Annotated in this window: 64 protein-coding genes (2 of these 64 cut by a window edge); 31 read left to right on the top strand and 33 right to left on the bottom strand. The window is 62.8% G+C overall.

Annotation, left to right across the window (positions count from 1 at the left end):
• The 3 genes from ccoO to LCM4576_RS03515 all read right to left on the bottom strand — a co-directional run.
• Window positions 1-336, bottom strand: partial view of a cytochrome-c oxidase, cbb3-type subunit II gene (gene ccoO, locus LCM4576_RS03525; protein WP_071030539.1) — the start only. The gene continues 396 nt to the left of window position 1, outside the view; 336 of the gene's 732 nt are visible here — the first part of the coding sequence; the start codon lies at window positions 334-336; its stop codon lies beyond the left edge, outside the window.
• 10 nt (window positions 337-346) lie between these two features.
• A complete protein-coding gene (gene ccoN, locus LCM4576_RS03520) occupies window positions 347-1957 on the bottom strand; it encodes a cytochrome-c oxidase, cbb3-type subunit I (RefSeq protein ID WP_071030538.1) in 1611 nt (536 codons plus the stop codon).
• A 250-nt stretch (window positions 1958-2207) separates the two neighbouring features.
• A complete protein-coding gene (locus LCM4576_RS03515) occupies window positions 2208-2921 on the bottom strand; it encodes a Crp/Fnr family transcriptional regulator (RefSeq protein WP_071030537.1) in 714 nt (237 codons plus the stop codon).
• Window positions 2922-3027: 106 nt separating this feature from the next.
• Here LCM4576_RS03515 and hemN point away from each other — a divergent pair, with 106 nt between their 5' ends.
• Window positions 3028-4401, top strand: coding sequence for an oxygen-independent coproporphyrinogen III oxidase (gene hemN / locus LCM4576_RS03510; RefSeq protein ID WP_071030586.1), 1374 nt, complete (start codon window positions 3028-3030; stop codon window positions 4399-4401).
• 20 nt (window positions 4402-4421) lie between these two features.
• On the opposite strand, the gene LCM4576_RS03505 is transcribed toward hemN, so the two are convergent.
• From LCM4576_RS03505 to LCM4576_RS03480, 6 genes are all read right to left on the bottom strand, one after another.
• Window positions 4422-4853 (bottom strand): potassium channel family protein, encoded by a 432-nt coding sequence (locus LCM4576_RS03505; protein WP_071030536.1) that lies wholly within the window; start codon window positions 4851-4853, stop codon window positions 4422-4424.
• A 93-nt stretch (window positions 4854-4946) separates the two neighbouring features.
• Window positions 4947-5387, bottom strand: coding sequence for a group III truncated hemoglobin (locus LCM4576_RS03500; protein ID WP_071030585.1), 441 nt, complete (start codon window positions 5385-5387; stop codon window positions 4947-4949).
• Window positions 5388-5409: 22 nt separating this feature from the next.
• Entirely contained in the window at window positions 5410-6276 is an 867-nt protein-coding gene (locus tag LCM4576_RS03495; protein ID WP_071030535.1) for an SUMF1/EgtB/PvdO family nonheme iron enzyme, read from the bottom strand.
• Window positions 6277-6345: 69 nt separating this feature from the next.
• A complete protein-coding gene (gene nirK, locus LCM4576_RS03490) occupies window positions 6346-7449 on the bottom strand; it encodes a copper-containing nitrite reductase (protein ID WP_071030534.1) in 1104 nt (367 codons plus the stop codon).
• A 247-nt stretch (window positions 7450-7696) separates the two neighbouring features.
• Window positions 7697-8143 carry a pseudoazurin gene (locus LCM4576_RS03485; RefSeq protein ID WP_071030533.1) on the bottom strand — a complete coding sequence of 149 codons (447 nt, stop codon included), beginning with the start codon at window positions 8141-8143 and terminating at the stop codon, window positions 7697-7699.
• 157 nt (window positions 8144-8300) lie between these two features.
• The gene (locus LCM4576_RS03480) at window positions 8301-9500 is read right to left on the bottom strand and encodes an NnrS family protein (RefSeq protein ID WP_071030532.1); all 1200 of its coding nucleotides are present in this window, start codon (window positions 9498-9500) and stop codon (window positions 8301-8303) included.
• A gap of 204 nt (window positions 9501-9704) precedes the next feature.
• Here LCM4576_RS03480 and LCM4576_RS03475 point away from each other — a divergent pair, with 204 nt between their 5' ends.
• Window positions 9705-10409, top strand: coding sequence for a Crp/Fnr family transcriptional regulator (locus LCM4576_RS03475; protein ID WP_071030531.1), 705 nt, complete (start codon window positions 9705-9707; stop codon window positions 10407-10409).
• Between the two features lie 5 nt (window positions 10410-10414).
• Here LCM4576_RS03475 and LCM4576_RS03470 read toward each other — a convergent pair whose 3' ends face one another.
• The 3 genes from LCM4576_RS03470 to LCM4576_RS03460 all read right to left on the bottom strand — a co-directional run bounded on the left by LCM4576_RS03470 (window position 10415) and on the right by LCM4576_RS03460 (window position 12246).
• The gene (locus tag LCM4576_RS03470) at window positions 10415-10621 is read right to left on the bottom strand and encodes a DUF1858 domain-containing protein (RefSeq protein ID WP_071030530.1); all 207 of its coding nucleotides are present in this window, start codon (window positions 10619-10621) and stop codon (window positions 10415-10417) included.
• 417 nt (window positions 10622-11038) lie between these two features.
• Complete coding sequence (locus LCM4576_RS03465) at window positions 11039-11554, bottom strand: GNAT family N-acetyltransferase (protein WP_071030584.1); 516 nt, start codon at window positions 11552-11554, stop codon at window positions 11039-11041.
• A 44-nt stretch (window positions 11555-11598) separates the two neighbouring features.
• Entirely contained in the window at window positions 11599-12246 is a 648-nt protein-coding gene (locus LCM4576_RS03460) for a helix-turn-helix domain-containing protein (RefSeq protein WP_041006344.1), read from the bottom strand.
• A gap of 227 nt (window positions 12247-12473) precedes the next feature.
• Here LCM4576_RS03460 and LCM4576_RS36455 point away from each other — a divergent pair, with 227 nt between their 5' ends.
• Window positions 12474-12647: a hypothetical protein gene (locus tag LCM4576_RS36455; protein WP_157900468.1), complete on the top strand. Its 174-nt coding sequence runs from the start codon at window positions 12474-12476 to the stop codon at window positions 12645-12647.
• Window positions 12648-12731: 84 nt separating this feature from the next.
• On the top strand, window positions 12732-13715 hold the full coding sequence (locus tag LCM4576_RS03455) for a zinc-dependent alcohol dehydrogenase family protein (protein WP_071030529.1): 984 nt from the start codon (window positions 12732-12734) through the stop codon (window positions 13713-13715).
• A 113-nt stretch (window positions 13716-13828) separates the two neighbouring features.
• Here LCM4576_RS03455 and LCM4576_RS03450 read toward each other — a convergent pair whose 3' ends face one another.
• The 5 genes from LCM4576_RS03450 to LCM4576_RS03430 form a co-directional block, all read right to left on the bottom strand.
• On the bottom strand, window positions 13829-14422 hold the full coding sequence (locus tag LCM4576_RS03450) for an NAD(P)H-dependent oxidoreductase (RefSeq protein ID WP_071030528.1): 594 nt from the start codon (window positions 14420-14422) through the stop codon (window positions 13829-13831).
• A 24-nt stretch (window positions 14423-14446) separates the two neighbouring features.
• Complete coding sequence (locus tag LCM4576_RS03445) at window positions 14447-14833, bottom strand: hypothetical protein (RefSeq protein WP_071030527.1); 387 nt, start codon at window positions 14831-14833, stop codon at window positions 14447-14449.
• A gap of 88 nt (window positions 14834-14921) precedes the next feature.
• Window positions 14922-15371, bottom strand: a complete 450-nt coding sequence (gene trxC, locus LCM4576_RS03440) for a thioredoxin TrxC (protein WP_071030526.1) — start codon at window positions 15369-15371, stop codon at window positions 14922-14924.
• Window positions 15368-17236 (bottom strand): heavy metal translocating P-type ATPase, encoded by a 1869-nt coding sequence (locus LCM4576_RS03435; RefSeq protein ID WP_071030525.1) that lies wholly within the window; start codon window positions 17234-17236, stop codon window positions 15368-15370. Before LCM4576_RS03435 ends, trxC begins: the two co-directional genes overlap by 4 nt.
• A gap of 11 nt (window positions 17237-17247) precedes the next feature.
• Window positions 17248-17634, bottom strand: coding sequence for a DUF302 domain-containing protein (locus LCM4576_RS03430; protein WP_071030524.1), 387 nt, complete (start codon window positions 17632-17634; stop codon window positions 17248-17250).
• Window positions 17635-17784: 150 nt separating this feature from the next.
• Here LCM4576_RS03430 and LCM4576_RS03425 point away from each other — a divergent pair, with 150 nt between their 5' ends.
• Window positions 17785-20466 carry a bifunctional acetate--CoA ligase family protein/GNAT family N-acetyltransferase gene (locus LCM4576_RS03425; RefSeq protein ID WP_071030583.1) on the top strand — a complete coding sequence of 894 codons (2682 nt, stop codon included), beginning with the start codon at window positions 17785-17787 and terminating at the stop codon, window positions 20464-20466.
• 16 nt (window positions 20467-20482) lie between these two features.
• Here LCM4576_RS03425 and LCM4576_RS03420 read toward each other — a convergent pair whose 3' ends face one another.
• Together LCM4576_RS03420 and LCM4576_RS03415 are read right to left on the bottom strand one after the other, a co-directional pair.
• A complete protein-coding gene (locus LCM4576_RS03420; RefSeq protein WP_041005826.1) occupies window positions 20483-22039 on the bottom strand; it encodes a bifunctional aminoglycoside phosphotransferase/ATP-binding protein in 1557 nt (518 codons plus the stop codon).
• Window positions 22040-22105: 66 nt separating this feature from the next.
• The gene (locus tag LCM4576_RS03415) at window positions 22106-22504 is read right to left on the bottom strand and encodes a cytochrome c (protein WP_041006156.1); all 399 of its coding nucleotides are present in this window, start codon (window positions 22502-22504) and stop codon (window positions 22106-22108) included.
• 165 nt (window positions 22505-22669) lie between these two features.
• On the opposite strand from LCM4576_RS03415, the gene LCM4576_RS03410 reads away from it, so the two are divergent.
• The 6 genes from LCM4576_RS03410 (at window position 22670) to LCM4576_RS03390 (ending at window position 26792) form a co-directional block, all read left to right on the top strand.
• Window positions 22670-23506: a universal stress protein gene (locus LCM4576_RS03410; protein ID WP_041006329.1), complete on the top strand. Its 837-nt coding sequence runs from the start codon at window positions 22670-22672 to the stop codon at window positions 23504-23506.
• A gap of 150 nt (window positions 23507-23656) precedes the next feature.
• A complete protein-coding gene (locus tag LCM4576_RS03405) occupies window positions 23657-24193 on the top strand; it encodes a cytochrome b (protein WP_071030523.1) in 537 nt (178 codons plus the stop codon).
• Window positions 24194-24388: 195 nt separating this feature from the next.
• A complete protein-coding gene (locus LCM4576_RS03400; protein ID WP_320411838.1) occupies window positions 24389-24838 on the top strand; it encodes a sigma-70 family RNA polymerase sigma factor in 450 nt (149 codons plus the stop codon).
• A gap of 128 nt (window positions 24839-24966) precedes the next feature.
• Complete coding sequence (locus LCM4576_RS36735; protein ID WP_181170376.1) at window positions 24967-25128, top strand: hypothetical protein; 162 nt, start codon at window positions 24967-24969, stop codon at window positions 25126-25128.
• A 115-nt stretch (window positions 25129-25243) separates the two neighbouring features.
• A complete protein-coding gene (locus LCM4576_RS03395) occupies window positions 25244-26050 on the top strand; it encodes a nucleotidyltransferase (RefSeq protein WP_071030522.1) in 807 nt (268 codons plus the stop codon).
• Window positions 26043-26792, top strand: coding sequence for a metallophosphoesterase (locus LCM4576_RS03390; protein ID WP_071030521.1), 750 nt, complete (start codon window positions 26043-26045; stop codon window positions 26790-26792). Before LCM4576_RS03395 ends, LCM4576_RS03390 begins: the two co-directional genes overlap by 8 nt.
• Window positions 26793-26795: 3 nt before the next feature.
• Here LCM4576_RS03390 and LCM4576_RS03385 read toward each other — a convergent pair whose 3' ends face one another.
• The 3 genes from LCM4576_RS03385 to LCM4576_RS03375 form a co-directional block, all read right to left on the bottom strand.
• Window positions 26796-27074, bottom strand: a complete 279-nt coding sequence (locus tag LCM4576_RS03385; protein ID WP_071030520.1) for a hypothetical protein — start codon at window positions 27072-27074, stop codon at window positions 26796-26798.
• A 73-nt stretch (window positions 27075-27147) separates the two neighbouring features.
• On the bottom strand, window positions 27148-28161 hold the full coding sequence (locus tag LCM4576_RS03380; RefSeq protein ID WP_071030519.1) for an ATP-dependent DNA ligase: 1014 nt from the start codon (window positions 28159-28161) through the stop codon (window positions 27148-27150).
• Entirely contained in the window at window positions 28155-28586 is a 432-nt protein-coding gene (locus LCM4576_RS03375) for a GFA family protein (RefSeq protein WP_040983628.1), read from the bottom strand. The genes LCM4576_RS03380 and LCM4576_RS03375 overlap by 7 nt, the downstream gene beginning before the upstream one ends.
• A 175-nt stretch (window positions 28587-28761) precedes the next feature.
• Here LCM4576_RS03375 and LCM4576_RS03370 point away from each other — a divergent pair, with 175 nt between their 5' ends.
• Entirely contained in the window at window positions 28762-29370 is a 609-nt protein-coding gene (locus LCM4576_RS03370; RefSeq protein WP_071030518.1) for a cysteine hydrolase family protein, read from the top strand.
• Window positions 29371-29378: 8 nt separating this feature from the next.
• Here the strand turns inward: LCM4576_RS03370 and LCM4576_RS03365 are convergent, their stop codons facing one another.
• Entirely contained in the window at window positions 29379-29822 is a 444-nt protein-coding gene (locus LCM4576_RS03365) for a PPC domain-containing DNA-binding protein (protein ID WP_071030517.1), read from the bottom strand.
• Between the two features lie 202 nt (window positions 29823-30024).
• On the opposite strand from LCM4576_RS03365, the gene LCM4576_RS03360 reads away from it, so the two are divergent.
• From LCM4576_RS03360 to LCM4576_RS03350, 3 genes are read left to right on the top strand one after another with little or no spacing between them, the layout of a single operon-like run.
• The gene (locus LCM4576_RS03360; RefSeq protein ID WP_071030516.1) at window positions 30025-30645 is read left to right on the top strand and encodes a (2Fe-2S)-binding protein; all 621 of its coding nucleotides are present in this window, start codon (window positions 30025-30027) and stop codon (window positions 30643-30645) included.
• Between the two features lies 1 nt (window position 30646).
• The gene (locus LCM4576_RS03355) at window positions 30647-31669 is read left to right on the top strand and encodes a xanthine dehydrogenase family protein subunit M (protein WP_071030515.1); all 1023 of its coding nucleotides are present in this window, start codon (window positions 30647-30649) and stop codon (window positions 31667-31669) included.
• Between the two features lie 2 nt (window positions 31670-31671).
• A complete protein-coding gene (locus LCM4576_RS03350; RefSeq protein WP_071030514.1) occupies window positions 31672-33951 on the top strand; it encodes a xanthine dehydrogenase family protein molybdopterin-binding subunit in 2280 nt (759 codons plus the stop codon).
• Window positions 33952-33959: 8 nt separating this feature from the next.
• On the opposite strand, the gene LCM4576_RS03345 is transcribed toward LCM4576_RS03350, so the two are convergent.
• Both LCM4576_RS03345 and LCM4576_RS03340 read right to left on the bottom strand, forming a co-directional pair.
• Window positions 33960-35054 (bottom strand): NAD(P)/FAD-dependent oxidoreductase, encoded by a 1095-nt coding sequence (locus LCM4576_RS03345; RefSeq protein ID WP_071030582.1) that lies wholly within the window; start codon window positions 35052-35054, stop codon window positions 33960-33962.
• A gap of 421 nt (window positions 35055-35475) precedes the next feature.
• Window positions 35476-37932 (bottom strand): membrane-bound PQQ-dependent dehydrogenase, glucose/quinate/shikimate family, encoded by a 2457-nt coding sequence (locus LCM4576_RS03340; protein ID WP_071030581.1) that lies wholly within the window; start codon window positions 37930-37932, stop codon window positions 35476-35478.
• Window positions 37933-38128: 196 nt separating this feature from the next.
• Here LCM4576_RS03340 and LCM4576_RS03335 point away from each other — a divergent pair, with 196 nt between their 5' ends.
• The 13 genes from LCM4576_RS03335 to LCM4576_RS03275 all read left to right on the top strand — a co-directional run bounded on the left by LCM4576_RS03335 (window position 38129) and on the right by LCM4576_RS03275 (window position 50620).
• On the top strand, window positions 38129-38785 hold the full coding sequence (locus LCM4576_RS03335; protein ID WP_071030513.1) for a cytochrome c3 family protein: 657 nt from the start codon (window positions 38129-38131) through the stop codon (window positions 38783-38785).
• Window positions 38769-41744: a TAT-variant-translocated molybdopterin oxidoreductase gene (locus tag LCM4576_RS03330; protein WP_071030512.1), complete on the top strand. Its 2976-nt coding sequence runs from the start codon at window positions 38769-38771 to the stop codon at window positions 41742-41744. The genes LCM4576_RS03335 and LCM4576_RS03330 overlap by 17 nt, the downstream gene beginning before the upstream one ends.
• Complete coding sequence (nrfD, locus tag LCM4576_RS03325; protein WP_071030580.1) at window positions 41737-43095, top strand: NrfD/PsrC family molybdoenzyme membrane anchor subunit; 1359 nt, start codon at window positions 41737-41739, stop codon at window positions 43093-43095. The genes LCM4576_RS03330 and nrfD overlap by 8 nt, the downstream gene beginning before the upstream one ends.
• Window positions 43092-43619, top strand: coding sequence for a DUF3341 domain-containing protein (locus tag LCM4576_RS03320; RefSeq protein ID WP_083361287.1), 528 nt, complete (start codon window positions 43092-43094; stop codon window positions 43617-43619). Before nrfD ends, LCM4576_RS03320 begins: the two co-directional genes overlap by 4 nt.
• Before the next feature lie 20 nt (window positions 43620-43639).
• A complete protein-coding gene (locus tag LCM4576_RS03315) occupies window positions 43640-44158 on the top strand; it encodes a cytochrome c (RefSeq protein WP_071030511.1) in 519 nt (172 codons plus the stop codon).
• Complete coding sequence (locus LCM4576_RS03310) at window positions 44155-45270, top strand: hypothetical protein (RefSeq protein ID WP_071030510.1); 1116 nt, start codon at window positions 44155-44157, stop codon at window positions 45268-45270. The genes LCM4576_RS03315 and LCM4576_RS03310 overlap by 4 nt, the downstream gene beginning before the upstream one ends.
• Window positions 45263-45709 carry a hypothetical protein gene (locus LCM4576_RS03305; RefSeq protein ID WP_071030509.1) on the top strand — a complete coding sequence of 149 codons (447 nt, stop codon included), beginning with the start codon at window positions 45263-45265 and terminating at the stop codon, window positions 45707-45709. The genes LCM4576_RS03310 and LCM4576_RS03305 overlap by 8 nt, the downstream gene beginning before the upstream one ends.
• 8 nt (window positions 45710-45717) lie before the next feature.
• A complete protein-coding gene (locus tag LCM4576_RS03300) occupies window positions 45718-46458 on the top strand; it encodes an SCO family protein (protein ID WP_157901192.1) in 741 nt (246 codons plus the stop codon).
• A complete protein-coding gene (gene coxB, locus LCM4576_RS03295) occupies window positions 46455-47408 on the top strand; it encodes a cytochrome c oxidase subunit II (RefSeq protein WP_071030507.1) in 954 nt (317 codons plus the stop codon). The genes LCM4576_RS03300 and coxB overlap by 4 nt, the downstream gene beginning before the upstream one ends.
• A complete protein-coding gene (ctaD, locus tag LCM4576_RS03290; protein WP_071030506.1) occupies window positions 47405-49048 on the top strand; it encodes a cytochrome c oxidase subunit I in 1644 nt (547 codons plus the stop codon). The genes coxB and ctaD overlap by 4 nt, the downstream gene beginning before the upstream one ends.
• Window positions 49045-49680, top strand: a complete 636-nt coding sequence (locus LCM4576_RS03285; protein WP_071030505.1) for a cytochrome c oxidase subunit 3 — start codon at window positions 49045-49047, stop codon at window positions 49678-49680. The genes ctaD and LCM4576_RS03285 overlap by 4 nt, the downstream gene beginning before the upstream one ends.
• The gene (locus tag LCM4576_RS03280; protein WP_071030504.1) at window positions 49677-49925 is read left to right on the top strand and encodes a cytochrome C oxidase subunit IV family protein; all 249 of its coding nucleotides are present in this window, start codon (window positions 49677-49679) and stop codon (window positions 49923-49925) included. Before LCM4576_RS03285 ends, LCM4576_RS03280 begins: the two co-directional genes overlap by 4 nt.
• 263 nt (window positions 49926-50188) lie before the next feature.
• Window positions 50189-50620 (top strand): hypothetical protein, encoded by a 432-nt coding sequence (locus LCM4576_RS03275; protein WP_040984377.1) that lies wholly within the window; start codon window positions 50189-50191, stop codon window positions 50618-50620.
• A 437-nt stretch (window positions 50621-51057) separates the two neighbouring features.
• On the opposite strand, the gene LCM4576_RS37475 is transcribed toward LCM4576_RS03275, so the two are convergent.
• Complete coding sequence (locus tag LCM4576_RS37475) at window positions 51058-51192, bottom strand: hypothetical protein (RefSeq protein WP_274534954.1); 135 nt, start codon at window positions 51190-51192, stop codon at window positions 51058-51060.
• Window positions 51192-51413 carry a DUF2934 domain-containing protein gene (locus LCM4576_RS34415; protein WP_071072083.1) on the bottom strand — a complete coding sequence of 74 codons (222 nt, stop codon included), beginning with the start codon at window positions 51411-51413 and terminating at the stop codon, window positions 51192-51194. Before LCM4576_RS34415 ends, LCM4576_RS37475 begins: the two co-directional genes overlap by 1 nt.
• A 163-nt stretch (window positions 51414-51576) precedes the next feature.
• Between LCM4576_RS34415 and LCM4576_RS03270 the strand changes: the two genes are divergently transcribed.
• Both LCM4576_RS03270 and LCM4576_RS36730 read left to right on the top strand, forming a co-directional pair.
• Entirely contained in the window at window positions 51577-51885 is a 309-nt protein-coding gene (locus tag LCM4576_RS03270; RefSeq protein ID WP_041005856.1) for a hypothetical protein, read from the top strand.
• 134 nt (window positions 51886-52019) lie between these two features.
• Window positions 52020-52409: a hypothetical protein gene (locus LCM4576_RS36730; RefSeq protein WP_131803207.1), complete on the top strand. Its 390-nt coding sequence runs from the start codon at window positions 52020-52022 to the stop codon at window positions 52407-52409.
• A gap of 83 nt (window positions 52410-52492) precedes the next feature.
• On the opposite strand, the gene LCM4576_RS03260 is transcribed toward LCM4576_RS36730, so the two are convergent.
• The 4 genes from LCM4576_RS03260 to LCM4576_RS03245 form a co-directional block, all read right to left on the bottom strand.
• Window positions 52493-52807: a hypothetical protein gene (locus LCM4576_RS03260; RefSeq protein ID WP_071030503.1), complete on the bottom strand. Its 315-nt coding sequence runs from the start codon at window positions 52805-52807 to the stop codon at window positions 52493-52495.
• A gap of 102 nt (window positions 52808-52909) precedes the next feature.
• Window positions 52910-53113: a hypothetical protein gene (locus LCM4576_RS03255; RefSeq protein WP_071030502.1), complete on the bottom strand. Its 204-nt coding sequence runs from the start codon at window positions 53111-53113 to the stop codon at window positions 52910-52912.
• Window positions 53114-53167: 54 nt separating this feature from the next.
• Window positions 53168-55159 (bottom strand): protein-L-isoaspartate(D-aspartate) O-methyltransferase, encoded by a 1992-nt coding sequence (locus LCM4576_RS03250; RefSeq protein ID WP_071030501.1) that lies wholly within the window; start codon window positions 55157-55159, stop codon window positions 53168-53170.
• Between the two features lie 20 nt (window positions 55160-55179).
• Entirely contained in the window at window positions 55180-55617 is a 438-nt protein-coding gene (locus LCM4576_RS03245) for a DUF2267 domain-containing protein (protein ID WP_040984381.1), read from the bottom strand.
• 378 nt (window positions 55618-55995) lie between these two features.
• On the opposite strand from LCM4576_RS03245, the gene LCM4576_RS34410 reads away from it, so the two are divergent.
• Window positions 55996-56346, top strand: a complete 351-nt coding sequence (locus tag LCM4576_RS34410; RefSeq protein WP_244508335.1) for a cytosine permease — start codon at window positions 55996-55998, stop codon at window positions 56344-56346.
• Window positions 56347-56809: 463 nt separating this feature from the next.
• Here LCM4576_RS34410 and LCM4576_RS37470 read toward each other — a convergent pair whose 3' ends face one another.
• Window positions 56810-56941, bottom strand: a complete 132-nt coding sequence (locus LCM4576_RS37470) for a hypothetical protein (protein WP_274534953.1) — start codon at window positions 56939-56941, stop codon at window positions 56810-56812.
• 238 nt (window positions 56942-57179) lie between these two features.
• Window positions 57180-57313, bottom strand: the final stretch of a protein-coding gene (locus tag LCM4576_RS03235) for an HlyD family type I secretion periplasmic adaptor subunit (RefSeq protein WP_116397866.1). Its footprint extends 1273 nt past the window's final position; the window shows 134 of its 1407 coding nt (coding positions 1274-1407); its start codon lies beyond the right edge, outside the window — the gene reads right to left on this strand; the stop codon is at window positions 57180-57182.

The following is a 57313-nucleotide window of genomic DNA, read 5'->3' as shown; positions in this document are numbered from 1 at the left end:
GAGATCCGGCCCCGTTCGTTTGGATCCCCACTGGAACGGGTGATCGTACATCGACTCGGCCGCCAGGCTGTAGTGGCCGTAGCGTTCCACCTCGTCCCGGAACGGCCTGATCATCTGGCTGTGGCAGAGATAGCATCCCTCTCGCACATAGATATTTCGGCCGGCGAGCTCGAGCGGCGAGTAGGGCCGTATGCCCTCGACCTTCTCGATCGTATTGTCGAGATAGAAGAGCGGCGCGATCTCGACGATACCGCCGACGGTCACCACCAGCAGGGATCCGACAAGAAGCAACGTGGCGTTCTTCTCGATCAGCGCGTGTCTATCCATCAGGCCCATGTCTGGCTCCTTATTCGGCAGGCTGGAGGGCGGGGGCGATACCTGGCAAAGGCTGCTCTTTGCGCTGGTAGCCACGAATGGTCATGGTGACATTCCAGGCCATGATCARCATGCCGGTGAGGTACATGGCGYCGCCCGCCGCACGCATGAGATAGTAGGGATGCATGGYGGCGACGGTCTCGGCGAAGGAGTAGACGAGGAACCCCTGCTCATCGTACTCGCGCCACATGAGCCCTTGCATGATGCCCGAGACCCACATCACCGCGGCGTAGACGACGATGCCGAGCGTGGCCAGCCAGAAGTGCCAGGTGACAAGCCGCAGCGAATAGAGCCGCTCGCGATTCCAGAGCTTCGGCACCATGTAGTAGATCGCGCCGAACGTGATCATGCCGACCCAGCCGAGCGCGCCTGAATGGACATGGCCGATGGTCCAGTCGGTGTAGTGCGAGAGCGAGTTGACGGTCTTGATCGACATCATCGGACCTTCGAAGGTCGACATGCCATAGAAGGCGATGGCCGTAACCATCATGCGGATGATCGGATCGGTGCGGATCTTGTCCCAGGCGCCCGACAGYGTCATCAGGCCGTTGATCATGBCGCCCCATGACGGCATCCACAGCATGATCGAGAACACCATGCCGAGTGTCTGCGCCCAGTCGGGCAGGGCGGTGTAATGGAGGTGATGGGGCCCAGCCCAGATGTAGAGGAAGATCAGCGCCCAGAAGTGGATGATCGACAGGCGGTATGAGTAGACGGGCCGGTTCGCCTGCTTCGGGACGAAATAATACATCATGCCGAGGAAGCCGGCCGTCAGGRAGAAGCCGACCGCGTTGTGGCCGTACCACCACTGCGTAAGTGCGTCCTGGACGCCGGAAAAGGCCGAATAGCTTTTCGAYCCCAGGAATGATGCCGGCATCGACAGATTGTTGACGACGTGGAGCATCGCAATGGTGACGATGAAGGAGAGGTAGAACCAGTTGGCGACGTAGATATGCGGTTCCTTGCGCTTCAGGATCGTGCCGAGGAAGAGCAGGAGATAGGCGACCCAGACGATGGTCAGCCAGATGTCGACATACCATTCCGGCTCGGCATATTCGCGGCTTTCGGTGATGCCCAGCAGATAGCCGGTCGCGGCCATGACGATGAAGAGCTGATACCCCCAGAAGACGAACCAGGCGAGGTTGCCGCCGAACAACCGCGCCCGGCAGGTGCGCTGGACGACGTAAAGCGAGGTGCAAATCAGCGCGTTGCCGCCGAAGGCAAAGACGACGCCGGAGGTGTGGAGCGGCCGCAGCCGGCCGAAATTGAACCAAGGCTGGATGTTGAGGTCAGGGTAGGCGAGTTGCAGCGCGATGATCACGCCGACCAACATGCCAACGACGCCCCAGAAGACCGTTGCGATGGCMCCGTAGCGGATCGGACCATCCATGTAGGCGGAGGGGTCGATCGGCGCCGCGGGCTTGAAATCCGAATTGCGCAGCAAGATCGCGGTAAAGCCAGCCACCGCGAAGAACAAAACCCACATGTGCTGGCGAAAAGGCTCATCCGCGCCGAAGCCGGCGGCCACAAGGGCAGCAAAAGCAAACAGGCCTAAAAGGACGATCTCCGTGCCAAATTTCATCGCAAGTCCCCGATCTCGTCTCGAAAGTTCCGGCGGAAATGCCCGCTCGCGGCACCATTTTGGGATTTTCCGTTCCCGGGCCTTGATTCAAGTCAAACGCGACGCGCTTTTGTTTTGGGGAAGGTTGCCGCGACCGTTGGAGCACAGCTTTGGCAGTGATGTGAACAGGCAGCAGCGCCGATGAAACGACCCGCAGGGCCGAAGTCGGCGACTCTGGAGGGTCAAAGCCAGACGACGGTTCGATAGCCGATCAGTCGCCGCAGCGTTCCTCGAGCTGAGCGATGCTTGCGAGGCTGATGTGCCGCTTGTTTACGATCCGGATCGCCCCGTCCACTCGCAGCCTGGAGAATTCCCGACTTACCGTCTCGATCGTCAGCCCAAGGAAATCGGCGATTTCCCCGCGTGTCAGCGGCAGATCGAAGCTGATAGAGTCTGCTGGATGTCTGGAGGGGCCGATGTGTCCGGCGAACATAAGAAGGAAGCTTGCGACTTTCTCGGAGGCGGTCTTGCGCCCCAGCGCCGCCATCCAGTCGCGCGCGTCGTCGAGTTCGTTCAGCGCGCGCCTCAGCAGCAGGCGTCCAAGTTCCGGCACCTCGTTGGTCATTTGATCGACGATCGCTCTTGGAAACGAGCATAGCGCCATATTCGTCAAGGCTTCGGCCTTGATCGGCCTTTTCGCCTCGAACGGCCTGCCCAGAAAATCGGGCGCGAAATGGAAACCGACGATCTGCTGACGACCATCCGAAAGACTTATCGTGAGCTTGACCACCCCGGACAATAGGTTCGAGTAGGTTCCGTCGTCGGGCAGGTCCGTCCCGGCCAAGATCTCGTGCCTGGAGGAGGCTTTGGYCAAATCGGCAAGTTGGCGGTTGTTGAACGCACCGCATAATCCGGCCCGCCGCGCTTCGCAGGAGTTGCAAATTGCGGGAACCTCAGCCTGTTGAGCATCTTGTATRCCGGCCATTGTGACGCCCGTGGTCAAATAGAGCGGCAATTTGCGCCGGTTTTGGCTTGAGCTGCCTTGATCTAAATCAAGGTTTTGGCGGTGCCGTTCAGGTAGCTTGACCGTCATGACCGCTCCTGTCGCTATCATCCAGCCCCCGCACTCAATTCCGGCCAAGGGCCTGGGCGACAACGTACCGCGATACACGAGCTATCCGACGGCGCCRCACTTTCATCCGGGCGTTGACGCGGTAACGGTTCGCGGGTGGATGGATGCGCTTGAAGGCGATGACGAGATATCGCTCTATCTGCATATCCCCTATTGCGACCGGCTGTGCTGGTTCTGCGCCTGCCATACCAAGCAGACGCGTCACTATGCGCCGGTGGCGACCTTCCTGCGCTCGCTCCACAAAGAGATCGAAACGGTCGGTGGCCTTGTGAACGGCAGGGTCCGTGCCGTTCATTTCGGCGGCGGCTCCCCGACGATGCTGAAGCCCGACGACATCCTCATGCTTGGAAAGGCGTTGCGGGAACGGTTCGACTTCCTTGCCGATGCCAGCATCAGCGTAGAGATCGATCCGAACGACATGAACGAGGGCCGGCTCGACGCCTTCGCGGCCATCGGCATGACGCGAGCGAGTCTTGGTGTCCAGGACTTCGATCCCAAGGTGYAGAAGGCGATCAATCGCGAGCAGAGCTTCGCGCTGACCAAGAGCATCGTCGATGCGGTGCGGGCCCGAGGCGTTCTATCCGTCAACCTGGACCTCTTGTACGGGCTGCCATACCAGACCAGCGAGAGTGTTGCGGCGACCGTCTCCCAGGCGCTGACACTGGCGCCCGACAGGCTGGCCCTGTTCGGCTATGCGCATGTCCCCTGGTTCAAGAAGCATCAGACGATGATCGATGAGGCATGGCTGCCCGATTCCGCCGCTCGCCTGGCGCAGTCGCGGCTTGCCGCCCAGATAATTGTCGATGCCGGCTATGAAGCCCTGGGGCTGGACCACTTCGCCAAACCGCAGGATGCGTTGGCGGTCGYGGCTCGCGCCGGCAAGATCCGGCGCAATTTCCAGGGCTATACCGAAGATCAATGCGAGACCCTTATCGGCCTCGGCCCGTCCTCGATCAGCAGGTTTCGCCAAGGCTATGCCCAGAATATCGTTGCCACCGGTGAGTATCAAAAGGCCGTGGATCGCGGACAACTGGCAATAGCGCGGGRCATCGAGTTCAGCCTGGATGACCTGGCGCGGGGCTGGATCATCGAGCGGCTGATGTGCAACTTCGCTTTCTCGGCCATAGACCTTGTCGAACGCTTTGGAGCGGTCGGCCAAACGCTGCTCTGCGAAGCAAGCCGCCTGGCCATCAGCGGCGCCGGCCGATTTCTTCGACTCGATGGTGAGAGCTTCGTGGTGCCCGAGGAAAGCCGTCCTCTCGTCAGGACCGTGGCRGCGAAATTCGACAGATATCTTGGCAATGGGATCGGCCGGCACTCGCTGGCTGTCTGAGCGATGGCTCGGGCCGCGGATCAAAAATGCTCGCCTACCCTGAAAGGGCCCACACGGGTGCCGGCGGCGATCAGATAGGCGGTCGACCAGCCGATCAGCAGAAAGCCGTTGATGCCCTCCAGGGYCGCCAGCACGCGCCAGCCGTGAGCGGGCACCACGTCTCCATARCCGACCGTTGAAAAGGTGATGGTCGAGAAATAAAGCGCCGTCTCGAAATCGCTCAGGATTCCGAGCAGCCGGTAGACTCCAGCCCACAGCCAGACTTCCACCGTCATCACGGCGAAAAGTCCCATGACCACGGTGATCATGGCCAGCACCCGGCTGCGCCGCCCATGCATGCGGAAGAACGCCACAAGGCGTGCCATCACGTGAGTGATCGCGATAAGGCCGAAGGTGTGAATCCCGACCGTCAGGCTTATGACGATCGTACCGAAGCAAAGATCGAGGATCATCGGCGGAAACTACGAACCCCGACCGCGGCGGTCCTTGCGCAAAATCAAGCCTGCCATCAGTCCGGTGAATTCTCCGCGCCGGCGGGATCGCAGCTACTCACTGACGGCGGAGCCGAGACGGAAGAACATCGCGAGCTTCAGACTTGTTGCTATCCGTTCGGCCCGCTCGACGAACACCGCCGCGATCTCGGGGATGAAGAGCTCGGACGCCGTCTTGCCGAAGAGAGCCAACCAGATACTGAAATCGGCTTCGGTGACGTCCGTAAGCCTCAGGTRAACTGGCACCGGCCGTCCATGATAGTCGCCGCTCTTCAGAATGACGGAGCACCAGAAATCCGTCATCTTCTCCAGATGAGGCTCCCAATCGCCAGCGATTTCCCGGGCGAAGATGGGTCCGAGCCGCTCGTCCTTTCTCACCCTGGAATAGAATTCGCGGACCAGCGCTCCAATCGAGGCTCGGTCGACGCCGGGGCTTGCCAGGGATTGTTCGGCGGCAGGGCGAATCCTGTCGAGGAAGACCGGCTTTGAAGTCATTCGCATTCCTTTTTTGGAGCGATCAGGCGAGGCCAAGGCGGCGAAGCGCCGCCTGCAGGAAGCCTGCACGATCATGCACGAGACGGAAGCCCAGATTGTCCGGCGGGGTGCCGACCGCGCAGCCGCCGCTTTTGCCGTCGCGGATGAAGTTCGACATGTAGGTGCGGTGGAATCCCTCCACAACGTGAACGCCGCAATTGCTCAGCGAACTGGCGGCGCCGTCGCCGGACATCGTCACATGGGCATAGCAGGTCGATGTCCATTCCCAGACATTCCCGGCAATATCCGCAACGTCCTTCGAGTTGGTTCCAAATGCCCCGGCAGGTCGCGGTTCAGGATCGGCCTTGCGGCCGAGCGCCGACTCGTTGCGATATTGGGTGAGCCACCGCCTCGCCGGATCCGCCGGGTCGCCTTCACCAGCTTCTATGTCAGCCCGAAACCGCTCGGCCGCGGCATAGGCCCACTCGACGTCGGTCGGCAGCCGCCACGTCTCGCCTGTCTTTGCCGATAGCCAATTCGCGTAAGCCTGCGCATCGAGGAAGCTGACGCCCGTCGCCGGAACGTTGCCGACGATGCTTGAGTCGGCAGGCTTGCAGGCGCCGTCCGAAACGCAGCGGTCATAGTCGGATGCGGTCACCTGGAACTTCATGATTTCCAGAGGCGCGTCGATGGTTTCCCTCGCTACGGGTGCGGGCGCGGGATGGCTGTCTCTGAGGAACTCGCCAGGCTGTGGGTGTTCGAATGACCCGCGCTTCAGGGCTACCAGCTCCGCCGCCGCGGCTGGAACCCGGGACCGAGGGGACGTCCCGTCGATCGCATTGCTGAGGCCCAATCCGATRAGGGCGGCGGCAGCCATGGTTCCAAATGTGAAGACAGGATCGAAGGACATGTTCAAAATCCGCCTGCGACCGCGACCCGCCGGCGATGCCGGCGGGTCGTGGAAGATCGCCTTTCCGGTTTACGAGGCAATCGCCTTGGGAGCTTCGATCTGCATCATCAGGTCGTCGTCCCAGGTTCCATCGACGGTGAAGTGCGCGGTGGCGCCGAGCTCGACAGCCTCGATCAGGTTGTGATTGACGTAGGCATAGACGCCGGGCTGCCGGAAGGTGTAGAGCGCCGCGCCCGCCGAACCGCCGCGGATGAACCAGGTCTCCATGTCCTTGGCAGGGGGGTTCGCGAACTTGCCAGCTYCCCAGACGAAGTCGCCGTGGCCGCCGATCAGGTGCGGACGGGTGTCGCGATTGGCCTGAGAATGGACGATCAGAACCGTTYCGCCGACTTTGGCCTTCATGGCGGTTTCGCCAGTCAGCGATCCCGCCTTGCCGTTGAATACGACATGGGTCGGGATCAGGCCGCGCATCACCTTAACGGTGTCGTCGTAGTTGTCGCCGGCCGAGTCGTACTTCTTGAATTTTCCCTGCTCGTCGCGCGGGATATAGAAGTCATTCTCGCCGATATAGTAGATGCGATCGTAGCGGACGGGCTTGCCCTTCTCGTCCTTCAGGCCGTCGCGCGGCAGGACCATCACCGCGCCGCTCATCCCCGACACGACATGCCACGGGATCATCGCGCCGCCAGGGGCGCAATGGTAGACGAACGTCCCCGACCTGGTCGCCTTGAAGCGGAGCGTCACCTGCTCGCCCGGGTTGATCAGCGTCAGCGCGCCGCCACCGAGTCCGCCGGTCGCCGCATGGAAGTCGATATTGTGGGCGAGCGTGTTGGTATCGGGATTGATCAGCGTGAGCTCGAGATAGTCGCCTTCATGCACGACCATCAGAGGGCCCGGGATGGAGCCATTGTAAGTCATGGCATTGAGTTGCGTGCCGTCGGCGTCGATGACCACCGGCTTCTCCTCGATCTTCATGGTGAACTCGACGACCTTGGGGCCGCCCTTGGCCACCTGATCGTGAGCGTGCACGAAAGGCGGCGCCACCAGGGTCACCTTTTCGCGGGRCAGCCCGGACACATCCTTCGTGGCTGCCATTACCGGCGTCGAGCCGATGGTGGCGACGGCGGCGGCGGTCAGAACAGAACCCAGCAAAGCTTCGCGTCTCGTAAGCATTCTTCATCTCCTCGACTTCAACGTTTCGATAAAGCCAAGATAGTGTCTTCGCGCGGTGCGTCTTTGCGTTTGCGCAAATCTGAATGAAATGAATTTTCAACTTTGGAGGCGATTGCTGGGCCATGTCGGTGCGGGGTTGCCGTACAGCGACGTACCATCTCAATATGAAAATGGCCGGGTCAGACCTCTCACCAGGTCCGCCCGGCCAATGCTTCCGGCTCGCCATCGCCGGAGRCAGTCTCTCGGATCAGTTCGAAGCAGCTTTGGTCGCCTCGGCGAACAACTCGGCGAAGACCRGCTTTGCCTTGCCGATCTGCTTGACGGCCTCTGCTGCGTCCAGGTTGACCGRCTTGCCGACGACGATCAGCGCCACCATGCCCATGCCATAGTGGGGCGCGCATTTCACGCCATAGACACCTTCCTTGGTGAGGGTGACCGTTATCTCCTCGCTCGGCTTGCCCTTGAAGGCTTCGGCGCCGTCCGGGATCATGCCCTTGATGATCTCGGCGTTGTGGGTCTTGTCGGTCGGCACGAACTTGATGGTGTCGCCGGGGGCGGCCCGGACGAAGTCGGGCTGGAAGACCATCGAGCCCTTGTCACCCTTGTTCAGCATCTGGACGACATGTTCTTCGGCATTTGCGGCGCCGGCAATTGAGAGCAACGCGATCGCCGCGGCAATGAGGGGCAGTTTCATTGGAATAGTCCTTTCTTTTGGTTCACCACGGCATCAACCGTTGCCTTCTTGTAGATCGCCGGACGGCTTGGCGATTTGCGCTGGCGCAAATTGCTCGACGAAAATGAGCGGCGCGGAAGCAAGAAACCGGGTCATGGCGGAACGTCTCCGCCAACCGTCAGGCGGCGCTCTTGCGGCGCGTTAGCAGGCGTGGCCGCATCAGCATTCCGCCGAAGCGCACAGCGTAGCCGACGAAGGCGGCAACCCAGAGCCCCGCCGACATATGAAGGAGAAGGGCCATGTCGGGAGCCATGGCGGCCGCCACGCGCAAAATGGCGGCGATGACGATTGCAGCAAAGATCGCCCGTGTTCCGGCGTCCGCCRCCAATTCGCGGCCCGTGTGGCCGAGGGAGGCGCGGGTCATGACGGCCAGGGTCATGCAGGCCACCGCTCCCACGGCCAACGCATGAATGCCGGCCACCACAGGAACAGTTCCCGGCGCGAGCGCGGCCAGTCCGGCAAGCAGCAGGCCTAATGGCACAAAGGCGAATGCAACGTGCAGGATCAGGACCAACGGGTCGGCCAGTGTCCGGTCGCCCGCCCAACGAGCGAGCCGGACGGCGTTGAACATTGCTCCGGCAATCAGCAACGCGCCCGTGCCTGTGTTTTCGGGAAAGAAGGTCCATGCGGCAAGGCCGGAGGCCGACAGCGCGATCGTCCCGACATCAAACCTGCTGAATGGTGCGGGAAGCCGGCCGGGCTTCTCGCGGACCAGCCAATTGYGGGTGAAACTGGGGACTATCCGCCCGCCGATGATCATGATGAGGACGACGACGGCCCCAAGACCCAAGCGGCGGCTGATGTCGGAGATGCCCTGGTAGTGCGCCTCGGCATGAAACATGACGTTCGCCACAAAAAGGACTGTGACGGGCAGTAGGACCTTGAGGTTTCGCCAGTTTCGGCCGGCGACGATTTCGGTTGCCGCGGCAGCGACCACCGCTAGAAGAAACGAGCAGTCTATGATCGCGCTCAAGAGCCAGCCCATTTGCGCAGAAAAGAACACTGCCAAGCGCCCCGCGATCCAGAGCAGCACCAGTATCAGCAAGCGACCGTCCTGCACGGGAAGGCGTCCGGTCCAGTTTGGGATCGCAGTGAGCAGGAAGCCTGTCACGACCGCCGTCAGGTAGCCAAAGAGCAGTTCGTGGATGTGCCAGTCCACAGGCTGGAACAGACTAAGGGTTTCAAGCCTGCCGTAATAGAGCGGCAGCCACATAAGCATGGCAGTGGCGGCTTGCAGCGACGCCAGCAGGAAGAATGGTCGGAAGCCGTAGGAGAGTATCGCCGGATAGGCGCTTGGCCGCGTCCGCGGAATTGCCATGACATGCCTCGTTGAATCCGGGCAAAAGTGCCCATGCGCCTCTTCTACCCCGGCCTCAGGAAGAGACATTGGCCTTAGCGCAAACAACAGAGCGGTTGGTTGGCGCTACCGGCACAAGGCTTCGCTTGCCGACGGCCTGTCCCTCGTGACACAGTCTGGTCCGCAAGTCGGGGGCAGCGCGGTTGAGTTGGGGAGGGAAGGCAGTTGGCAAGCCTTGATCGGTCATTGATTGCCGGGCTGCCCGTCTTCGACGGGATCGCCGCGGCGGACCTCGATCGCATAATCGGACAGGCAAGGTCCATTCGTATCGCCAAGGATCAACCGGTGTTCGAGCAGGAGCAGGAGGCCCATTCGTTCTTCCTGCTGCTCGACGGCCATGTGCGCGTGGTGAAATCGACTCCGGATGGGCATGAGGTGACCGTGCGCTACATCAGCCCGGGCGAATTGATGGGGATCGCCAGCGCTCTGGGCCGGACGACCTATCCGGCGAATGCCCTCGCGGCGGTCGATTGCGTGGCGCTTGCCTGGCCGARCCAGCTCTGGGCCACATTCGCGGCGDGCTACCCAAGCTTCGGCGCCAATGCCTACAAGGCGGTGGGAACAAGGCTGCAGGATGCTCATGCTCGCGTCATCGAGATGTCCACCGAGCAGGTGGAGCAGCGCGTTGCGCATGYCTTGCTGAAGCTGATCAAGCAGTCGGGGAAAAAGACCGAGGAAGRCATCATGATCGACTTCCCCATTTCACGCCAGGACGTTGCCGAGATGACGGGCACCACGCTTCATACGGWCAGCCGGCTGCTTTCCGCCTGGGAAGACCAGGGGCTGGTCAAGAGCGGGCGACAAAGGGTGGTCGTGGTCGAACCCCATCGCCTCCTGGTCATAGCCGAAGGCCGCTCGGCAAAGGGCTAGCCTGCTCAGCCGGCGTCGATGGCCGCCTCCAGGTCGCAGCGAAGCTGGTCCTCGTCCAGGYCATGCTCGCGTGCCGCGTCCGAAACGGTGTGGAAGGAAGCGATCGGACAGCCGACGCACAGCATTCCGTGCTGGAGAACGACACGAATTGCYGCCGGCGTCTCGCGCATGATCCCGTCCATCGTCGCGTCATCCTTCAGTTTGCGTTTCATGCCGACTGTCCGCGTTAAGGATCGGCATCTTGCATCCGGTTGCCTGGATGCTCGTTGCGCTGGGACAAAGAAGGAGCAACTGGCTACGGGTGTATCGGTGGCTTTATTCGAAAAGCGGCTCTTCGGATTGGCCGTGYTCACGCACCCTCGTGGCAGCTCTGGTTGAAGAGTCAGTGAGACCTGTGGACACCTAGGGGGTGGAGCTTTCGTGGRGCATTGCGCGGCTGATGCCTTGAGTCTGGCCCGCAGCCGTGACAGGATTTGAACCGCTCGCCTATTGGCGGAACGTCGATCAAATGCCAGAGCTGWCAGTTGAGGTGGATGGTCGATCCCTCAGCGGTGCAGCCATTTGCCGGCTCGCCACCGGTCTCGACGACCCTGGTAGCGGGCTCCCATGCGGTCGAAAACGGCAAGGTCTTAACTCGCCAATTTGGCGCCGAGCTTCCGCTGGACCCTGACAAGGGTCGGATCGTCAGAATCCGTCGTCACAGTGAAGCCCATCTCGCGCTCGAGCTCGATCGCCGCGCGGTTTTCGCGGCTCTCGATCGACTCGACTGTCTCGATGCCGTGATCGTCTGCGTAATGCCCGATGTAGCCGAGAAATTCCCAGCCGACGCCGAGATGCTTGCGATCCTCCCGGATGCAGAGGGCGACCTCGCCGCGCCGGTCGGCCGGATCGGCGGCGAGGGTCGCCACCGCGATCAGCATTCCATCGGTCGAAAAGGCGAGAAAGTTATGGATGTGGGGATCGTCGGAACGGGTCATCGCCACCAGGCGCTCATGCGACACTTCCCGCACGGCGCCGAGGAAACGGAAGCGCAAATCCTCCGGCGTTACATGTTTGAAGAACTCGGCGACGAGTGGCTCGTCATCAGGGCGGGCACGGCGCACTTCGAACCGAAATCCGGTGTGCGTGATGAGCGTGCTTGTCATTGTCGTCCCTTTCAGGATTGGTGCGTGGAACTGGCTCGAATGCTTCATTCCCCCATTGCCAGCAGCGTGTCCCGCTTGAGGATCTCGATGCTGCGAAGGCTGAGCAGACGGATCACGCCTTTCTCCTTCAGGCGGGTGAAGACCCGCGAGACAGTTTCGATCGTGAGGCCGAGATAATCGCCGATGTCGTTGCGCGACATCGGCAACTCCACCTGCCTCAACCCGCCCTGGCGCTCCGACATTTCGACGAGGAATGCCGCGACGCGCTCGATGGCGTTCTGGCGGCCAAGCACCAGGAGATGTTCCTGTGCCCGGGTAAGGCCTTTGAGGGCGAGGGGCAGGAGCTGGCGGGACATGTCCATGCCCGAGGGAGTGCGATAGACGCGGACCCCGGTTGCATTGATCGCTTCGGCGAAGAAGTGATGGGTAGCGTCGGCCTCGAAGCCGAATGTCTCGCCCGCCAGATGGAACGCGCTGATCTGTCTGCGGCCGTCGGTGAGCAGGCGATAGATGCGCACGGCGCCGAATTCGACCTGGTAGAGGGCGCCTGCCTTTTCGCCCTGGGCGTAAATCTCGGCGCCTGCCGGGAAGAAGCTGACCGGCTGTACCATCGCTCCTTCGAAGACGGGCGAGGAATCCTGCTTTGGCAGATAAGACGGCAGTTCGATCTTGGCGGAAGCTTGAGCGTACATGGCTGTGGTCCCGGTGAATTCGTGACAACAGCAATCGCGCAAATCCCGCCACGCCGAAATTCGGTTATGTCCCTACGGGAAACTACCTAGAGCCGAGCTCGAAATCACCCGATCGATCCATGCATCGCCGAGCGTGTGGCGCATTATGCAATTGACCACGATCAAGGTCGGCAGGAATTGGCTGGGCGATTATTCGGTCAGAACCAGCCAACCAAGGGAATGTGGCCATGACCTCCGACACCGTCGAAATCTGGGCTGGGATACTCGGCCTGGCCTATCTCGGCGCCCTAGGCCTTTATTTCGAAATGCTGTCCGCTCGGAAGCGCCTGCACGTTGCGGCGAGCTACGGCTTCGGCCGCCACGAGCGGTCRCACACGGTGAAGGGCAAGCATACGCGATAGGACCGTTCGACATCAGGCCGTGCATTCCCGATTTTTGCGAACGCGGAACGATCCGTCCCAACCATTTCCGGACCGAGGTGCGTCATGAAGGCAATGGTGCTGGAGAGGCCCGGCACTCCTCTGAAGTTCGTCGATCGCTCCGACCCTACGCCGCGACCGGGCGAGATAAGGCTGAGGGTCGAAGCCTGCGCCGTCTGCCGGACCGACCTGCATATCGTCGATGGYGATCTGCCGCGGCCAAAGTTGCCGCTTGTTCCCGGCCACGAGATCGTCGGTATCGTGGACCTGGTTGGCGAGGGCGTGTCACAGTCGCGGCTCGGCCAGAGAGTGGGCGTCCCTTGGCTGGGACATACTTGCGGCCATTGCCCCTATTGTGTCGCCGGCGCGGAGAATCTTTGCGATCTGCCCTTTTTCACCGGCTACACACGTGACRGCGGCTTCGCCAGTCATGTCGTTGCCGACGAGCGTTTCGCCTTCGATCTCGATGCCACGGCGGACCCTATGTCGCTGGCGCCGCTCCTGTGCGCTGGACTGATCGGCTGGCGCTGCCTCAAGAAGGCGGGCGGTGGCAAGCGGCTGGGGATCTACGGCTTCGGCGCCGCGGCGCATATCGTCACGCAGGTCGCGGTCTGGCAAGGGCGTGAGATTTTTGCGTTCACCCGGCCTGGCGATGCTCAGGCACAGGAATTCGCACGCTCGTTGGGCGTTGTCTGGGCAGGATCGTCCGAGGAACCGCCCACCGCCGAGCTCGACGCGGCGATCATTTTCGCCCCGGTCGGCGACCTGGTGCCGGCAGCGTTGCGGGCTGTACTCAAAGGTGGTCGCGTGGTTTGCGGCGGTATCCACATGAGCGACATCCCGTCGATGCCATACCGACTTCTCTGGGAAGAAAGAGAGTTGTTGTCAGTCGCCAATCTTACCCGGCGAGACGCGGAGGAATTCTTTCCGATAGCGAAGCGCGCTCAGGTGCGCACGCACACAAAAGTCTATCCGCTTGCGCAGGCCAACCAGGCGCTGGACGATTTGCGGATGGGCAGGGTGAGCGGCGCCGCTGTTCTGGTGCCGTGACATTCGGCAGACTAAACGCGTCGCGATCTTTCAGATTCGTTCCATGCGCTTTGGGTTTTTGATTTTCCGCATGTCTTTATCCCGAAACCGGTTCCCACTTCGGGAGACATGCTTTAGACCGCGCGTTCGCCCAACCGTTGCATCTGTTTGAGCCAACTCGCCCGTTTTGCCTCACTGGCGCTTGCGACCATGCCAAACAAAGTTTCTCTCACCGGCCTGATGCCGACAAAGTTGAGAATGCCGCGGCGCATGCCGGCTATCCCGTGGCTGAGGAACCAGATTCGGTAGAGGGTTGCGGGCATGCCCATCGTCACCACCAGCCGGGCTGAGCGGCCGCACAGCAGGGCTTTGGCGAAACCTTCGCCCTTGGCGGGATAGGCGAACGCCGTTCCCGGTCGCATCACCTGCTCGATGAATGCTTTGAGCAGAGCCGGCACAGTGCCCAGCCAAAGCGGAAAGACAAAGATGAAATGCTCCGCCCAAACGACCGCCTCGGCGRCTTCCTTGAGACTGTCGGGGATCGCTCCGTGCTCGAACTCCTGCATCGTCCGAAGGAACGGAATGTCCAACGAGGCCAGATCGATCTTGCGCACGATATGGCCAGCGCGTTCAGCGCCGTCGGCGTATGCGGAGGCCAAGGCGCGGCAGAGCCRCTCCGGGGACGGATCGGGGTGGCCGATGACAATGAGGATACGGCGAGGCACCATTTGGCTCCCACCACGGAGGGACTGCTAGGGCCGTTCCACGCGGGCGACCTGGTAAGTGTGCATGGCTCCGTTGCGGGTGATCGAGACGTATTCTCCGGTCACAAAGCGTTCGTCGCCGAGATGGAAGCCAACCTCGTCGTCACGATCACCCTCTGCATAGTCAAAATACCATTGCCCRCCGGGTTTGCGGCGCAAACGGCCGATGAGATCGTCTTCGCCGGTGCGGAAGYGACGGACACGACAGAAACCCTTGTGCGATTTCCATTCATCGGCATTCAACCGTCCCTCATCGGTAAGCGGCGCCAGCACGTCGTAACCTTCCTCGCGGTCGCCCTCCGGATGGCTCTTTTCGCGGGCCAGAAGCAGGCGGATGGTCCTGAAGTTCGGGGTGAGATCCTGCAAAGTGGTCATAGCATTCTCCTTTTCAGGCAATTCCTAGCGCAGCGCCTGGGCGCCACCTTGACCAGGATCAAACGGCTGCTTGGTTGCTGGGTGGAGCTCAGTTGCCGCCGGTCGGAATGTGGCTGCGAACCCAATTCACGATTTGGCTTGTGCCCATCGCGCCCGAGATACGGGCAATCTCATGCTGGCGGTGAAAAAGGATCATGGTGGGGATGCCGCGAACAGCCAGYCTCGCCGCGACGGCCTGCTCCTTGTCGGAGTTCAGCTTGACCAGCCGAATGTGAGGCTCGAGGGTCTTGGCGGCCGCCTCATAGGCTGGCGCCATCATCTTGCAGGGACCGCACCAGGGGGCCCAGACGTCAACCAGGACGGGGAGGCTGCCGCGCCCGACCTGGCGATCGAAGTTTGCCGCGTCGATGTCCTGTGGAAGCCCCGAGAACAGCAAGGCGCCACACTTTCCGCATTTGGCATCGGCGCTGTTGCGGCTGAGCGGCAGGCGATTGACCACACCACATTTGGTGCAAACCACCAGATTGTCCTGCGTCATGACCTTTCAGGTCTCCTACGTTCCAAACGCCCCTCGCCAAGCGCACGCAGCGCATTGAGGATGACGGCGACGTCTATCCCCTCCTGAAGCAATGCGCCTGCCACGGGCGTCAGGTGCCCCATGGCGGCCGCAATCATCGCGGCGCCAGAAAGCGCCAGTCCGGCGATGATGCTCTGAAGAGCGATGCCGCGCGTGCGCCTGGCGACCCACAGTGCTTCCGCGACTGGCTGCAGGCTATCGGTCAGCACAACAACATCGGCGGCCTCCGAGGAGGCCGTGCCGCCGCGAGCTCCCAGCGCGATGCCAACGGTCGCCGCGGCCAGCGCGGGAGCATCGTTGATGCCGTCGCCGACCATCATCGTCGGCGCCGTCGCCTTCTCGGTCTCGACCGTTCCGACCTTGTCGGCCGGCGTGGCATCGGCAAACATGGCGTCGAGTTTGAGCGATGCGGATATCTTTTCGGCGGCCGCGCCATCGTCGCCGGTCAGCATCACGATCCGCGTGACGCCTGCCGAACGCAAGGCGCCAATCGTTTCGACAGCATCCTCGCGGATGGCGTCTCCGAATGTGAAGATACCGGCAAGTCGACCGTCCAAGGCGATGAACACCCTCAGCACTTGCGCGCTCCGGTGCCGTTTGTCTCCACTTTCAGCCCATCCTGGCAGCGGCTCGCCCCCAAGAACGAGTGACCGCGACCCCGCAGCGACCGACATCCCGTCCACCAGACCCTTGAGGCCTTCTCCACGATGCTCGCGGACATCACAGGGTTGGGAAAGCGTCAGCTTTCCATGGCGGGCGGTGCGGACGATCGAATCCGCGAGGACATGGTGGGAGGCCTGTTCCAGCGAGGCCAGCAGCCGCAGCAGTTCATCGGCTTGCTGGTCCGGAGCGACGTCGATCTCGATCAGTTCGGCGCCGCCGAGCGTCAAAGTTCCGGTCTTGTCGAAGATTGCGGTGCGTATCTGGGCGAGCGCCTCGAGCGCTGCGCTGCCTTTCATAAGAATGCCGGCGTGGGCAGCGCGCGACACGCCCCCGATGAATGCAACCGGCGCTGCGAGGATCAGCGGACAGGGCGTGGCGACCACCAGCACCGCAAGGCCGCGGATCGGGTCACCCGAAAGCTGCCAGGCGATGCCGGCGAGCAGCAGCGTGACCGGAAGCAAGAGCAGCGCGAAGCGATCAGCCATGCGTATGAACGGCGCCTTGGCCGTTTGCGCGGCCGCGACCATGCGCACGATCGCGGCGTAAGTGCTATTATCGGCGATGGCCGAGGCCCGCATGACAAAGGCTTCGCCGGCATTGACTGTGCCGCTGCGCAATGTGTCGCCGGCGCCGCGACGCTCCGGCAGGGGCTCGCCGGTGACGGCCGATTCATCCAATAAGGCCGAAGCGTCGAGCAGGATTCCGTCGACCGGCAGCAACTCGCCGGCGCGCACCAGAAGCTCGTCGCCGACCGCGACGCGATCAATCGGAACGGTTTCCGTGCCGAGTGCCGATTYCAAATGCGCCACTCGCGGCGCCCTGTCGGTCAGCGCTCTGAGATTGCGTTCCGCCCTGCCGCGCGCAAAGTCTTCCAGCACCGTGCCGCCGGCATACATGATGGCGACAACCACCGCCGCCAGTGCTTGCCCCAGCAACAGGGCCGCCGACATCGAAACCAGCGCGATCGCGTCGACACCGATCCGGCCGATCCAGAAATCGCGAAAGATGGAGATGGCGAGGGTGATAACGACCGGCAGGGTTGCCGCTGCCCAGATTGTGTCGGGCGAGAGCGGGCCAGCACCGCTCCGCCACACGCCCAACCCAAGTGCCAGACCCGTTGTGGCTATGAGCAGCAGCGCGCGCCGTAATGCGGACTCGTCCATGGCGTCGGCCGTCAAAGTTCGTTGATCAGTTCCTGCAGCAACAACCGGACATCCTTTGCTGTTGCGGCAAGCGCTGGATTTTCGATGGCCCCCATCGCCGCTGCCGGATCGACCGCGGCAATCTCGACTTTGCCTGGCGAGATCTCGGTTACAATCACGTTGCAGGGCAGCATCGCGCCGATCTTGTCCTCGGCCTGCAGCGCGCGCCATGCGAAATGCGGATTGCAGGCGCCGAGGATCATGTAAGGCTTGAAGTCGACGCCCAGCCTGACCTTCATCGTGTGCTGGACATCGATCCGCGTCAGGATGYCGAAGCCCTTGCCGGCAAGCTTTTTGGTGACATGTTCGATCGCCGCGTCAAATGGCATGTCGAGGTTTTTGCTGAAATAGTAACTCATCGGGATTCTCCTTCGACGGACGGTCTTCGCCCGCAGAGCAGCCTGGCCGCAGCGTCGCTTTAGCTAGCCTTGGGGTGCCGGTGACGCTTTGATCCAGCGCAATGAATGTTCATCGCCTTCAGTGAATGTGGCGGCGAGGAGTTTTCCGGAATGACGATCCGAAATCTTGAGTACGCAGTCTCACCGAAATCCGTCGCCGTCGTCGGCGCGACTGAACGCGCTGGTTCGGTCGGTCGTGTCGTCTTCGACAACATCGTCGTCGGCGGTTTCGAGGGAGAGATTTGGCCGGTTAATCCCAAACACTCGCAGGTGGCCGGCCACCGCTGCTACGGCAGGGTTGCCGACCTGCCGGGCATTCCCGATCTGGCCGTGATCGTTACCCCTCCCAACGCCGTCCCCGGTATCGTGCGCGAGCTGGGTGAGAAAGGAACGCGAGTAGCCGTCGTCATCACCGCGGGGCTCAATCACGGAAACGGTCTGCGCCAGGCAATGCTCGATGCCGCTGAGCCGTCGCTCATGCGCATCATCGGGCCGAACACGGTCGGGTTGATGGTTCCTCCCGCGAAGCTCAACGCAAGTTTTGCCCACATGGCGGCCCGACCGGGGAACATCGCGTTGATCTCGCAGTCAGGCGCAATCGCTACATCGCTGATTGATTGGGCAGCCGAGAACAATGTCGGCTTTTCCCGGATCATCTCGCTTGGCGACATGGCGGACGTCGACGTCGGTGACTGCCTCGACATGCTGGCGGGTGATTTCCACACGCGAGCCATCGTGATGTATCTCGAAACGATACCCAATCCGCGCAAGTTCATGTCGGCCGCGCGGGCGGCGGCGCGGCTCAAGCCGGTCATCGCAATCAAGCCTGGCCGGCACGAACAGGCGGCCAGGGCGGCGGCGACACACACAGGCGCGCTTTCGGGCGCGGACAGGGTGGTGGACGCCGCCTTGCGGAGGGCAGGGGTGCTGCGTGTGGATGATCTGGCCGAGTTGCTCGATGCGGCGGAGACGGTCGCGCGCCACGCTCCGCTCGAGCGGGCGCGCGTCGGCATCGTCACCAATGGCGGCGGCGCCGGCGTTCTTGCCGTCGACAAGCTCGTCGATCGTGGTGGCGAGTTGGCTGAACTTGCGCCGTCGACGATCACGCGACTCGACCATGTGCTCCCGCCGACCTGGTCGCATGCGAACCCGATCGACATCGTCGGAGACGCGGCCCCGGAGCGCTACGGGGCGGCGCTCGAAGCCTTGGCGGCGGATCCGGGGACGGACGTCATCCTGGTGATGAACTGCCCCACCGGGCTTGGTTCTTCGGCAAACGCGGCCAGGAAGGTGGCCGAGCTTGGCGACGAAGGCGAGATCGGTGGAAAGCCGCTTCTCGCGTGCTGGCTCGGCGAGCATACCGCGCGAGAGGGCCGGCGCGTCCTGACGGAGGCCGGCATCGCCAGCTTCGAAACGCCCGAGGACGCGGCGATCGCAGCGTCCTATCTCAGCGAATGGTCGCAGGCCCAGCGGGCGCTCCTGCGCACGCCCTCAAGCCAAGGTGATGACCAGGTCCACGGCAAGGCCGCGGCGCATGCGATTTTCCGGCAGGTGGCCAGCGAAGGGCGGCGCATGCTGACGGAGCCGGAAGCAAAGGCGGCGATCTCCGCCTACGGCATCGCCGTGCCGAGAACCATTGTCGCCGGCTCGGTCGCGGAAGTGGCGCGGGCGGCCGGCGAGCTTCTCGAAAGCTCGGAAAGAGTGGTCGTCAAATTGCTGTCGAAGGTGGTCTCACACAAGTCGGACGTCGGCGGCGTGGTTCTTGACATTGCGACCGCCGAGAAGGCCGCGGAGGCCGCGCGGTCGATCGAGACACGCTTGCGCGCGCAGGCGGCGGGATCGAAGCCGGACGGCTATACCGTGCAAACAATGGTCGCGCGCGAGGATGCGCAGGAACTCATTTTGGGCATGAGCGTGGACCCTATGTTCGGGCCCGTCATTCTGTTCGGCGCCGGCGGCACAGCGGTCGAGGTCGTGAACGACACCGCGATCGCCCTGCCGCCGCTTGACGACGTGCTGGCCGCGGATGCGATCGACGCGACCAGGATAGGTCGCCTGCTTGCCGGCTATCGCGATCACAAGCCCGCCGATCGAGCCGCGATCATCGCCGCGCTCAACGGCCTGTCGCAAATGATCGTCGACTTTCCCTGCCTGGTGTCCCTCGACATCAACCCGCTGCTGGCGGACGCCGAGGGTGTGATTGCGCTCGACGCCCGCATCGAAATCGACCCGCGACGGGTGGACGATCCGGCGCCAAACCCGGCTCTTGCGATAAGACCCTATCCGTCGGGATGGGACCGGGATTTTGTCTCGGATAGTCTCTCCTTCCACATCCGGCCGATCATGCCGGCGGACGTAGCGCTCTATCCTGCGTTCCTGGCCAAGATTTCACCCGATGATCTGCGGCTGCGATTCCTGTCACTGCGGAAGAACTTTCCGGATCAAATGCTGAAGCGRCTCACCCAGCTGGATTACGATCGCGACATCGCCTTCGTCGCGCTGGAAAAGGACACCGGAGYGCTGGCCGGAATCGGTCGGCTTTCCTGCGACCCCGATCACCGGACAGGCGAATATGCCTTGCTCGTCCGGTCGGACCTGCAGGGCCATGGTCTCGGATGGGACCTGCTGAACCAGCTCATCGACTATGCGAAGGCTGACGGCATCGGTCGTATCGAAGGCATGATCCTCAATGAAAATAGCAAGATGCTCACAATGTGCCGGGAGTTCGGCTTTTCGGTTGCGCACCATGCCAGCGAGCCGGGCTTGTCTGTAGCGAGGCTGGAGGTCAGCTAAGCGGCGGCAGTGTCTATCATCCTGTCTGTCTGAARCTCTGTGCAGTTGAAGTCTTGCCTTCAATCAAGGGCACCATCTCGGCCGTGATTTCGCCCACCTTGCGGTCCGCCTCGATCTTGCGCCAGGTCGATGCACCGGCGTCACGCTGCAACTGCCGTGACAGGATGTCGACCGTGGCATCCGACGGGCCGCCCCTGCGCTCGCTGACACGACGCCAAAGCACAGACGGATCTGCCGCCAGCCAAAATCCGGCAAAAGGAACGTCTGCCTCGCTCGCGGCGCGCTCGATCCTGTCGCGATCCTCCGACCTGTCGAATACAGCGTCGGCGACGACAGAACCGCCTTCGGCAAGGATCAGCTCCGAACGCCAGGCGATCTGGCGATACACGCGTTCCGACACGCCGGGCCGGTAGGCCTTGTCGGGCAGCTTGGTCTCGGCAGGTACGCCATGCATGGCCTTACGGATGCGATCGCTTTCGACAATCCGCGCACCGGGTGGCGCGCCGATTTGGGCAGCGATCGCTTCGGCGACCGTCGTCTTGCCCGAGCCGCTCAGACCGCCGATCGCGACGAGTCGAGGTGGCGTTTCGACGAGCAAAGCCTGCGCGAGTCGGAAATAGGCGCGCGCTTCAGCTATCAGCTTTGTCGAGTCGCGGCTGCCCTCCTCGACCTGGGTCGCGGTCACGTGAGCGCGCACCGCCGCGCGTACCGCCATGAAGAAAGGCAGCAGGATGAAGCCGTCCTCGTCGTCGGCGTCGTCGAGATAGCGATTCATCACAAGATTGGCGAACTCAGGAAGACCGCGATGCCACAGGTCCATCAGCAGGAATGCGAGATCGTAAAGGACATCGACGGTGGCGATCTGATCGTTGAACTCGATGCAATCGAAAAGGCGAGGCTCGCCATCGAAGACGCAGATGTTGCGCAGATGCAGGTCGCCATGGCAGCGGCGGACCCGGCCCGCCGCCTCGCGCCGGTCAAGCAGGCCGGCATGGCGGGCGAGGGCGGCGCGAAATGTTGCGTCGAGCGTTTCAATCTCCTTTCCGTCGAAGACGTGGCTTGTCGCAAATCCGGCCGAGTTGATTTCAAGCACCCCGCCGATGTTCGCCGATCCGCCGCCGGCATGGATCACGTCGGCGCCGCGGTGGTATTGCGCAATCATGCGCGCCACGCCCGTCATCAGGGCGGGGGTCAACGCTCCCGCGGCGGCCATCCGATCGAGGAGGTTCGACTGATCGAAGCGAACCATCTCGATAACGGCGTCAACCAGTTCGCCCGATCCATCCAATGCAAGCCTGTCTCCCGCVCGTGTGATGCGGTGGACATCGAGATAGAGACCGGGCGCCGTTCTGGAGTTCAACTCCACTTCCTTTTCGCACGCGGCGACCCGCAACTCCGGCGTTGAGAAATCGACATAGGGCAGCTTGACTGCGCGCTTCATCTTGAATGCGCGTTGGCCAACAAGGAAGATCCGCGAAATGTGGGTTTCGATCGCCTCGACGGGACCAGCCTCACCATAGGTGGCGGGGTCCTTCAGCATGTCGACCACGATGTCTTGGTTCTCAGTGATCATAAAGTGCGTCCTCGACCTTGATTGCATTGTCCCTCGGTCTTGCCGGTTGAAGCCCTATGAGCCCCTCTAGCGTTGGAGCGTCTTGACGTAACCGGCGAGGTTTTGAATGCGTTCCGTGGTGACGGCCTCTCCGCCATAGGGCCCGTATTTCTTCACGTCGTCAGGCAGGAACTGATTGCCCCAGATCGGCATGTCGCGCTCGCCATGCTCGGGCACGAGGCCGCGGCCGTCGATTGTCGCGTAGACCCGCCAGTACGGAAACTCCCCGCCATTGCGCTTCGCAAGCGTGGTCAAGTTCGCGGGGCGCTTGCGCAATACGTCAGCCATTGGTCCGTCACCCCTGCCGTCCACACCGTGGCAGACGGCGCAGGAATTCAGATATTCCTGCTCTCCATTGCTCATCTGCTGTGCCGCCGCGGCACTCAGCGTCAGCACCAAGAAACCTATCGTCGTTCCGAATCTCATTTGATCCGCCTCCAGCCATGGGGACAGGCTAAGGCTTGTCGCGCGCATGGCGTTGACTGGGATCAATCTCGAGAGCGGATCGGTTTGATTCAGCGCAAGGACGGTTTCCGACCACCTGGCTATGGCTGCTCCTCTGTGAACTTTCCCGAACAAGGAGAAGCCGCCATGCCATTCAAGACATTGCTCACGGTTACAGGGGCCGATCAGGGAGATGATGATCTGAGGCTTGCCACGGGCCTGTGCGAAGAAATCAATGCCCATCTCTCGGTGCTTGTTCTGGTCATCGCGGCGCCTCCTTCTGGCGGAGCATATGCCGAGGTGGTTTCGCCGGCTTGGCTCGCGGAGCGGGAAGCCGAGATGGTAATGCTGCAGAAGCGGAATTCGGCCGTCTCCAAAATGCTGTCGGCGAGCCCGGTATCGACGGACCTGAGCGATGACTACCCGGACCATGCCTGGGCGGATGAGGTCATTGGCCGGCGCGCGCGCTACGCCGATCTAACTGTGCTTGGGCCAGACTTGCTGACGAGCCAAACGCTCAAGGAGAAAGTCATCGAAGGCGCGCTATTTTCGTCTGGGAAGCCACTCCTGCTTGTCCCCGATGGGGCAACTGCGACGTTGAAGCCGAAACGCGTTCTGGTCGCATGGGACGCCAGCCTGGAAGCGTCGCGCGCCTTGCGGGAGTCGCTCGACCTCCTTTCGGGCGCCGATGAGGTGCGGATCGTCATGGTCGACCCGATCGAGGACGAACGGCATCACGGCGCGGAGCCCGGCGCGGACGTGGCTACTTATCTTTCCCGTCATGGCGTGAAGGTGGCTGTAGACCGACTGCCGAGTTCAAATTACTCGATCGCCGATGTTCTGCGCCAACATGCCGTCGACACTGGCGCCGAACTCATGGTCATGGGGGCCTACGGCCATTCCCGGCTGCGCGAGAGGATTTTCGGCGGCGTCACCAGATCGATGATCGAGGACCCGAGGCTGCCGATCATCATGGCTCGTTGAAGCYTTATCCAGCGAGAGGCGAATGCCAATTCTTATGTTTCGCTGTCCAAGTGGCCCATATGTCGTCTCGGCGCCGGTGGAGGAGCTATCTGGAACATATCGGCGCTTGTGCGATTGTGAGAGCGCCAAACGACCTCAAAGGCACCTCTGATGCATCGCTATTCGCAGATCACGATCGCAATTCATTGGCTGACGGTGGTGCTCGTGGTGGTCGCGTGGTTCACGGCCGTAGGGGGCCGACACGCGCGGACCGATCCCTCCTACGTTCACTTTACAGTAGGGCTTGCCGTGTTGCTGTTGGTCATTCCTCGTCTACTGGCCCGACGGCTGGGCRCCGCGCCCCGGATCGAAGATCCGCAGAATCCATGGCTCGACCTCGCAGCGCGTGCCGGACACACTCTGCTTTACGTTCTTCTCATCGCGCTGCCGCTAAGCGGTTGGTACGCCGCCTCTCGGCTCGGCGTGYCAGTCTCCTTTCTTGGTGTCGGTCTGCCGAGCCTGACGGCGGCAGTGCAGGGCGCGCCAGGAGAGATTGCCGACTTGCACGAAACCGCCGGAACGCTGATCCTTTGGCTCGCCGGCCTGCATGCTCTGATCGCGCTTTGGCATCAATTCGTTCTGAAAGACCGGACGCTCGAGCGCATGAATCCCATGGCGCCGTCTGATTTGAGTGGGAATCATCGATAGTTTCCGATCGTCTAATCTCTTTCGTCGTGTTTGGGTTCGCCAGACCATACGAGAGAATACGAAGGAAACGGGTTGGCGAACCAGCCGCTAACGTATTGACTTCCTGTAGAAAACGACGACCCTCCGGGCCCACCAAATTATTGTATATCAATACGTTGCGCTTAAGACTGACGCCGACGATCTTGTGCAGAAACCCTGCTCAAGGGGATAGCGCATATCGATCAATTCGAACCYGGCACCCGGATCAAGTCATGGCTGTTCACGATCATGCGCAATACCTTCTATACGAAGCACAAGGTCTATACGCGCGAGGCGCCGGGAGTGAATGATTGCGCATCGGCCCGTTCAATCACCTATGGTGACCAGGAATGGCATCTTCGCAGCCAGGAGGTTCATGCCGCTATCGGCAAACTGCCTCCCCAGCAGCGGGAGGTCTTGGTGCTGATAGCCATCCTCGGCGTAAGTTATGAGGAGACAGCGAGCATCTGCGGCTGCGCTATCGGCACCATCAAAAGCCGGTTGAACCGGGCACGGATATCTTCAGCCACAGCCGTGGACTCTTGGGCCAATGTCCCGTTGCCTCTTGGCCAAACGCCAAGTCGGCGCTGGCGGACGATGCCGATGGATGCCGGCAATAGGCGGTAGCGGCGGGCAGCGGCCCGCGGATTGTTTGCCGCGCCGGACGGAACATTCGAGCCCTTCACCGGTTAGCGTGGGAACCGGCAACATCTTCGTTGCTGGAGCGGCACCTTCGACCCGGGAAGGGAGGAGCAATGTCCGGCACCGATTTGTGGCTCATCGTCGTCGCGGGCGGTCCCCTCATCCTCCTGCTTGCGATCATCTACGTCCTCGTTACACGCCGCCGCCGAGGACCGGCGGAGCGGCGCGAGAGCGACCGGGCGGTCGAACGCCTCTATCAAGAGGAAGGGGACTAGCGCCTCTGTCCCGGCGACGCTCGTCATGAAGCGTGACGTCGAGCGCGGAACAACGCCGGATCACCGCTGTTTACCGGAACGTATGGATGAAGATCAAAAACCGGAGYAACGGTTGATGACCAATGACGAGTTGCCGGGAGTGCTTGCGACGCTGCCGGTGATCGACGCAAAGGCGGAGCCGACGCTGAAGAGCGYCGAGGCGGAGGCCTTCTACACGAACGCGATCCGCGAACTCGCCGCCACCGACATTCCCTTCCTGGTTGCCGGCACCTATGCGGTAAGCGCCTATACCGGCGTCGTACGCCAGACCAAGGATCTCGATATCTTCTGCAAGGCTGGCGATTGCCCGCGCATCCTCGCCCATTTCAAGGATATCGGTTATGCCGTCGAGATCGAAGACGATCGCTGGCTGGGAAAGGTCTTCGAAGGCCCGCATTTCTTCGATGTGATCTTTGCATCAGCCAACGGCACCATGCAGGTCGAGGACCAGTGGCTGGAGCATGCCCGGCAGGTCGAGCTGCTCGGCAGCCGTGTCCGGATCATCGGACCGACGGAGCTCATCTGGTCGAAATGCTTCATCCAGGACAGGGGCCGTCACGACGGCGCCGACATCGCCCACACCATCCTCAAGGCGCATGACCAGATCGACTGGCACAGGCTGCTTTCCTATCTCGATGTCCACTGGGAGGTGCTTTTGATGCAGTTGCTCAACTTCCGCTGGATCTATCCGAGCGAGCGCGACCTCGTTCCCGACTGGCTGCTCGACGATCTGCTCAAGCGGCTGGCCACGCAGCGGCGGCTGCCGTCGCCCAGAATGAAGATCTGCCGTGGCCGGCTGCTGTCGCAGATCGATTATGAGATCGACGTCAAGGAATGGGGCTTTGCGGGCGTCGGCGGTGTTGGAGAACTCCGCGATGGCTGAACCAAGCAAGGCAGACCGCAAAGCGAATGRCAACGGCAAGGTCAAAATCGCCGCCGTAGGCGATCTGCATGTTCAGGAAGATTCGCAGACGTCCTACCGAGATCTGTTCGGCGAGGTTTCGCGCGAAGCCGACATCCTCGTGCTTACCGGCGATCTCACTAATCTCGGCAAGCCCAAAGAGGCCGAGCTTCTCTCCGAGGACCTGCGCGCCTGCTCGATCCCCGTCGTCGCAGTGCTCGGCAATCACGACTACGAATCCGGCTGCGTCGACCAGATCGCGGCCACGCTCCGTCAGGCCGGCGTCTACCTCCTCGATGGTCAGGCGACGGAACTGATGGATGTCGGCTTTGTCGGCGTCAAGGGTTTTATCGGCGGCTTCGGGCCAAGGATGCTTGGCTCCTTCGGCGAGCCGGCAATCAAGACCATGGTGGCCGAGAGCGTCAATGAAGCGATGCGGCTGGAGAACGCCATGCGGCAAGTCCGCGCCAAGCGCACGCTGGTGGTCCTTCACTATGCGCCAATCGTGGAGACCGTCGCCGGCGAGCCGCCGGAAATCYTTCCGTTCCTCGGATCATCCCGGCTTGCGGAAACGATCGACCGCTTCAAGGTGAGCGCCGTGGTGCATGGCCATGCGCATCGCGGCAGCTACGAAGGGCAAACCCCCGGCGGCGCCAAAGTCTACAACGTCGCCATGCACATCACGAAGCCGACGGGCCGGCCTTACGCATTGATCGAAATCTGAACTTTAGACCTCGTCGAAGCGGCTGCCTTCCTTGGAAGGATCTCGCGACAGCACGCGTTCCTCCTCGTCGTCCGGCAGAGCCTCATCGCTCTCCTGATCGGGATTGTCATCATCCTCGTCAGGCAAGGCTCCCTCGGTCTCGCGCTGATCGGGGCCATTCTCGGTGACCACGCTGTCAGGGAGCACTTTGTTGCCCTCGAAGGAATCCCAGTCCTGCTGTTCGATGGTCGGCGCTTCGACTTCGTCCTGCCGTTCGGATCGTTGCTTGTTACGGGGGTCCATRTCGTCCTCCAATGCTGGCTGACTGTTTCCTCAGGAACCGCCCTGGCGGCCGATTGTTCCGGCAAGGGCGCAGCTACGCGATCTGCTCGAACGTGCATTGGCGCGGCGCTTTATCAGGCCGCCAGCGCAAGAGTCTTGTGCCGTGCCTGAAACGCTCGCTCGTGACATGGTCGAAACGAACCTCGACGACCAGTTCCGGCTTCACCGGTTCCCAGTCTCCGCTGCGCTCCGTGCTCCAGCGGCTCGGCCCGCCCGGCGCCTTGCCGGTGAAACCCGGGCCGCCGCGCAACTCTTCGAGCCGCTCCGTGAGCGCCGCGCGCTCGTCATTGGCGATGGTCGAGGTGAAGCCGACATGATCGAGCTTCCCATTGTCGTTGTAGAGGCCGAGCAGCAGCGACCCGACCTGCCGCCTGGCGTTCAGATAGCGGAAGCCGCCCACAACGCAGTCGGCGGTGCGCAGCCGTTTGACTTTGATCATGGCGCGCTCGCCGGGCTGATAGGGTTCGTCGAGCCTTTTGGCGACRACACCGTCGGTTGAGCCATGGCCGGCACCTTGCAGCCATTGCCTGGCGGTGGCGATCTTAGTGGTGGATGGCRACAGGCGGAGCGCGGTATTCGGTGCCTTGGACATAAAGGCTTCCAAAGCGTCGCGCCGGGCGTGCAAGGGTCGTTCGAGCATGATCTTGCCGCCTGGGGCGACCAGGACGTCGAACAGGATCAGCCGTGCCGGCGTCTCCACGCTCAACTTGCGGATACGGCTCTCTGCCGGGTGCAGCCGCATCTGCAGCGCGTCGAAGGAGGCGCGGCCGCCGATCTCGATGACGATCTCGCCGTCGACGACGAAATCCTTTGCATCCAGGCCGCGCAACATTGCCTCCAGCTCCGGAAAATAGCGGCCGAGAGGCTTGCCGGATTTCGCCCGCAGTTCGACCGCCTCGCTGCCTTTGAAGGCAAGGCATCGAAATCCATCCCATTTTGGCTCGTACTGCCAGGCGTCTTTCTCCTCCGGCAGCGCGTCGGCGGTATGCGCTTCCATCGGTGGTGTGCCGGGAGGCAGCGGAAATCCTTTGGTCGAAGCCGCTACCATCGCTCTTCCGTATCGTGATGGGGCAGGTCGAGGCCGCAGCAGACCCAGCCAAGGCGCTGCGATGATCCATAATTGTATTGGGGCGGAAGCTCCGCCGGATCGTCGAAGCTTCCGATGTGCAGCGCGATCTCGTCCCGGGCGGCATCGTAGGAAAGGGTCAGCGGAGAACCGCAGTCCCGACAGAAGCCTCGCCTGGCGATGGGCGAGGACCGGCGGCTGGCTGGCTCTTCATCAAGCCAGGAGAGGCTTGCGCAAGGCACCCAGGCGAGAACCGCAAAGGCGCTGCCGGTGGCTCGGCGGCACATGTCGCAATGGCAATAGTGAACGCGTGGGTCGCCGGTGACGCGGTAACGGATCCTGCCGCAGAGGCATCCTCCCGTTCGTTCGACGGCAGCGGCTTGGGCGGCGGTCGCGGATGTTTCCATCCATCTTGAACGCATCGGCGGCAGTTGTGTTTCGACGGAACAGCTGTCGAAGCAACGCGTTGGTCCAGCTGTGCGAGGATCTAGGCTTGTACCTGAAATACCACGTCGCCCGTTCCAAACCGTCCCGATCTTCCCCGGCCCCGCAGGTCGGGGAAGCAGTCTTTACGGCATTGCAATGTCAGCCCCTGGATTGATCTACGGTCCTCTCGGCGACCGCTGCGCCCACCTTTGTGTCGACATGCAGAGGCTGTTTGCCGAGCCATCGGAATGGGCGACGCCCTGGACTACGAGGGTCCTTCCGAGAATTGTGAGTCTCGTGGAGAGAAGGGCCGGGCAGACGATCTTCACGCGCTTCATACCGGCGTCGAGGCCGGGGCAGGGCGCCGGCACCTGGAAGCGCTACTACGAGCGCTGGGCATCGATGACGATCGAGAATGTCGGTCCGGGTATGATCGAATTGCTGCCGCAGCTGTCGCCATTTTGTCCGCCGGCGGAGGTGATCGACAAGCATGTCTATTCGCCTTGGCCGGAAGGCAGGCTGCAGGCCGTGCTTGCCGCTCGCCAGATCGATACGCTGATCGTCACCGGCGGAGAGACCGATGTGTGCGTGCTTGCCACCGTCCTGGGAGCGATCGACATCGGCTACCGCGTCGTGCTGGTCACCGACGCGCTTTGCAGCTCTTCCGATGYGACGCACGATGCGCTGATGACCGTCTATCATCAACGCTTTGCCCAGCAGGTGGAGACGGTCGAAATGGAGACCGTTCTTTCGGCCTGGAATTGAGGCTCGGCTCAGGCGTCGAGATCGATCAGGGCGATGCCGAGTTCGGGTCGTTTCGTGCGCCGCAAATGGACGGGCGCCTCCGTCACGGTGATTTCGAGCGTCGGCTGGACGATGCCTTCGAGCAGATGCCCACCTCGGGTCGACCCATCGCTCAGTCCGAGCACGGCATGGAGATGCAGGCTTGGTTTGCCGCTGTCGTCGACGGCGACGTCGCCGATGGCGCTCAGCACCTCACACTGCGYGTCCACGGGAATTTTCCGGTACGATTTCGAGCCGAAGTCAAACCAACCGACCGTCGCTCTCTCGAACGCGCCGATCGCCGTCAACGAGGCGCCGGTAAGTCCCTTCTGACCGGCGAAAGCGGTAAGGGAYGCGAAGGCTTCCTCGCCCGGATCGAGCACGACCACGAATATTCTTTGTCCGGAGGTCTCGGCGACGAGTTTCGATTTCATGATGCCCTGCAGACGGAGAGATGGAATGGGACAGAACGCCCGGCCACGCCGCATGTTCCAGCCAGGGGGTGAAACCTCGCGGCATTCCAGTTCGGGCCGGAAGCCTCACACTTCGGTGAAGCGTCGCGGTTTTGCGCTCACCGTCGGAACAATGGCACCATTGAAAGGTTAGCGCACAACACCAGCCAGCCAGGAGCGAGCCATGTCCCAGCCTTCAGCCCTGTCCACCAATGGTCTCAGCCGAAGAAAGTTCATGGCGGGCACGGTCTCGGCGGCCGCGGYCGCGCCATTGCTGACTTCGACCGCACGGGCCGAAGCGCCGACCGCAACCCAGCCGACACTGAGGCAGCCTGTCGTGACGTCGCTCAGGATCAACAAGCAGGCCTATGAGCTTTCGCTTGATACCAGAACCAGCCTGCTCGACGCTTTGCGCGACCATATCGGGCTCACCGGCACCAAGAAGGGTTGTGATCACGGCCAGTGCGGCGCGTGCACGGTGCTGGTCGACGGCAAGCGCGTTCTCTCTTGCCTGAGCTTCGCGGTGATGAACGACGGCAAGGATGTGACGACGATCGAAGGCCTCGCCTCGACAGATGGCAAATTGCATCCCATGCAGCAGGCCTTCATCGATCACGATGCCTTCCAGTGCGGCTACTGCACGCCGGGCCAGATCGTATCGGCGATCGGCTGCGTCAATGAAGGTCACGCCGATTCCGAGAATGACATCCGCGACTATATGAGCGGCAATATCTGCCGCTGCGCCGCTTATCCCAACATTGTCGCCGCCATTCTGCAGGCACGCGGCGAGACGAGAGGGGCATGAGATGCGACCTTTCATTTATGAACAGCCGACGGACATCTCCGCAGCGGTCGCGCTGGCGTCCAACTTCACGACCCGTGACGATCAGCCGACGCGGGCCAATGCGCAGTTCATCGCGGGCGGCACCAATCTCGCCGATTATATGAAATTAGGGGTCGCTGAGCCGAACCGCCTGCTCGATCTCAACCGGCTCGAGGAGCAAAAGCTCAGGCAGATCCGGGTGACGGAAGACGGCATCCGCTTCGGTGCCCTGGTGYGGATGGGCGAAGCTGCGGATCACCGTGAGGTCAAGGAGCGCTATCCGGTCATTGCCGACAGTTTGCGTTTGGCGGCAAGCGGCCAGATTCGCAACATGGCAAGCCTCGCCGGCAATGTCCTGCAACGCACGCGCTGCGAATATTTTCGCGAGACGTCCTGGGCTTGCAACAAGCGTGTGCCTGGATCCGGCTGCGCCGCGATGGGCGGCTTCAACCGGCAGCATGCGGTGCTTGGAGGCAGCGACGCCTGTATCGCCACCTATCATGGCGACTTCGCCCAGGCGCTGATCGCGCTCGATGCCGTCGTTCATGCCGAGGGCTCGCGCGGCGCGCGCAAAATCCCCTTCGGCAAGCTGCATCGGCAGCCGGGCGACACGCCGCATATCGAGACCGATCTCGCCGCTGACGAGATCGTCACCGCGATCGAGGTCCCGGCTCTGCCCTGGGCACGGCGCTCGCTCTACCTGAAGATCCGTGACCGCGAATCCTATGCCTTTGCGCTGGCTTCGGCGGCCGTCGCGCTCGACCTCGACGGCGAGACGGTGCGCGAGGCGCGGATCGCCCTCGGCGGGGTAGCGACGGTGCCTTGGCGCGCCAGCGTGGCCGAGGACGCCCTGCAAGGAAAGAAGCTCGACGAGGCATCGGCGGGAGCGGCGGCGGACGCCGCCTTCGCCGAGGCCCAGCCGCACCAGCACAACGCATTCAAGATCGAGCTCGGCAAGCGGACGCTGGTGCGCGCGCTGCTCGAAACCCGTGACATGAAGGTGTGACCATGGACGCTGCCGCTCCAAAACCCAAGGAAAACCAGGGCGAACCGCTGCCGCGCGTCGATGCTCGGCTGAAAGTCACCGGGCAGGCGCATTACCCCGCCGACCTGCCGACCGCCAACATCGCCTATGGCGCGCTGGCCACCAGCAGCATCGCCAGGGGCAAGGTGACGAAGCTTCGTCTCGACGACGCCCGCGCGGTGCCGGGCCTGCTCGACATCGTCACCTATRGCGACATGGACAAGGTCGACAAGCCGAAATTCGGCAATTCCAGCGCCACATCGATCGGACCACTGCATGACCGGACGATCTTCCATGACGGCCAGATCATCGCGCTCGCCGTTGCCGAGACATTCGAGGCGGCCGAAGAGGCGGCGCAGCTGATCCGCGCGGAATATGACGAGGAAAAGCCAACCGCGAGCTTCGACAGTCCGGGCACGAAGACCGTTGCGGCGGCCGRCAAAAGCCCGATGTTCAAGGAAGACGTGAAGGCCGGCGACTTCGACGCCGCCTTTGCCGCGGCGGCGGTCAAGATCGACCAGCGCTATTCCACACCAACCCAGCACCACAATCCGATCGAACTGTTTTCGACGACCGCGTACTGGCAGGGCGACCARCTCGTCGTGCATGAGCCCTCGCAGAACGTCACCGGCTGGAAAGTCGAGCTTGCAAGGCAGTTGAAGATGGACCCGGCGAATGTGCGCATCGTAAGCCCCTTCATCGGCGGCGCATTCGGCTCGAAAGGCCCGATGACGCCGCGCACCGCGATCGTCGCGGTCGCCGCCAAGCGGCTCGGGCGTCCGGTGCGTTGCGTGACAAGCCGCATGCAGGCGTTCGGCACCCAGACCTACCGGGCCGAAACGCGGCACCGCATCAGGATCGGCGCCGACAGGGACGGCCGCATCACCGCTTTCGCGCATGAAGGCTGGGAGGTGACCTCGCGCCCCGACCTCTACGTCGTCGGCGGCACGTCGGCGACTGGCCGCATGTACGGCTACGGCTCGGTGCTGACCCATGTCTCGCTGGTGCAGGCGGATCGCAACACGCCGGGCTATATGCGTTCGCCGCCCGAGACGCCTTATGTCTATGCGCTTGAAAACGCCATGGACGAGATGGYGGCAACGCTTGGCATGGATCCGGTCGAGTTCCGCCGGATCAACGAACCGAAGACAGAGCCCATCGGCAAGAAGCCGTTCTCCAGCCGCTCGCTGATCCAGTGCTACGATCAGGCGGCGGAAGCCTTCGGATGGGCCAAGCGCGATCCGAAGGTTGGCGCGATGCGCGACGGCGACTGGCTGGTCGGCATGGGCTGCGCTACGGCGATCTATCCAACGGCCGTCGCRCCATGCGCGGCGCGCGTGCGCCTGACGGTCGATGGCGATGTGCGCCTGCAATGCGGTTCGCATGAGATCGGCACGGGTATTCGCACCGTGGCCGGCCAGATGGCGTCCGAGCGGCTCGGCGTCGCTATCGACAGGGTCGGTGTCGAAATGGGCGACAGCACCCTCCCGCCGGCGCCCGTCTCGGGCGGCTCTATCTCGACGGCCAGCGTGTGTTCGGCCGTGCTCAAGGCCTGCGATGCTATCCGAACCAAGCTGTATGCCGCCGCGACTGCCGAGGGYGGTCCGCTGGCCGGCTCCCACAATGAGGATTTCGATCTTGCCGACGGAAAGATCGTCGCGAAGAGCGGTGCGTCGGCCAAGGTCGAGGACGTCCTGAAAACCATGCAGGTCGGCGCGATCGAGGAATATGCCGAGTTCGCGCCCAAGGGCGCGACTCCAGAGGCACTGAAGAAGCTCTATGCCGGCACGCCGGAATTCCACGGCGGCGATCAGGACGAAGATTCGGTGAAATACGCCTTCGGCGCCGAGTTCGTCGAAGTGCGCATCAACCGCTACACCAGGGAAATCCGCGTGCCGCGCATCGTCGGCGCGTTTGCGGCCGGCCGCATCATGAACACGCGCACCGCGCGCAGCCAGCTGATGGGCGGGATGATCTGGGGCATCGGCCAGGCGCTGCATGAAGCGACCGAGGTCGACAGGCGCTATGYCCGCTACGTGAACCGCGATCTGCAGGATTACCTCGTGCCGGTCAATGCCGACATCAAGGATCTGCAAGTAATCCTGGTTCCGGAGGTCGACCACGCGGTCAACCCGGCAGGCGTGAAGGRCTTGGGCGAACTGGGCAATGTCGGCACGGCCGCCGCCGTCGCCAGCGCGGTCTACCACGCGACCGRCAAGCGCATCCGTGACCTTCCGATAAGGATAGAGCAGTTGCTCGTCTGACGGCCCTGCTACTCCCTCAGGCCGGCAACGCGCTCGAGAAGAGGCTTTTGCAGGGCCGGTATGCGGCCGATGGTCATCATTGCAAGGTTTCGGAACGTCTGCACGAAACTGTTGGTCGACTGCACGGTCGACAAAATGCGTTCGCTGAGTTCGATCCAGCGATGCCCYACCGGCCGGCGCTCATCCGTGTATCCAGCCAGCGTGCCATCGCCGAAACGCCGGGCGAAGGACGCGGCATCCTCGATGCCGAGATTCATGCCTCGCGCGCCAAGCGGCGAATGGACATGCGCGGCATCACCGCCGAGGAAGATGCGGGCGGTCTGGTAGCGTTTCGCCTRCTTTGCCGGAATATGGAAACGATCGGTCCGCAGCACCTGCGACACGCGGTAATTGCCTGGAACATGCGCCAACGCATCGGGCGTGTTGGAGACAGAGCGAAAGCGGCTGTCGCCGATCGGTATGATGAAGCCGACGTCGCCGCTGCGATTGACGAATGCCTGCGCAGAGCCTGCCTCGTAAGGCCAGGACGTAATCTCCGCATCGGTGATGCTCCATTCCCGCCTGTGCGTATAGCCCTCGAATTCGATGCCTGATGACTTGCGCACCGAACTGCCCGCCCCGTCGGCGCCGAAGACGATGTCGAAGCTGAGCCTTTCCTCGTGACCGCCTTGGCTGATCCTGGCCTCCACCTTGTCGGCATGCTGGGTGAGGCCGACCAGTTCCGCGCGCCATTCGACGTCGATGCCGAATGTCGCCAGCGTGTCGGCCATGATCCTTTCGGTGTCGCGCTGCGGCAGCGACAAGAGGAAATTGTAGCGGTGCGGCAGCAGCGAGAAGTCGATTATGAGAAGCTCCCGCGCTTCGACATGGAAATGCGCGTGGCGGATCTTGAGGCCCTCGGCCAGCAGTTTCCCGCTCACCCCGGACGCTTCGAGAATATCGAGGCTGTGCGCGCTGATGCCCACGGCCTTGCTGAGCGGCGTCGGTCCGTCCTTCCTGTCTATGACCCTGGGGTGGACGCCGCRTCGCGCAAGCTCCAGCGCGGCTGTCAGTCCCGTCGGGCCGGCGCCGACGATGAGGATGGAAGCTTTTTCTCGGGGCACGACCGTCGCCTTTCCCAAACTGTCTACACGGGTGCCGCATTTGTCGACGATATGATCAGACCGGAACGCATTGCGCGTACGGAGGTTGCCCACCAATCGGTCTCTCTGCCCATCTGTCTTTAGCGAAAGGACGCTTTTTGCACGGTCGCTCTTGGAACTGTTTTTTCCCATGCCGGTTTGAGTACGGGCCGACCCGATCGCAATAGGACAGAGAGACGTTCATGTTTCACCTTGGCATCTGGATGTTGCCCATCGCAGGCATCCCTCTGATCCTCATTCTGATCTGGATGTACTTCCTCGCCAGGCGCCGAAGCCGGCGGCCGGCGGAGGGGAGGGGCGGTCCGTCACAGCCGACGGGACGGCGTCGCAACGACCTGAAGCGCTGAAGTCTCACGTTCCTAGCCCAGCTCACCGACCTCTGTCAGCCGGCCGGCAACGCATAGGCGATGACTTGGTCGCCGACTTTGGTTTCCATGAAGTGGTGGCCGCCGGGCGCGATCACGACATACTGCCTGCCGTCCGCCTCATAGGTCATGGGCGTCGTCTGGCCGCCGGCGGGAAGGTCGGCGTGCCACACCTCCTTGCCGGTCTTTATGTCGATCGCGCGCAGCTTGTTGTCGGTGGTCGCGGCGATGAAGATCAGCCCGCCGGCCGTTACCAGCGGGCCGCCATTGTTCGGCGTTCCGATTGTCAGCGGCAGCATCGAAGGAATGCCGAACGGACCGTTGTTGTCGGCGCTGCCGAGCGGCTCGTCCCACAGCGTCCTGCCGGTCTTGAGATCGATGGCTCGGATGTGACCGTAGGGCGGCTTCGAGCAGAGCAGGCCCGTGGGCAGGCGCCAGCCGGCATTGACCGCGATGGCGTAGGGCGATCCGGCCTGCGGGTCGCCGATATCCCGTACCTTTTTCGGACTGCCGCCCTTGTCGATCGGTTTGAAGCCCATCTCGTCGGYCTTCTTCCGCGGAATGAGTTGGTCGTAGTTCGGCATGTCGTTGTAGTTGGCGATCAGCACGCCGCTGTCGGTGTCGACGGCGATGCTGCCCCAGTCTGAACCGCCATTGTAGCCCGGATATTCGATGAAGGGCCGGTCGACCGTCGGCGGCGTGTACTCGCCCTGATAGGAGGCGCGATGAAACTGGATCCGGCAATAGAGCTGATCCAGCGGACTCATGCCCCACATGTCCTTTTCGGTCAGCACCGGCTGGTCGAGATGCGCGTACCCTGAATAGGGTTGTGTCTTGGACAGTTTGTCCGGCTCGACGCCACCCGATGGAGCCTTGCGCTCCTCGACCGGGAACAGCGGCTTGCCGGACTTGCGGTCGAGCACGTAGATCTGGCCCTGCTTGCTTGGCACGATGATGGCCGGGATCTTGCCGGTCACGGTCGGGAAATCGACCAGCGTCGGCTGCGAGCCAAGGTCGTAGTCCCAGAGATCGTGATGCACCGTCTGGAAATGCCAGACCGGCTTGCCGGTCGTGACATCGACCGCGACGAGAGACGAGTTGAACTGGTTCTCGAAATCCTTGCGGTCGACGCCGTAGTAATCGACGGCGGCGTTGCCGAGCGGCAGGTAGACGTAACCGAGCTGCGGATCGGCGGCGGCGACGGTCCACATGTTCGGCGTGCCGCGCGAGTAGGTGTCGCCCTGAGGCGGCGCGCCGGTGCGATCGGGATGACCCATATCCCACGCCCAGGCAAGCTTGCCGGTGGTTGCATCGTAGCCGCGGACAACGCCCGAGGGCGCATTCTCGGCTTGGCCGTCCTTAACCTGCGCGCCGACGACGGCAATGCCGCGCACGATGGTCGGCGGCGCCGTGATGGAATACCAGCCAGGCACGGTCTCGCCGATGCCCTGATTCAAGTCCACGCTGCCTTGCTGGCCGAAATCCTGGCAGGGTTTCCCCGTCTTGGCGTCAATGGCGATCAACCGTGCGTCCAGCGTTCCGAAGATGATCCTCGTGGCGCAGGCCTGATCGGTCTTGGCCCCCGGAACGGTGAAATAGGCGACGCCACGGCAACTCGCGCCATAGGGTATGGCGTTGTCGGGCACTTTCGGATCGTAGCGCCACTCCTCCTTGCCGCTGCGGGCATCCGCGGAAATGATAATGTCCTTGGCCGAACAGGCGTAGAGATGGCCGCCGATTTCCAGCGGCGTGTTCTCGGGCGAATAGAGGTCCTTGGTTGCCCCGTTCGGCATGTCGCCGGTGTGGAACGACCAGGCACGGGTGAGCTTGGAGACGTTGGCCGCCGTGATCTGGTTCAGTGGCGAATAGCGCGTCGCCAGTTCCGATCCGCCATAGACGGGCCAATCATTGCCGGCCTGGTGGACCGCGGCGTCCTGCGACGCCGGCGCGCCATTCGGCGTTGGCTGCGCGGCAGGCGCTGGCCGTTGCGTCGGTTGTGACTGCGCCAAGGCATTGATGTGCAAGAAGCCGAATGCGCCCAGCGCAATAACCGGCAGCAGCAAGCCGGTCACATAGGCAGCGTTTCGGCTCCGGCGCGTTGTCCGGTCGCGGAAGGCGGGGATGGCAAGCAGCACGAAAATCAGGATGACCGTAGGAGCAAGCGTGCGCGGCATCAGGGCCCAGCCGTCGAAACCCACCTCCCAATAGGCCCAGGCGAGCGTAGCGAGCCAGGTCAGCACGTAAAGCCAGACGCCGGCCATGTTCCCCGCCAGCAGCAGGATGCCCGCGAGCAGCAACGCGATGCCGGCCGGCAGATAATACCACGAGCCGCCAAGCGCGATCAGCCAGGCACCCCCGCCGCCGATCAGCAGGCCGAGGACGATCAGAAGAATGCCGATCAACGCTCTCCACCAGAAAGCGATGCCGCGATGGCGTACAGGGTAATGAGCGTTGTTTACACCGGCGTCGGTCATGGCATTTTCCAGCGTGAAATAGATCGTGATATCTGGCGAACGCATGTGAGCGGCTGTGGTTGCGGATTAAATCCGCGACCTGTTCCCAGTTGCGGTCACCATTCTGTGATTCCGGCACGGGCTCGGAACCTTGGCGGCGAAAGCACCGTTAGGTGTCGTCAACTCTGAGTTTGCCTTCAGCAGAATCGGCGAGGGGATGCCGCAGATCTTCTCGAAAAACGCCAATGGCGTTGCGCGCTTTGTCATCTGGGGAAGTTGTGCCGCTCTGCTGATCGCCGCCGCGATCGGGATAATCCTGCCCCGCTCGGACCTGGTAACGGGAGTAGGTGAGCCATTGGCGCAGCCGGTGCCGTTCAGYCACAAGCACCATGTCGGCCAGCTCGGCATCGACTGCCGTTATTGCCACAACGGCGTCGAGACCTCTTCTTCGRCGGGTCTGCCGGCCACCGAAGTCTGCATGACCTGCCATTCGCAGCTTTTCACCAACGCCAACATGCTGGCGCCGGTGCGCGCGAGCCTGGCCTCGGGCACGCCCATCAAATGGGAGCGCGTCAACAGCGTGCCCGACTTCGTGTTCTTCAACCACGCGATCCACATCAACAAGGGCGTCGCCTGCGAGACCTGTCATGGCGAGGTCGACGAGATGCCGCTGACAAGGCGGGCGCATACGCTGAGCATGGAATGGTGCCTCGGCTGCCATCGCAATCCCGAACCCAATCTGCGTCCGCCGCGGGACGTGTTCCTGATGCACTGGCAGCCGCCTGAGGACATCGCCGAGATCAGGCGACAGCTGATCGGCATGCTCGACATCCACCCCGAGACGATGACGGATTGCTATGTCTGCCATCGCTGACGACAGGCCTCGCTCCGCCATCGACATCGCGGCTCTGCGCAAGCGGCTGGYGCGTAGCGGCGAAATATGGCGCAGCCTGGATGAGATCGCCGGAACGGCCGAATTCCGCCGCTTCGTCGAGGCCGAGTTCCCGGCAATTGCGGAACGCCTGCCGGGAAAGCCGAACCGGCGGACGCTGCTGAAGCTGATGGGCGCCTCGCTGTCGCTTGCCGGGTTGGCCGCCTGCAGCAGGGCGGAAAGCATCGTGCCCTATGTGCGCCAGCCGGAAATCCTCATTCCCGGCAAGCCTGTCTATTACGCGACCACGCTGTCGAGCGACGGCTTCGGAATCGGCGCCATCCTCGAAAGCCATGAAGGGCGGCCGACAAAGATCGAAGGCAATCCGGACCATCCGGCATCGCGCGGCGCGACCGACGCGGTGATGCAGGCAGCCGTGCTGACGCTGTTCGATCCCGACCGCGCGCGCACGCCGCTCAAAGGTGGCCAACCGGCATCCTATGGCGATTTCCTCAAGGATATGGCGGCGCTCGTTTCGCGCTGGGGGGCATCACAAGGGCAGGGCGCGGCGTTGCTTCTCGAAGCCTCTACGTCGCCTACGTTTGTGGCTCAGATCGATGCGCTTCGGGTCCGGTATCCGAAACTGAAAATCTACCGCCACGACGCGTTGGCGACGCCGGCCGCGGAGGCAGCGTCACGCGCGCTGTTCGGATCGCCGCTGGCGCCGATCTATCGCTTCGACCGTGCCGAAACGATCGTCAGCCTCGATGCCGATTTCCTCGGTGAGGGTCCCGGGCGGCTCGCCTATGCGCACGACTTTGCGGCGCGACGGCGGGTGCGCGATCCGTCTGATCGAATGAGCCGGCTGTATGCAGTGGAGTCGACGCCGACAATCACTGGTGCTGCCGCCGACCATCGGCTTGCGATCAAGCCAAGTGAAGTCGAAGCCGTGGCTGCCGGATTGAACGCGGCGTTGACCGGCCAAACCGGAGGTTCCGGCTCGCCGATCGACCAGGCCTGGATGACGGCGCTGGTCGACGACCTGAAAGTGGCGGGCCGCGACGCGCTCGTTATCGCGGGGGCGCATCAGAGCGCCTTCGTTCACGCTGCCGCCTTGGCCGCCAATGCGACGCTTGGCGCGCTCGGCAACACGGTGAAACTGATCGAGCCGCCGGACGCGCTGCCGGTCAATGGCGATCTCGCGGCGCTGCGCGAGGCAATCAGCCGGCAAGCTGTCGACACAGTCGTGGCGCTAGGTGCAAACCCGCTGCACACCTCCCCGGCAAACCTTGATATGCGTAAGGCTTTTGCGGGACTGAAGCTGCTGGTCCATCATGGCCTCTACCGCGACGAGACGGCGTTCCTTGCGCATTGGCATGTGCCGGCGGCACATGAGCTCGAGAGTTGGGGCGACATCCGCGCCTATGACGGCACCTCCTCGCTGGTGCAGCCGCTGATCAAGCCGCTTTACGATGGCAAGACCGTTCATGAACTGCTTGCCGTGCTTGGCGGCCAGTTCGAGACCGATCCGCTGTCGCTCGTCAGGCAGCATTGGGCAGCACTCGATGACGATCCCTGGAAGAAGGCGTTGCGCGATGGCATTGTGTCGGACGGCGCCGCCAGGCCCGTATCTGTCACCGTGCCTCCGGATCTGGGTGGCCTAAAGCCGGCGGCGAACGCTGCCGCCGGTATCGACATCCGCTTCGTCGCCGATCCCTGGCTGCGTGATGGCCGCTTCGCCAACGCCTCATGGCTGCAGGAGTTGCCGCGGCCVCTGACCAAGATCGTCTGGGGCAATGCGGCGCTCATCTCGCCCGCCACTGCGGAGCGGCTGAAGATCGCAAATGGCAAGGTCATCAATGTCGCGTCAAGCGGCGCCAGCGTCGACGCGCCTGCCTGGATCGTTCCCGGCCACCCGGACGAGACGGTGACGCTTTCCTTCGGCTTCGGCCGCAAGGCTGGCTCCGTTGCGGCGCTGGCGGAAGGTTACGACGCATTTCGCTTGCGCAGCGGCGCTGAATGGTTTGCCACTGGCGCAGCTCTTGCGCCCCGGGAGAACAGCGTTCGGGTCATCACCACGCAGCATCATCAGGCGATGGAGGGGCGCGCCATCATTCGCCATGCGTCGCTCGATCTCTTCCGGCAGGATCCGCATTTCGTCCGCAAGGATGYGCCGCCGGCTCCAACGGAATCGCTTTATCCCGAATGGCCCTACGACCAGGAAGCCTGGGCGATGGCGATCGACCTCTCGGCCTGCATCGGCTGCATGGCCTGCGTCTCGGCCTGCCAGGCCGAGAATAATATCGCGCCGGTCGGACCGGACGAATGCGAGCGTGGGCAGGAGATGCACTGGCTGCGGGTGGATCGCTACTATGCCGGACCGCTTGATGCGCCCGAGATCTTCTTCCAGCCGGTGCCCTGCATGCATTGCGAAAAGGCGCCCTGCGAGGTTGTCTGCCCGGTCAACGCAACGGTGCACACGCATGATGGGCTGAATGCGCAGGTCTACAACCGCTGCATCGGCACGCGCTATTGCTCGCAGAACTGCCCCTATAAGGTGCGTCGCTTCAACTTCCTCGACCACCAATCCTTCGACAAGGACGAAGCCGGGCCGGAACAGGGCGTTCACAATCCCAATGTCAGCGTGCGCTCRCGCGGCGTCATGGAGAAATGCACCTATTGCGTCCAGCGTATCAGCRCCAAGCGCATCCAGGCGCAGATCGAGAATCGCGACATCGCCGATGGWGAAGTTGTCACCGCCTGCCAGCAGGCCTGTCCGACCCAGGCGATCACCTTCGGCGATCGCAACAGGAAGGATGCAAAGGTCGTTCGCGAGAAAAGCGCGCCGCAGAATTACGCGCTGCTGGAGGAGCTGAACACACGGCCGCGCACCACCTATCTCGGCAAGATCTCCAATCCGAACGGCAGGCTTGYCAAGCCGGGCGAGGCGACCGATGGCTAAAGCGAGCGCGAACAGCCCAGCCGTGCTGCGCGGCCGACACGATTTTCCGGAGATCAGCGGGCGCATTGGCTCGATCGTGCTCAACGGCCGCCTGCCGCGCCATTTCTGGACCGCGTTCTTCCTCTGCTTCCTGCTTGTCCTCCTGCTGCTCTATTCAATCACCTATCTGATCGCGGTCGGCGTCGGCGCTTACGGTATCGACATCCCGGTGGCCTGGGGCACGATGATCTCCAACTTCGTCTGGTGGATCGGCATCGGACATGCCGGCACGTTGATCTCGGCGGTGCTTTTGCTGCTGCGCCAACCATGGCGCGCCTCGATCAACCGCTTTGCCGAAGCCATGACGCTGTTTGCAGTCGCCATGGCGGGCCTGTTCCCCATCCTGCATCTTGGGCGGCCGTGGTTCTTCTATTGGCTGCTGCCGCTGCCCAATGTGCATATGCATTGGCCGCAATGGCGCAGCCCTCTCGTTTGGGATTTCGCGGCGATCGCCACCTACGCGACCGTCTCGCTGCTGTTCTGGTATATGGGACTTCTGCCCGATTTGGCGGTGCTGCGCGATCGCGCAAGATCCAGGCCGGCGCAGCTCTTCTACGGCATATTGGCGCTCGGCTGGCGCGGCTCGGCCTATCATTRGTCGCGCTACACGATAGTCTATTTCCTGCTTGYGGCACTGGCCACGCCGCTGGTCGTCTCGGTGCATTCGATCGTCTCGCTCGACTTCACCTTCGCGATCACGCCCGGCTACCACTCGACGATCTTCCCGCCCTATTTCGTCGCCGGCGCGCTGCTCTCGGGCTTCGCCATGGTGCTTACCATCGCCATTCCGCTGCGCTGGGCCTTCTCGGTCCAGGACCTGATCACGCCGCGTCACATGGACAATGCCGCCAAGCTGATGATCGCCGCCGGCATGGTCGTCGCCTATGGCTATGTCTCGGAGGCATTCTTCGCCTGGTATTCGGGCGAGCCCTATGAGCGCGCCATGATGGCGCAGCGCGCGCTGGGTCCCTATTCGCCACTGTTTTGGACGATGCTCAGCCTGAACTGCGGCGTGCTGCAGCTGCTTTGGTTCAGGCGCATCCGCCGCAACATGCCGCTGCTGTTTGCGATCGCCATTGCCATCAACATCGGCATGTGGATCGAGCGCTACATCATCGTCGTCACCGGGCCGAGCCGCGACTATCTCCMGACCTCCTGGGGCGAACAGTCGCTGACCTGGCTCGATTTCGGCATCCTGTTCGGCTCGATCGGCACCTTCTTCGCGCTCGTCTTCCTGTTCATTCGCATCCTGCCCGCGATCACCATCTTCGAGGTCGAGGAACTTGCCGAGGAGGAGGGCAAGGTCCGATGAGYCTCTACGGCCTCATGGCGGTGTTTGCCGATCCCGAAGCGCTTGTCGAAGCCGCGCGCGGCATGCGTGAGCGCGGCTACAGGCGCATGGACGCTTTCTCGCCGTTCCCGATGAAGGAACTGGACGAGATACTGGAAATCCCGCCCACGCGCTTGCCTTGGGCCGTGYTCGCCGGCGGCATCGCCGGAGCGGCGCTTGTTTACACGCTGATCTGGTATTCGGTCGAAATCGACTACCCCATCAATGTCGGCGGACGGCCGCTGCATTCCTGGCCGCCTTTCGTCGTCATCGCTTTCGAGGCCGGCATTCTGGGCGCTGCCTTGGCCGGTTTCCTGGGCATGCTCGCGGCCAACGGACTGCCCCGTTATTATCATCCGGTCTTCAATGCGGAGAGTTTCACCTATGCGCGCGGCGGCAGGTTCTATCTCCTGGTCGAAGCGGACGATCCAAAATACCGCAAGGGCGTGACCAGGGGCCAGCTGACGCGGCTCGGCGCCGAGCTCGTCGAGGAGGTCGAGGCGTGAGCGGCCTTCGCGTCACGTTCATGCTCGGCGCGCTGTTGGTCGCCGGCTGCCGCCAGGACATGGAGGACCAGCCGCGCTAYGACGCGCTGGAGGCCAGCAACCAGTTCGCCGACGGCATGGCGGCGCGCACTCCGGTGGCGGGTACTGTCACGCGYGACGCCGATCTTTCGCCGGTCCCGGACAAGATCCCTTATCCGATCACGATCGAGCTGCTGCAGCAGGGGCAGCAGCGTTTCGACATCTTCTRCTCGCCCTGCCACGGCCGCACCGGCGACGGTCACGGCATGATCGTCCAGCGCGGTTTTCCGGCGCCGCCGAGCTATCACCAGGATGCGCTGCGCAAGGCCACCGACCGTCACTTCTACGACGTCATCACCAACGGCTATGGCGCCATGTATTCCTACGCGGCGCGCGTGCCTCCGCGCGACCGCTGGGCGATCGTCGCCTATATCCGCGCGCTGCAGTATTCGCGCGACGCGCCGGTCCCCGAGCTTCCGCAAAGCCTGCGCGCACGGCTCGAAGCGGAGGCTGCGCCATGAGCCGCGTCGAGYAAGGCTCTCTGGCCGCCGGCATCGCGGGACTCGTCCTGTGCGTGCTCGGGGTATCGCTCGATGCCAAAGCGATGCTGGGTGCCTGGTTTCCCGCGGCCATCTTTGCGCTCAGYCTGCCGCTCGGCGCGCTGACGATATTGATGGTGCACGGATTGACCGGCGGACGCTGGGGGGAGGCGGTCCGTCAGCCGTTGTGTGTCATCGCGGCGACGCTGCCGTTTGCGCTGGYCTTGCTCGTGCCCGTGCTGATGAGGCTCGATCTGGTCTTCCCATGGGCCGGCGCCGATACCGCGATGCTGCCCGAGACGGTTCGCGAGAAGCTTGCCTATCTAAACGCGCCGTTCTTCCTGCTGCGCTTTGCTTGCTGTGCCGCGATCTGGCTCGCTCTCACGTGGATGGTGCTGAACGCGACACGCGATGAGGCCAGCCCGAATGATCGTAGCGGTAAAAAATTCGCTCTTGGCCTCATCCTTCATGCGTGTGCCGTCAGCGTTTTCTCCATCGACTGGATGCTGTCGCTCGAGCCGGAATTCACCTCGACAATCTATGCACTTTGCGAAGCGTCGGCCGARGTGGTCGGGGCATTCGCCCTGGCGATCCTGGTGCTGGCGGCAAATCGCGCGGTCGAGGTGTTGCCGGGTGGGGACGACGAAACCTCATTGAGTGAAGACCTCGCCAATATGCAGTTCGGCTTCGTGCTGACCTRGATCTACCTTACATTCATGCAATGGCTGGTGGTCTGGGGCGGCGATCTGCCCGATGAGATTCATTGGTACGTGGTCCGCAGCGACAACGGGTGGCAATATCTCCTCTACGTGTTGATTGCCTTGCAGGCGGCTGCTTTTGCCGGCCTGCTCARCCAGGACCTGAAACGCAGCCATGCAGGCCTCGTCTGGCTCGCCGGAATTGTCTTGGCCGGCCATTTCGCCGACGTGGTCTGGCGCATCCGGCCGCCGCTCTTTGCCGGCGGGCCGCTTGAGCTGTGGCATGATGCGGTCGCCTGGATTGGAGTGGGTGGGCTATGGCTCGCCCTGTTCCTTTTCCTGCTCCGCCGGCCGGACAAGATCGTCTGGTGGAAGCGGGAGGTCGCCCATGGCTAAGGCGCACCGCCATCCCGAGAGCCGCGATGTCCAGCCGCGTGTGCTGCTCGCTTTCGGCGGCGGGCTGTTGCTGTTCATCGCTTTAGCGGCGATCGGCGTGAAGCTCATCTTCAACACCACGCCGACCTGGTTGCCGCTTCCGGCCAACACCAATCCCGACAACCCGGATCTGCAAACCGCGCCGCAACAGGATTTGGCCGCTTTCCGCGCCGAGGAAGATCGTCAGCTCAAGACGCTTGGTTGGGTCGATCGCAACGCCGGCATCGTGCGCATCCCGATCGACGACGCGATGTGGGCGGTGGTCAGCAACGGTCTGCCGGATTGGTCACAGCCGGAGGGCGAAGCCGCGCGACCCGACGATTGCGCCCTCGTCACGGCGGCGGTTCCTCGTGCCCCGCAGGCCCAGAATTGCAAGCAGCAGGAGGGGACAGGGCGATGAGAAGCTTGTTGGCTGCGCTTTGTCTGCTCATCGCCGGCACGGCGTTTGCCGCCGAGCGACCAATCTTCGATCCGAAGCCCGGCGCTCAGCTCAGCCTCGAGCGCGAATTGGCCGATGCAAGCGGCCGAAAGCTGACGCTGGGCGAGGCGCTCGGCGGGCATCCGGCGCTCGTCATCTTCGGCTACGACAAATGTCCGAACCTTTGTGGCGTCACCCAGCAGGCGGTTGCGTCCGACCTGAAGAAGACATCGCTTCGCCCAGCGGATTACCGCGCGCTGTTCATTTCGATCGACCCGGATGAGACCTCCGCCGATGCCGCCGAGGCGCGAGACGAAGTCGCTTCCGCCGCGGGTCCGGCCGGCCTATCGGCCTGGCGTTTCCTGACCAGCCGCGGCGGCGCCGGCGCGGCGCTGGCCAATGAGGCCGGCATCACTTTCGACCGGCGCAAGGGCATCRACCAGTTCGTCCATCCGATCGCGGTCATTGCGCTGACACCGTCCGGCCGAATTTCGCAGGTGCTGCCGGCGCTGACCTTCACGCCGCGCGATCTTCAGCTCGCGCTGGTCGAAGCGTCGGCCAACAAGCTCGGGTCGATTGCCGATCACGTCTTCCTGTTCTGCGCCGGGTTCGACAGTTCCAAGGGCCAGTACACGCCAGCCATCTGGGTGGCGCTGAAAGCGGCCAGCCTGGCCACATTGCTCGGCCTCGCCGCTATCGTGCTCTGGCAAACGCGCAGGAGGGCACGGTGAATTTCGGCGTCCCCTTCTTCCCTCAGGAAGCATCGTCCGAAGCTGGCCATGTCGATGCGTTGTTTTACACGCTGCTCGTTTTCTCAGCCGTTCTCGGACTGACGCTCTCCGGCCTGGTTGTCGGCTACGCCGTGAAATATCGGGTCGGCTCGAAAGCGGATCGCACCGGACAGYGTTCCCGCACCATGTGGCTCGAGATGAGCTGGACCGCCGCCAGCCTGATCATCGCCTTCATCTTCTTCGGCTGGGGCGCAGTGCTTTTCGTTCGCCGCGATCATCCGCCGGCGGACGCGCTGGAGATCACGGGGCTGGGCAAACAGTGGATGTGGGAGTTCAGGCAACCCGGCGGCCAGCGTGAGATCAACGAATTGCACGTTCCGGTCGGCAAGCCGGTCGTGGTGTCGCTCGCCTCGCAGGACGTCATCCATTCCTTCTACGTGCCGGCTTTCCGCATCAAGCAGGACGCAGTTCCCGGCCGCACGACACATATCTGGTTCATCGCCACCGAGCCGGGCCGCTATCACTTGTTCTGCGYCCAATATTGCGGCACGCAGCATTCCGAAATGGGCGGCTGGGTGACGGCGATGGCGCCCGAGCAATATGCCGCGTGGCTGAACAGCCAGGGCGAAGGCGAGACGCTTGCCGCGAGCGGCGAGAAACTGTTTCGCGCGCTTGGCTGCTCCGGCTGTCATGGCGCGAGCAGCAAAGTGAGGGCGCCGTCGCTGGATGGCATCTTCGGCCGGCCGGTGGCGCTCGACAACCAGCAGACGGTCATAGCCGACGAGCGCTATTTGCGCGACTCCATCCTCAACCCGAAGAAGGAGATCGCCGCCGGCTACGAGCCGGTCATGCCGAGCTTCGACGGCCTGATCGACGAAKGCGAACTGCAGATGCTGCTTGCCTATCTGAAGTCGCTTTCGCCACAACCGACAGCTGGAGCCAGGCCATGAGCAACGCGGCGATGCCTGGYACCTATCTGGCGGAAGGCAGCGGGCCTCGCGCCTGGCTGCTGACCACCGACCACAAGCGCGTCGCATGGCTCTATCTGGCCTCGCTGACGGCCTTCTTCTTCCTCGGCGGCGCCATGGCGGTGCTGATGCGCATCGAGCTGGCGACACCGGCCGGCGATCTTGTCTCCGATGACACCTACAACCGGCTGTTCTCGCTGCACGGCATCATCATGGTCTGGTTCTTCCTGGTGCCGTCGATCCCGGCGACGCTCGGCAATTTCCTTTTGCCGCTRATGATCGGCGCGCGCGACCTCGCTTTCCCGCGGCTGAACCTCGCCAGCTGGTACGTCTTCATCTTTGGCAGCCTGTTCGCGCTGTTTGCGGTGGTGGCCGGCGGCGTCGATACCGGCTGGACGTTCTACACGCCGCTGTCGACGCTCTATGCCAACGGCTTCGTCTCGACGGCGGCGTTCGGCGTCTTCATCGTCGGCTTCTCGACGATCATGACCGGCATCAATTTCATCGTCACGGTGCACACGCTGCGGGCGCCGGGGCTCACCTGGTTCCGCTTGCCGATCTTCGTCTGGACGCTCTACGCCACCAGCCTGGTGATGGTGCTGGCAACCCCGGTGCTCGCCGCCTCGCTGATCCTGATCGTGCTGGAGCGCGTGTTCGGCATCGGCATCTTCAATCCCGATCTCGGCGGCGATCCGCTGCTCTTCCAGCACCTCTTCTGGTTCTACTCGCACCCGGCCGTCTACATCATGATCCTGCCCGGCATGGGCGTAGTGTCGGAGGTCTTGCCCTGCTTTAGCCGCCGACCGCTGTTCGGCTACAAGGCGGTGGCGATGTCGTCGATGGCGATCGCCGTCTTCGGCTTCCTGGTCTGGGGCCACCACATGTTCGTCAGCGGGCAGTCGGCCTATGCCGGCGTGGTGTTCTCGTTCCTGTCCTTCTGCGTCGCCATTCCGTCGGCGATCAAGGTCTTCAACTGGAGCCTGACGCTGCGCAAGGGCGAGATCAGCTTCGAGGCGCCGATGCTCTATGCGTTGTTTTTCCTTGGACTGTTCACCTTCGGCGGATTGGCCGGGCTCTTCCTTGCGGCGTTGGCCGTCGATGTCCATGTCCACGATACCTATTTCGTCATCGCGCATTTCCATTACATCATGGTCGGCGGCATGGTGACGGCGTATATGGCCGGCCTGCATTTCTGGTGGCCGAAGATGACCGGCCGCCTGTATTCRGAAACGTCGGCGCGAATTGCAGCGACCGTGACCTTCGTCGGCTTCAATCTCACCTTCTTCCCGCAATATGTGCTGGGCTTCAACGGCATGCCGCGGCGCTATCATACCTATCCGCCTGAGTTCCAGTTCTGGAACGTGTTGTCCTCGGCCGGCGCGGTGGTGCTGGCGATCGGCTATTTGATGCCGTTGTTCTATCTCGGCTGGTCGCTGTTTCGCGGCGCCCGCGCGCCCGATAATCCATGGAACGCCACCGGGCTCGAATGGCAGACAAGCTCGCCGCCACCGCCGCATAATTTCGAGACCATGCCGGTCGTGACCAGGCCGGCCTATGCGTACGACATGAAGGGGCTCGAGCATGAGCGCTTCAGCCCGCACCGGGAGGAGGCGGCGCAATGAGCGGCACCGAGAGCGTCGCTTTCGACACACCCCGGCGCGAGCGGCGCGCCGATAATTTTGCGATGTGGGTGTTCATCGGCTCGGAGGCGATGCTGTTCGGTGCGATCTTCCTGGTTTTCCTCGTCGCGCATGTCGATTTCGGCCCCGCTTTCGCCGCCGCCTCGAAACATCTTTCTCTGCCGCTGGGCACCTTCAACACGGCGGTCTTGATCACCAGCAGCTTCACCATGGCATCAGCGCATAGGCTTGCACTCCATAGACGTTGGCGTGCGACGATCTGGGCGCTGGCCGCGACCGCGGCGCTGGGCGTGTGCTTCCTGGTCGTGAAGGGGATCGAATACGGCAAGGAGATCAGCGAGGGACTGGCGCCGCTTCTCGGCCTGCCGTTCCGCTATGCCGGGCCGGATCCCGTGCACGCCGAATTCTTCTTCGGCCTCTATTTCACGATGACCTCGCTGCATGCGCTGCACCTGATCGGCGGCATCGTCGTCATCGCGGGAATGATCGCGCTCTGGCGGACCGCCAGCCCTGCCAATCGGCTGCGCCGGGTGGTGGCCGTCGGCCTCTACTGGCATTTCGTCGACATCATCTGGGTGTTCATGTTCCCCGTTCTTTATCTGATCAACCGATGAGCGAACTGCGCAAACTCACCTTCGGCTATCTCGGGCTGCTCGCGCTGCTGGCGCTGACGGTCGGCTCATCCTTCGTCGATCTCGGCGGATTCAACGTCGCGCTCAACCTGGCGATCGCCGCCGCGAAGGCGATCCTGATCGCCATGCTGTTCATGCATCTGACCGGCACGTTGCCGCGGCTGGYCGTCGCGGCAGCCGGGCTTTGGCTCATCATCCTGTTCGGGCTGACGCTGATCGGACGATGAGCGGTAAGGCGGTGCCCTACGATCTAGCTGAACCCTGCAATCCGTTCGATCTTCACGCTCTATCTCATCCTCGCGAAGGCTGCTCTGGAACATAGAAGATCGCTCGCAGTTTGGGTTTCGCTGCAGATGCCTAATGGGCGTCTGGTGAGATCGGTGGCAACACCTGATCGGGCCGCGTCTGTCCCGCAGGCGTGGGCTTCATGCCCCGGCAGGATCTGCCGTGCGCTGTGCAGATGTCGCCGCCACAACCACAGGAGACAGCAATGAAGCATCAAACCTCATATGAACTACAATCAGTGGCCGTCGTCGACCGGCTTGGATTGGTTCCTCTGGCAACAAGAGCGCAGCGGATCGAGCGGTGGGCGGAATTGCTCGAGCGAAATCCTCTGCGGTGCCTCTCGGCCCTCACGGGAACCGAATATGTCGATCCTGAAGTTCGCGAACGGGTGCGGGCGGACGGGTCCCCGCTCGCGGTTGCGTTCGATGATCCGCTGCTGCGCGCGGCCGGATTGCAATCGGATACCTATGGAGAGGCGAAGCGCTTTTTCGAACTCTCCGATTGGCAGTTGCATGACGTCGTCTGCAGCTGCCATGCGGGAGCGACGATGCAGGCCAACTGGGCTGCGGCGCGGGTCCGCAGGCTGATAAACGGCAACCGGTTCTTCGCTTGGCTCAGAAGCCGCCTCTTGCACTGAAGCTCGTCACCGGCGAACGCAGGTCGCCGGYGGCACAGTGCCCACGACGCCGCGCCGATATCAGTGCGTCTGACACATGGACGTTTCGTCCATGCGCATCGATCGGATCAGGCCGCATGGAACGATTCCGCAGGCCCGCAGTTCGGCGCCCGGGCGGGGTAGGCCGGAAACCATGACCTGACATCGTATGGCCAAGCCTCCAGATACGATAACGAGCGGGAAAATGCCAAACGTGTTCGCGATCTCGCGCAAAGAGCCGGTATTCCAAGCGGATTGGCCTTGGCTCTCATCCTGAAATACGGCAATCACCCGAGCGCACTCGACCGCGAGGCCGCCAAGCTGAAGCGGGAAGCGGAGAACACCGGGAATTGATCATCCGGTGTCTCGCTGGCAAGGCGGTACGGCCGATACCGCCAAGCGGTGGATAGCCCTTGTTCTCAGCCATTCTGGTCTATGGCGTGCGGCGAGGGTTGCTGGCTGCCGCCTGGACGTCTGCTGTTCTGGTCCGCCCAGACCCAGATGGCGACCAGAGCGATCACCAGAATGCCGAGTGCAATTATGATACGACGCATCAGCGGGCCGACACGCTTCCGCCGCCTGGCCTGTTGGCGGCCGGGTCAGAGCCGACGCCAACGGCGGGATCTGGCGCCACTGGACCACGCTCGGCTTCCGAGCTTTCCGACTCGATCTCCTGCACGGCTTGGTCCCAGTGTTCCTGTTCGCGTCCCTCGGGGCGACCTTCCCGTTCCCAGATCTCGTGGGCGCGTTGGCGAATCCGTTCTTCCCTGTCCATGATGAACCTCCTTCGCTTGGTGCCTGAACCGGCGCTGTTGCGCCTAATCGGGTGGCAGTGGGTTTGTTCCGTCACGGTTGGGTTTGGAGGCGCTTTCGGGAACGTCGCCGTCGCGCCGGTGTTATCCCAGGTGTTATCCATTGACGTAAACTGGAGATGAGTGATGGACGACGATCGGAACCGCCGCGAGACCGGCGCCACGAAATATCCTGTCAATACCGGTCCGGATCCCGCCGACCAATTTTCGCAGGATGCCGCCGAGAACGAAAAGCCTCGCGAGGGCATGGGTCTTACCCGGCGACAAGGTGAGGTAGAGGACAAGACCCGTCAATCCGAGGGCCGCAACCCACCGCGCCGGCCCAACCCAGCTACCGGAAAGAGTTCGGGAGCCGGCTCGGTGGCCGTCGAGCATTCCGGGGATGCCAAGGCGCACAGGCGCGGCCGTCAGCCCGGCGCCCATGTGGCGGAATGAGCGGAGCCCGGCGCATGGAACATAGCTTTGACTTCCAAGTTCGGTAGCRCCGTCCGCCGGCGTCCCTGCATCCCGGCGGTGGATTGTGAGACCCCGGAATTACCCGGGGTTGCGGCAAGCACGGCGGACCGACGATGAACGGAACAGCTTCAAGCGGACATTTCCACAAATGGACGGGCGCGGTGGCGTGCCGTTCATCCAATTGGCGCCGATCGAAGGCATGCCTGGTTTTGCCTGTAAGTGTCCTGGCAGGTTTTCTCTGCGTCCCTGCATCGGCGCACCAAGCCCCGGCAGGCTGGCAGTACGATCCTTCCTGCTGCGCCGGGGTGGATTGCTACCAGGCCCCGCCCTCGGATGTGAAGGAGACGAAATACGGCTACCAACTCTCGACCGGGGAACTGATCCCCTACACCGATCACCGCATCAAGCGATCCCGAGACGAATATTTTCATGAATGCAAGCCGGGCGGCGACGCCGGATCGCAGCACTCCTTCTGCCTCTATGTTCCGGACCGAGGAATGTAAGCCGGAACGGCCTGACCGCGAGATCGTGAGCGAAGAAAGGCCCGCCGTCCAGGCGGGCCTTTCGCCTGCGCGAAGGCGAGGGCCTACTTGTTGCAATTCTGCATGTTGGATGTGGTGTTGCCACTAGCGGTGTTGTTGTCGATGTCGTTGCCGGCGGCGTCCTTGCATCGATCGCTGGACCCGTTGGGCTTGGTCGTGGTGCTGTTTGTGGCGTTTGGATCGACCTTGCCGCCATTGCCGTTATTGTTGCCGGTGCCCGTCATGGTGCCTGTGCCATTGGTGCCCGTCGTGGCACCGGTCCCGTTACCGCCGGTTCCGGTGCCCGAGCCGCCGGATTGTGCCATTGCGGATGTGGCGAGGATGATTGCGACGGCCGAAGCCGAGAGAAGCTTAATCATGGGGAGTCTCCTGTTTGATCGCCCGATTGCGATGTGAGTCAAACAAGAGATTCCAGCCGTTGTTCCAGTTTACCTGTCTGTGGGCATGAGGAACAATTGAGGTTATTTGTTCGTGCGGACTTTCTGGCGCGGGTTGATTCCGCCTGCCGAGGTGGTGTCGTTTTCGACATCTCCCTCGACCGTGTTCTCACCATGCTCCAATTCGTCGCCTTCCTTGATGGTGCCCTTGGAGGTGCCGATGCCGGGATCGTTCCCCATGTCGGCGTCGCTCGGTTTTTTCGATTTCGGGTGCTGGTTTCCGCTCATGGCTGTTCCTCGCTGTATCTTTCCGAACCGGAGGCGGCGCCGAATGTTCCGGCGTCAAACGCCGAACGGATAGGTTTCGGGCACGCCTTCAGCGGCGTGCCCGGGGCCGAGCGGCGTGACGGCGCTGGTTTCATCKAACCAGACGAAGGCGTCGAACTGCCGGGCCAACGAAGCGTCGGCATAGTGGCTGTGCAATTCGGTCTCCGGCCGGTAGATCACGCCGATGAAGCGCTCCAGACGGCGCTCGGTCAGACGGTCGCGCAGCTTCGGGTCGCGCCCGAGGTCGAGCAGGAACCGGTCGATGCCGGCGTCGTGGCAGAGCCGCTCGTAGCTGTCCTCGCGCGAAGGCCGCACCGACTTGATTTCCATCTCACCGTCCCAGTCGGTTGCCGCGGCGACTGTGCCTGCATGCGTGCCGAAGCCGATGAGTGCGGCGGCATCGCCGAAGCGCTGCCGGCAGAGCTGGCCGATATTCACTTCCTCGCGCGAGATTCCCATTTCGGTGTAACGCGCATCGCCGATGTGGGAATTGTGCGCCCACACCACGGCTTTGGCGTTCGGTCCCCGCGCGTCGAGAATGTGTTCCAGCGTTTCGARCATATGCGTGTCGCGCAAATTCCAGGATTGCGATCCGCCGTAATACATAGTGCGGTAATAACRCTCGGCGGAGGCAATGAGCCGCGCGTTCTGCGCGGCGTCGAAAAGGTCCTCGCCGTCCTGGCCGGCATGGTCGAGCTGCCTTGCAAGCATGTCGCGGCATTGTTCGAGGACCGCTTCCTCGCATTCGCGATAGCCCTTGGTCAGCGCGGCCCGGGCATAGGTCGACGGTTCGGTCTGCCACGGCGTCAGGCAGCCATAGCGCTCCCGCGCAACTCTTGCCGCTTCCGGGTCAACGCGGTCGAGATAGTCCAGGACGGCGGCGATCGAGCCGCGCATGTTGTAGATATCGAGGCCATAGAAGCCTGCTTGCGGCTGGAATGCCTTGACCCTGTCATTGTGCTCGCGCAGCCATTCCACGAATGCCGCGACGTCGGTGTTGCGCCACATCCAGGTTGGAAAGCGCTGGAACGGCCGAGCGGCGCCAGGCGAGGCGCCGCGGCCGCGGACATAGCGGTCGATCGCGGCGGCATCGGGCCAATCGGCCTCGACCGCGACGATCGTGAAGCCATGCCTCTCGATCAGCCTTCTGGTGATCGCCGCGCGCGCCCGGTAGAATTCGGACGTGCCGTGGCTGGCCTCGCCGAGCAGGACGGCCCGCCGGTCCGCAAACCGGTCGAACGCTTCGGCGAAGCGGGGGTCGTCGAAGTCCAAAAGCGGCTCGGCCGCCGCCGCGATCATCTCCGGCAGGCTGTGCGGGCGGGCAAGCGGTATCGTGCGGGCAATCCGTGGGCGGCTTTCCTCCCGCCAGCCCTGTTCGCCGATCAACGGGACGAAGCGCACCCCGCCGAAATCCTCCTCGCTGTAAGTCGATGCGCCGGTGCGGGTTACCTTGAGCAGCCGCTGCTCGTCGGCATCGTCGCCGACCGGAATAACCAGCCTGCCGCCGACATCGAGCTGTTGCTGCAAGGCCAGCGGCGCACCCGGTCCGCTCGCAGCCACCACGATGGCATCGAAGGGCGCCGCTTCGGGCCAGCCCCTTGTGCCGTCGCCGGTCCGCACTTCGATGTTGCCATAGCCAAGGTTTTGGAAACGCCGCCGCGCGACTTCGGCCAGCGCCGCATGGCGTTCGATCGTGTAGACATGGTCGACGACGCGGCTCATGACCGCGGCTGCGTAGCCAGATCCGGTGCCGACTTCGAGCACCTGGTCGCCGGGGCGGATCTGTGCCATTTCCAGCATGAAGGCGACGATGTAGGGCTGCGATATGGTCTGCCCTTCCGCGATCGGCAACGGTCCGTCTTCATAGGCGAATTCCTCGTAGCCAGGTTCGACGAAGGCTTCGCGCGGAACCTCGCGCATCGCCGCCAGGATCTCCCTGTCACGGATGCCGCGACGACCGAGATGAACGTCGACCATGCGGCGGCGCTCTCGCGAAAGATCAAGCACCGGAATTCCCTCCGTCCCGCCTATGCGCCGACGCTGCCCGGCCAAAGCGTCTGAATGTCGCTGGGCAGGGCGGCGCGCACCTTGGCYGATTGGCCGAGATCGACATGATGGACAAGTGTCTTGAATACCGCGCGCGCCGCATCRCCGGGATCGACCGGGCGCGTGGCCTTCAATGCGTCCGCAACCGGGTCCAGAAACTCGTCGATAGATCGGTCGCGGTTTGGCTGATCGGACGGGTTGTACTGATCGTAATAGGCTCCGCGGATCAGGAGCGGCAACTCGGCGGCGAGATTGGCTCCCAGATCCGGCGGCAGCCTGTCRCGCAAGGTCCGCAGGACGACGCCGAGGGTATGCCACGCCAACTGCCGATCGGGCCCGAGATCATCCATGATCTCCTTCAGCCAGATATTGGTGGTCTGTATCGTCTTGTCGAAAACGTCGAGGCCATTAGAGCTCATCATCGCCTCCAGATGAGAAAAATGCCCACACGCCCATCGAAGACAGAACACGCTACCGGAGTTATTGTTTCGTCCGTTTGGCAATGTTTTGATTGGCTGCCCGGAAATTCTGGAAACCGTCCTCATCGGCAGAGGCGCCAGAGTCTGCTTTCAGCCCAACACCCCGCAAGTTGGCGTACCGCTTCCGGCCCAAATCGGGACATTTGCCGACGGGTCAAAGCGGCGTCACTACCTAGCATCAGGAGGCACATGCTAGCTGACAGGCGAAGGCTGGAGGTCATCGACCATCTGCGTCGAGAACAGATTGCCGGCGGYGTGCCGGATGTCAGTTGCGAGCGCTCGGGCCGTCACGCAACGCGATTGACCCAGGAGGGTGCAATGACGAAGACCACGGACATCGATACGCTCGATGAAGTCGACCACGTCCTTGGCGAAGAATACGAGCACGAACCCGTTCCCATTTCCGCCAGGCGGAGCACGTTTTCGGTGACGACCGTCTGGATCGGGTTCCCGATGATCATTACAGGAGCGATGACCGGATCCATCCTTGTGCTCGGCATGGGGTTCCGCAACGCGCTCTGGGCGATGGGGATCGGCAACCTCATCATGTTCGCTTACGTCGGCGCGCTCGGCCTTCTGGGGACGCGGCGCGGCATCAACTTCTGTGCCATATGGACCGACGGCCCGGCAGCCGCCGTCGGGTGTGCGGCGTGCGATCGCCGGGCCTAACCGGGCAGTTGTGAGTCCAGCCGGCTGACCGCATCATATAAGGTGAATCTAATATTTCGTCATGCGAACAGGGGAAAGCCGCGCACCGACCCATGACTTGAACTGATTAGTCCTAAACTGGYCGAGAAGCGCTCCAGACTTTGCACGAGACCGCAATTGCCGAAATGACTTACGGCAAGCTCCAAGATACCTGACGGTCCCGGTCCGTGATGGAGCCCATAAGCCGGTATTGTGTCAGCTCCTACTGATGGACGTCCCATAGTTAGCACGCCCTGGCGCCCTGCTGCCGGCTGGTTCAAACGTCCTTCGTTCGGATGGCGATTACTTTAGCATAGGCCGATATAAGAATATCAGCCGGCGTCCTGTATCTAGTCCGTGCCCCCGCCGGTCAGGCCCGGCTCGTGGGCACCCCCCGCTTCGAGCCGGGCCGCTCACCGATCGGTTGGTCCCCGTTTGCGGTTGGCTATYGGTTTTGCCGGTCTTCGCGCACAACGTTGTAGAGAAGCAGTCCAGCCATCAAAGACACGACGGCGCCCACCATGTCGTGGCCGGTCAGCCCCGAATAATACACGAACGCAAATGCCAACTCGGCCATGGGTCCACCTGAGCGCGCGATACTTGGTGAGAGAACCCTTAGAGCAAGCTAATGTTCCTGACGGTCAGCGCCAATGCAGGCAACATGGCGTCCGGCCGTTGTTTGATCGGGCGGTTTCGCGTCTGGGCCGAACCATTCACGCAAGCGGRCTCGGGTTCACGACGGCGGATTCATGCGCCCACAACCGGCTACCGCTCGGCCGTCCCTTCGGAAACGCCGGACTGCATCCTGGACTTGCCTATCGGAAAGCGCGTGACATCTGGTCGGTGAGCGGCTTCAGCAGATAAGACCAGACACTGYGTTGGCCTGTGCTTATATGAACCTCGGCCGGCATGCCGGGCTTGAGCACCTTCGTATCCCTCAGGCAACCGG

Source organism: Mesorhizobium sp. LCM 4576, assembly GCF_001854815.1.
In the GTDB taxonomy this organism is placed as follows: domain Bacteria; phylum Pseudomonadota; class Alphaproteobacteria; order Rhizobiales; family Rhizobiaceae; genus Mesorhizobium; species Mesorhizobium plurifarium.
The sequence above is the reverse complement of the archived record's forward strand: the minus strand, read 5'-3'. Positions and strand labels throughout refer to the sequence as shown.

Bases quoted from the DNA above. Each gene is read 5' to 3' on its own strand.
- LCM4576_RS03385 (WP_071030520.1), bottom strand. From the start codon at position 27,074: ATGGACCCCCGTAACAAGCAACGATCCGAACGGCAGGACGAAGTCGAA.
- LCM4576_RS03415 (WP_041006156.1), bottom strand. From the start codon at position 22,504: ATGAGATTCGGAACGACGATAGGTTTCTTGGTGCTGACGCTGAGTGCC.
- LCM4576_RS36730 (WP_131803207.1), top strand. From the start codon at position 52,020: ATGAACGGAACAGCTTCAAGCGGACATTTCCACAAATGGACGGGCGCG.
- LCM4576_RS03270 (WP_041005856.1), top strand. From the start codon at position 51,577: ATGGACGACGATCGGAACCGCCGCGAGACCGGCGCCACGAAATATCCT.
- LCM4576_RS03375 (WP_040983628.1), bottom strand. From the start codon at position 28,586: ATGGAAACATCCGCGACCGCCGCCCAAGCCGCTGCCGTCGAACGAACG.
- LCM4576_RS03275 (WP_040984377.1), top strand. From the start codon at position 50,189: ATGAAGCATCAAACCTCATATGAACTACAATCAGTGGCCGTCGTCGAC.
- LCM4576_RS03460 (WP_041006344.1), bottom strand. From the start codon at position 12,246: ATGTACGCTCAAGCTTCCGCCAAGATCGAACTGCCGTCTTATCTGCCA.
- LCM4576_RS03285 (WP_071030505.1), top strand. From the start codon at position 49,045: ATGAGCGGCACCGAGAGCGTCGCTTTCGACACACCCCGGCGCGAGCGG.
- LCM4576_RS34415 (WP_071072083.1), bottom strand. From the start codon at position 51,413: ATGGACAGGGAAGAACGGATTCGCCAACGCGCCCACGAGATCTGGGAA.
- LCM4576_RS03305 (WP_071030509.1), top strand. From the start codon at position 45,263: ATGGCTAAGGCGCACCGCCATCCCGAGAGCCGCGATGTCCAGCCGCGT.
- LCM4576_RS36735 (WP_181170376.1), top strand. From the start codon at position 24,967: ATGTCCGGCACCGATTTGTGGCTCATCGTCGTCGCGGGCGGTCCCCTC.
- LCM4576_RS03410 (WP_041006329.1), top strand. From the start codon at position 22,670: ATGCCATTCAAGACATTGCTCACGGTTACAGGGGCCGATCAGGGAGAT.
- LCM4576_RS03465 (WP_071030584.1), bottom strand. From the start codon at position 11,554: ATGACAAGCACGCTCATCACGCACACCGGATTTCGGTTCGAAGTGCGC.
- LCM4576_RS03260 (WP_071030503.1), bottom strand. From the start codon at position 52,807: ATGATTAAGCTTCTCTCGGCTTCGGCCGTCGCAATCATCCTCGCCACA.
- LCM4576_RS03255 (WP_071030502.1), bottom strand. From the start codon at position 53,113: ATGAGCGGAAACCAGCACCCGAAATCGAAAAAACCGAGCGACGCCGAC.
- LCM4576_RS34410 (WP_244508335.1), top strand. From the start codon at position 55,996: ATGACGAAGACCACGGACATCGATACGCTCGATGAAGTCGACCACGTC.
- LCM4576_RS37475 (WP_274534954.1), bottom strand. From the start codon at position 51,192: ATGCGTCGTATCATAATTGCACTCGGCATTCTGGTGATCGCTCTGGTC.